General features: G+C 71.3%; 49 protein-coding genes (2 of these 49 cut by a window edge). 26 read left to right on the top strand and 23 right to left on the bottom strand.

The genetic code is table 11. The annotated features are described in order from the left end of the window. On the bottom strand, positions 1–840 hold the start of the coding sequence (locus ACFT32_RS26460) for a beta-N-acetylglucosaminidase domain-containing protein (protein ID WP_382493879.1). It extends 2007 nt beyond the left edge of the window; 840 of the gene's 2847 nt are visible here — the first part of the coding sequence; it begins with the start codon at positions 838–840; the stop codon falls past the left edge of the window. 233 nt (positions 841–1073) lie between these two features. On the opposite strand from ACFT32_RS26460, the gene ACFT32_RS26455 reads away from it, so the two are divergent. The 3 genes from ACFT32_RS26455 (at position 1074) to ACFT32_RS26445 (ending at position 3797) form a co-directional block, all read left to right on the top strand. Next, positions 1074–1343 (top strand): hypothetical protein, encoded by a 270-nt coding sequence (locus ACFT32_RS26455; RefSeq protein ID WP_382493876.1) that lies wholly within the window; start codon positions 1074–1076, stop codon positions 1341–1343. 8 nt (positions 1344–1351) lie between these two features. After that, on the top strand, positions 1352–3448 hold the full coding sequence (malQ, locus tag ACFT32_RS26450) for a 4-alpha-glucanotransferase (protein WP_382493873.1): 2097 nt from the start codon (positions 1352–1354) through the stop codon (positions 3446–3448). A gap of 61 nt (positions 3449–3509) precedes the next feature. Beyond that, the gene (locus tag ACFT32_RS26445; RefSeq protein WP_382493870.1) at positions 3510–3797 is read left to right on the top strand and encodes a hypothetical protein; all 288 of its coding nucleotides are present in this window, start codon (positions 3510–3512) and stop codon (positions 3795–3797) included. Positions 3798–3820: 23 nt separating this feature from the next. Here ACFT32_RS26445 and ACFT32_RS26440 read toward each other — a convergent pair whose 3' ends face one another. Beyond that, positions 3821–4342, bottom strand: coding sequence for a MarR family winged helix-turn-helix transcriptional regulator (locus ACFT32_RS26440; RefSeq protein WP_382493867.1), 522 nt, complete (start codon positions 4340–4342; stop codon positions 3821–3823). A 106-nt stretch (positions 4343–4448) separates the two neighbouring features. On the opposite strand from ACFT32_RS26440, the gene ACFT32_RS26435 reads away from it, so the two are divergent. Then, positions 4449–5393 carry an EamA family transporter gene (locus ACFT32_RS26435; protein ID WP_382493864.1) on the top strand — a complete coding sequence of 315 codons (945 nt, stop codon included), beginning with the start codon at positions 4449–4451 and terminating at the stop codon, positions 5391–5393. Positions 5394–5481: 88 nt separating this feature from the next. On the opposite strand, the gene pepN (ACFT32_RS26430) is transcribed toward ACFT32_RS26435, so the two are convergent. Further along, positions 5482–8058: an aminopeptidase N gene (pepN, locus tag ACFT32_RS26430; RefSeq protein ID WP_382493861.1), complete on the bottom strand. Its 2577-nt coding sequence runs from the start codon at positions 8056–8058 to the stop codon at positions 5482–5484. 251 nt (positions 8059–8309) lie between these two features. Between pepN (ACFT32_RS26430) and ACFT32_RS26425 the strand changes: the two genes are divergently transcribed. Beyond that, positions 8310–8792: a DUF1203 domain-containing protein gene (locus ACFT32_RS26425; protein WP_382493859.1), complete on the top strand. Its 483-nt coding sequence runs from the start codon at positions 8310–8312 to the stop codon at positions 8790–8792. Here the strand turns inward: ACFT32_RS26425 and ACFT32_RS26420 are convergent. Continuing rightward, positions 8789–9805, bottom strand: coding sequence for an aspartate-semialdehyde dehydrogenase (locus ACFT32_RS26420; protein WP_382493856.1), 1017 nt, complete (start codon positions 9803–9805; stop codon positions 8789–8791). The genes ACFT32_RS26425 and ACFT32_RS26420 overlap by 4 nt on opposite strands. A 347-nt stretch (positions 9806–10152) precedes the next feature. Here ACFT32_RS26420 and ACFT32_RS26415 point away from each other — a divergent pair, with 347 nt between their 5' ends. Continuing rightward, positions 10153–10701, top strand: a complete 549-nt coding sequence (locus tag ACFT32_RS26415; protein ID WP_382494652.1) for a sigma-70 family RNA polymerase sigma factor — start codon at positions 10153–10155, stop codon at positions 10699–10701. Position 10702: 1 nt separating this feature from the next. Then, positions 10703–11554 carry a hypothetical protein gene (locus ACFT32_RS26410; protein ID WP_382493854.1) on the top strand — a complete coding sequence of 284 codons (852 nt, stop codon included), beginning with the start codon at positions 10703–10705 and terminating at the stop codon, positions 11552–11554. 63 nt (positions 11555–11617) lie between these two features. On the opposite strand, the gene ACFT32_RS26405 is transcribed toward ACFT32_RS26410, so the two are convergent. Then, on the bottom strand, positions 11618–14911 hold the full coding sequence (locus ACFT32_RS26405; protein ID WP_382493852.1) for a S8 family serine peptidase: 3294 nt from the start codon (positions 14909–14911) through the stop codon (positions 11618–11620). A gap of 218 nt (positions 14912–15129) precedes the next feature. On the opposite strand from ACFT32_RS26405, the gene ACFT32_RS26400 reads away from it, so the two are divergent. The 10 genes from ACFT32_RS26400 to ACFT32_RS26355 all read left to right on the top strand — a co-directional run bounded on the left by ACFT32_RS26400 (position 15130) and on the right by ACFT32_RS26355 (position 29040). Beyond that, positions 15130–15588 carry an NUDIX hydrolase gene (locus tag ACFT32_RS26400; RefSeq protein WP_382493849.1) on the top strand — a complete coding sequence of 153 codons (459 nt, stop codon included), beginning with the start codon at positions 15130–15132 and terminating at the stop codon, positions 15586–15588. Between the two features lie 231 nt (positions 15589–15819). Then, complete coding sequence (locus ACFT32_RS26395; RefSeq protein ID WP_382493846.1) at positions 15820–17577, top strand: TIGR03767 family metallophosphoesterase; 1758 nt, start codon at positions 15820–15822, stop codon at positions 17575–17577. A gap of 94 nt (positions 17578–17671) precedes the next feature. Then, on the top strand, positions 17672–18838 hold the full coding sequence (locus tag ACFT32_RS26390; protein WP_382493843.1) for a serine hydrolase domain-containing protein: 1167 nt from the start codon (positions 17672–17674) through the stop codon (positions 18836–18838). Between the two features lie 63 nt (positions 18839–18901). Further along, on the top strand, positions 18902–20050 hold the full coding sequence (locus ACFT32_RS26385; protein ID WP_382493840.1) for a serine hydrolase domain-containing protein: 1149 nt from the start codon (positions 18902–18904) through the stop codon (positions 20048–20050). Between the two features lie 137 nt (positions 20051–20187). After that, positions 20188–22734 (top strand): Pls/PosA family non-ribosomal peptide synthetase, encoded by a 2547-nt coding sequence (locus tag ACFT32_RS26380; protein WP_382493837.1) that lies wholly within the window; start codon positions 20188–20190, stop codon positions 22732–22734. Continuing rightward, complete coding sequence (locus ACFT32_RS26375; RefSeq protein WP_382493834.1) at positions 22734–25196, top strand: amino acid adenylation domain-containing protein; 2463 nt, start codon at positions 22734–22736, stop codon at positions 25194–25196. Before ACFT32_RS26380 ends, ACFT32_RS26375 begins: the two co-directional genes overlap by 1 nt. 7 nt (positions 25197–25203) lie before the next feature. After that, entirely contained in the window at positions 25204–26190 is a 987-nt protein-coding gene (locus tag ACFT32_RS26370) for a TauD/TfdA family dioxygenase (protein WP_382493831.1), read from the top strand. Further along, positions 26187–27260 (top strand): 2,3-diaminopropionate biosynthesis protein SbnB, encoded by a 1074-nt coding sequence (sbnB, locus tag ACFT32_RS26365; protein ID WP_382493828.1) that lies wholly within the window; start codon positions 26187–26189, stop codon positions 27258–27260. The genes ACFT32_RS26370 and sbnB overlap by 4 nt, the downstream gene beginning before the upstream one ends. Before the next feature lie 44 nt (positions 27261–27304). After that, positions 27305–28288 carry a 2,3-diaminopropionate biosynthesis protein SbnA gene (gene sbnA / locus ACFT32_RS26360; RefSeq protein WP_382493825.1) on the top strand — a complete coding sequence of 328 codons (984 nt, stop codon included), beginning with the start codon at positions 27305–27307 and terminating at the stop codon, positions 28286–28288. A gap of 20 nt (positions 28289–28308) precedes the next feature. After that, entirely contained in the window at positions 28309–29040 is a 732-nt protein-coding gene (locus tag ACFT32_RS26355; RefSeq protein ID WP_382493822.1) for a 4'-phosphopantetheinyl transferase family protein, read from the top strand. A gap of 3 nt (positions 29041–29043) precedes the next feature. On the opposite strand, the gene ACFT32_RS26350 is transcribed toward ACFT32_RS26355, so the two are convergent. The 4 genes from ACFT32_RS26350 to pepN (ACFT32_RS26335) all read right to left on the bottom strand — a co-directional run bounded on the left by ACFT32_RS26350 (position 29044) and on the right by pepN (ACFT32_RS26335) (position 34433). Beyond that, a complete protein-coding gene (locus ACFT32_RS26350; RefSeq protein WP_382493819.1) occupies positions 29044–29787 on the bottom strand; it encodes an anti-sigma factor domain-containing protein in 744 nt (247 codons plus the stop codon). Next, positions 29784–30395 carry an ECF RNA polymerase sigma factor SigK gene (gene sigK, locus ACFT32_RS26345; RefSeq protein ID WP_382493816.1) on the bottom strand — a complete coding sequence of 204 codons (612 nt, stop codon included), beginning with the start codon at positions 30393–30395 and terminating at the stop codon, positions 29784–29786. The genes ACFT32_RS26350 and sigK overlap by 4 nt, the downstream gene beginning before the upstream one ends. Positions 30396–30617: 222 nt before the next feature. Then, positions 30618–31658 carry a hypothetical protein gene (locus tag ACFT32_RS26340; protein ID WP_382493814.1) on the bottom strand — a complete coding sequence of 347 codons (1041 nt, stop codon included), beginning with the start codon at positions 31656–31658 and terminating at the stop codon, positions 30618–30620. Positions 31659–31856: 198 nt separating this feature from the next. After that, on the bottom strand, positions 31857–34433 hold the full coding sequence (gene pepN / locus ACFT32_RS26335; protein WP_382493811.1) for an aminopeptidase N: 2577 nt from the start codon (positions 34431–34433) through the stop codon (positions 31857–31859). A gap of 137 nt (positions 34434–34570) precedes the next feature. Between pepN (ACFT32_RS26335) and ACFT32_RS26330 the strand changes: the two genes are divergently transcribed. Continuing rightward, a complete protein-coding gene (locus ACFT32_RS26330) occupies positions 34571–35209 on the top strand; it encodes a DsbA family protein (protein WP_382493809.1) in 639 nt (212 codons plus the stop codon). Positions 35210–35212: 3 nt separating this feature from the next. Here the strand turns inward: ACFT32_RS26330 and ACFT32_RS26325 are convergent, their stop codons facing one another. Genes ACFT32_RS26325 through ACFT32_RS26280 form a run of 10 tightly spaced genes read right to left on the bottom strand, consistent with a single transcriptional unit; the run spans position 35213 to position 45063 of the window. Beyond that, positions 35213–35434: a hypothetical protein gene (locus ACFT32_RS26325; protein ID WP_382493806.1), complete on the bottom strand. Its 222-nt coding sequence runs from the start codon at positions 35432–35434 to the stop codon at positions 35213–35215. Further along, positions 35434–36462 carry a glycerophosphodiester phosphodiesterase family protein gene (locus tag ACFT32_RS26320; RefSeq protein WP_382493804.1) on the bottom strand — a complete coding sequence of 343 codons (1029 nt, stop codon included), beginning with the start codon at positions 36460–36462 and terminating at the stop codon, positions 35434–35436. The genes ACFT32_RS26325 and ACFT32_RS26320 overlap by 1 nt, the downstream gene beginning before the upstream one ends. Positions 36463–36488: 26 nt before the next feature. Next, positions 36489–37913: an FGGY family carbohydrate kinase gene (locus ACFT32_RS26315; RefSeq protein ID WP_382493801.1), complete on the bottom strand. Its 1425-nt coding sequence runs from the start codon at positions 37911–37913 to the stop codon at positions 36489–36491. Between the two features lie 19 nt (positions 37914–37932). Then, positions 37933–38964: a 2-hydroxyacid dehydrogenase gene (locus tag ACFT32_RS26310; RefSeq protein ID WP_382493798.1), complete on the bottom strand. Its 1032-nt coding sequence runs from the start codon at positions 38962–38964 to the stop codon at positions 37933–37935. Further along, entirely contained in the window at positions 38961–39989 is a 1029-nt protein-coding gene (locus ACFT32_RS26305; protein ID WP_382493795.1) for an ABC transporter ATP-binding protein, read from the bottom strand. Before ACFT32_RS26305 ends, ACFT32_RS26310 begins: the two co-directional genes overlap by 4 nt. 37 nt (positions 39990–40026) lie before the next feature. Next, positions 40027–40857 (bottom strand): DeoR/GlpR family DNA-binding transcription regulator, encoded by an 831-nt coding sequence (locus ACFT32_RS26300; RefSeq protein WP_382493792.1) that lies wholly within the window; start codon positions 40855–40857, stop codon positions 40027–40029. Continuing rightward, positions 40854–41942 carry an ABC transporter ATP-binding protein gene (locus ACFT32_RS26295; protein WP_382493789.1) on the bottom strand — a complete coding sequence of 363 codons (1089 nt, stop codon included), beginning with the start codon at positions 41940–41942 and terminating at the stop codon, positions 40854–40856. The genes ACFT32_RS26300 and ACFT32_RS26295 overlap by 4 nt, the downstream gene beginning before the upstream one ends. After that, entirely contained in the window at positions 41939–42763 is an 825-nt protein-coding gene (locus ACFT32_RS26290) for a carbohydrate ABC transporter permease (protein ID WP_382493786.1), read from the bottom strand. Before ACFT32_RS26290 ends, ACFT32_RS26295 begins: the two co-directional genes overlap by 4 nt. Beyond that, positions 42760–43638: a carbohydrate ABC transporter permease gene (locus ACFT32_RS26285; RefSeq protein ID WP_382493783.1), complete on the bottom strand. Its 879-nt coding sequence runs from the start codon at positions 43636–43638 to the stop codon at positions 42760–42762. Before ACFT32_RS26285 ends, ACFT32_RS26290 begins: the two co-directional genes overlap by 4 nt. 3 nt (positions 43639–43641) lie before the next feature. Continuing rightward, positions 43642–45063 carry an ABC transporter substrate-binding protein gene (locus tag ACFT32_RS26280; protein ID WP_382493780.1) on the bottom strand — a complete coding sequence of 474 codons (1422 nt, stop codon included), beginning with the start codon at positions 45061–45063 and terminating at the stop codon, positions 43642–43644. A 156-nt stretch (positions 45064–45219) separates the two neighbouring features. Between ACFT32_RS26280 and ACFT32_RS26275 the strand changes: the two genes are divergently transcribed. The 3 genes from ACFT32_RS26275 (at position 45220) to ACFT32_RS26265 (ending at position 48628) form a co-directional block, all read left to right on the top strand. Beyond that, positions 45220–46707, top strand: coding sequence for an FGGY-family carbohydrate kinase (locus ACFT32_RS26275; RefSeq protein WP_382493777.1), 1488 nt, complete (start codon positions 45220–45222; stop codon positions 46705–46707). A 505-nt stretch (positions 46708–47212) separates the two neighbouring features. Further along, positions 47213–47839, top strand: coding sequence for a histidine phosphatase family protein (locus tag ACFT32_RS26270; protein WP_382493774.1), 627 nt, complete (start codon positions 47213–47215; stop codon positions 47837–47839). Positions 47840–47851: 12 nt separating this feature from the next. Then, positions 47852–48628, top strand: coding sequence for an SAM-dependent methyltransferase (locus tag ACFT32_RS26265; protein WP_382493771.1), 777 nt, complete (start codon positions 47852–47854; stop codon positions 48626–48628). Positions 48629–48756: 128 nt separating this feature from the next. Here the strand turns inward: ACFT32_RS26265 and ACFT32_RS26260 are convergent, their stop codons facing one another. Continuing rightward, a complete protein-coding gene (locus ACFT32_RS26260) occupies positions 48757–49404 on the bottom strand; it encodes a superoxide dismutase (RefSeq protein ID WP_328338728.1) in 648 nt (215 codons plus the stop codon). A gap of 118 nt (positions 49405–49522) precedes the next feature. Continuing rightward, positions 49523–49954, bottom strand: a complete 432-nt coding sequence (gene tnpA / locus ACFT32_RS26255; protein ID WP_382493767.1) for an IS200/IS605 family transposase — start codon at positions 49952–49954, stop codon at positions 49523–49525. A gap of 104 nt (positions 49955–50058) precedes the next feature. Between tnpA and ACFT32_RS26250 the strand changes: the two genes are divergently transcribed. The 3 genes from ACFT32_RS26250 (at position 50059) to ACFT32_RS26240 (ending at position 53977) form a co-directional block, all read left to right on the top strand. Beyond that, positions 50059–51300: an RNA-guided endonuclease InsQ/TnpB family protein gene (locus ACFT32_RS26250; protein WP_382494650.1), complete on the top strand. Its 1242-nt coding sequence runs from the start codon at positions 50059–50061 to the stop codon at positions 51298–51300. Positions 51301–51377: 77 nt separating this feature from the next. After that, positions 51378–51797 carry a hypothetical protein gene (locus ACFT32_RS26245; protein ID WP_382493765.1) on the top strand — a complete coding sequence of 140 codons (420 nt, stop codon included), beginning with the start codon at positions 51378–51380 and terminating at the stop codon, positions 51795–51797. Next, the gene (locus ACFT32_RS26240; protein WP_382493763.1) at positions 51794–53977 is read left to right on the top strand and encodes a tetratricopeptide repeat protein; all 2184 of its coding nucleotides are present in this window, start codon (positions 51794–51796) and stop codon (positions 53975–53977) included. Before ACFT32_RS26245 ends, ACFT32_RS26240 begins: the two co-directional genes overlap by 4 nt. Here ACFT32_RS26240 and ACFT32_RS26235 read toward each other — a convergent pair whose 3' ends face one another. Continuing rightward, complete coding sequence (locus ACFT32_RS26235) at positions 53978–55360, bottom strand: amino acid permease (protein WP_382493760.1); 1383 nt, start codon at positions 55358–55360, stop codon at positions 53978–53980. A 402-nt stretch (positions 55361–55762) separates the two neighbouring features. Here ACFT32_RS26235 and ACFT32_RS26230 point away from each other — a divergent pair, with 402 nt between their 5' ends. Continuing rightward, complete coding sequence (locus ACFT32_RS26230) at positions 55763–56341, top strand: biotin transporter BioY (protein WP_382493759.1); 579 nt, start codon at positions 55763–55765, stop codon at positions 56339–56341. 108 nt (positions 56342–56449) lie between these two features. On the opposite strand, the gene ACFT32_RS26225 is transcribed toward ACFT32_RS26230, so the two are convergent. Next, positions 56450–57193 carry a hypothetical protein gene (locus ACFT32_RS26225; RefSeq protein ID WP_382493756.1) on the bottom strand — a complete coding sequence of 248 codons (744 nt, stop codon included), beginning with the start codon at positions 57191–57193 and terminating at the stop codon, positions 56450–56452. A gap of 195 nt (positions 57194–57388) precedes the next feature. Here ACFT32_RS26225 and ACFT32_RS26220 point away from each other — a divergent pair, with 195 nt between their 5' ends. Further along, on the top strand, positions 57389–57671 hold the 5' portion of the coding sequence (locus tag ACFT32_RS26220) for a protein kinase (RefSeq protein ID WP_382493753.1). It continues 2012 nt past the right edge of the window; 283 of the gene's 2295 nt are visible here — the first part of the coding sequence; the start codon lies at positions 57389–57391; the stop codon falls past the right edge of the window.

The following is a 57671-nucleotide window of genomic DNA, read 5'->3' as shown; positions in this document are numbered from 1 at the left end:
CCACATCGCGTCGAGCTTGCGCGTCAGCGCCCGCACATCGGCGTCCGACGCGAAGCACATCGCCTGACCCGGGGCCACCGCCCAGCCGAGCTTCACGTGGTTGCCGCGGGCCCGCTCGGCCAGCTCCCGGAACTCGGCCCGCTGCTTCGCCGGGTACGGCTCACGCCAGCGCGCCTGCCGGTAGAGGTCGTCGCCCGGGGCGTACAGGTAACGGTTCTGCTTGGTGCGCCCCATAAAGCCGAGCTGCGCCATCCGCTGCCGGTGCGTCCACGCGGTGCCGTAGAAGCCCTCGGTGATGCCGCGTACGGCGGTGCCGGGCCAGTCGCGTACGACGGCCGCCGCGATCGTGCCGTCGGGACGCAGCAGTTGCCGCAGCGTCTGCACGGCGTGGAACAGCCCGTCCTCGCCGGTTCCGGTGAGGGAGACGCCGCCCCGGCCGACGGCCAGCTCGTACCCCCCGGAGGGGAGGGCGCGGCGGTCGCCGCGGCGGGCCGGCTCGCTCCCCGCCCGCACGACCAGGGCACCGGGCCGGGCGGAGTCTGTGACGCGGCGGGCACCGGCCTGCCGCAGCAGCGCGCGCAGGGCGTCGACGGCGTGGGGATCCGCCGAGGGGTCCGTGAGCAGCGCGACCTCGCCGGTGACCGGGACCGGGGCGCCGTTCGCGCGCAGCGACTGGGGGCGCGGCCAGACGGAGAGGCCGGGTCCGGCCGTGTCGGGGGCCGGTGTCGCGCTCGGGCGGGGGGCGGGCGGATCCGCCACCGCGACGGGCGGGGCGCCGAGGCTTCCGGCGACGACGGCGACCGCGAGGGCCACTGCCCGCTTTCCACGCCGCAGTCCCACAGGCCCCCTCCAGGTGCGTCCGACCGGGACCACGAGCCCACCACCCGCCCGGTGAAGGTGTCAACGAGAGTGGCCGTTGTGGCCGATTTGCCGGACTCTGGAGAGAGTGGAGGGGAGTGGAATGTGAGCAGGATAACGATGTTCGGTCTGGGACGTCTGCCATCGCGTCGACTGGGTAGGGCTGCGGTAACCCTTCGAAAGTTGAACGCGACAAGCTCTACAAGGAGGCCCCCGTGGCTGCGATGACTTTCCTTCCGCTCCCGGCCCCGTCCAAACCCGTGGCGGACACGTCCGCCGAACTCGACCCCCACTACGACGATCCGCGCTACGAAGACCCGCACTACTGCGTCTTCAGCTCCGAGAACACCTGCGCCGAGCCCCCGCTCACCAGTGAGCCCCCGCTCCCCGACGCCGAGCCCCTCACCAGCGAGCCCCCGCTCGCCGAATCCGCCCCGCTGACCAGCGAGCCCTCCGCCTTCCTCACGGACTTCTCAGGAATCTAGAGGCCCAGATGACGGCACCGCGGCCGGCCGAACCGCCTTCCGAGGACCTGTCCCGCCTCGCCGATCTGCATGGCGTCGCCACCTCTTACAGCCCGTCCCCGGACCGTACGCTGGCGGCCTCGGCCACCGCGGTCACTCTGACCCTGGCCGCTCTCGGTGTGGACGCGAGCACGCCCGGCGCCGTCCGCGCCGCGCTCGCCGCCCGGGAGCGGGAACAGGGCGCACGACTGCTGCCGCCCACGGTGGTCGGCTGGGGCGCGGACCCCCCGGCCGCCCTGGCCGCCCTCCCCGAGGGCACCCGGCTGCGCATCGAGACAGAGCAGGGTGAGACCCGCGCCTCGGCCGGGCAACTCCCGCCCGGCGTCCACCGGCTGACCGCCACGGCACCCGACGGCCGCGCCGCGGACGCCCACCTGATCATCGCCCCGGCCCGCCTGCCCACGCCGCCCGGACGCTCGTACGGACTGCTCGTCCAGCTCTACTCCCTCCTCTCCCGCCGCTCCTGGGGCATGGGCGACCTCGGTGACCTCGCCGAACTGGCCGGCTGGGCCGGGCGGTCGCTCGGCGCCGGGTTCGTCCAGGTCAACCCGCTGCACGCGGCCGTGCCCGGCGCCCCCACCGACCCCTCCCCGTACCGCCCCTCCTCGCGCCGCTTCCCCGACCCCGTGCACCTGCGGATCGAGGACGTCCCCGAGGCCGCCCACGTCGAGGACCCGCAACGGCTGCGCGCACTGCTGGAGAGATCCGGCCGACTGCGCGAAGCGGTGCTGGAGAAGGGCGCGCTGATCGACCGGGACGCCGTGTGGGAGCTCAAGCGGGAGGCACTCGGGCTGCTGTGCGAGGTGCCGCTGGGCCCCGGCAGACGCGCCGCCTACTGTGACTTCCTCGCCGAGCAGGGCCAGGCCCTGGAGGACCACGCCACCTGGTGCGCGCTCGCCGAGGTACACGGCCCGGACTGGCACCGCTGGCCGACCGGTCTGCGCGACCCCCGCTCGGCCGACACCGTCCGCGCCCGCAACGGCCTCCTGGACCGGGTGGACTTCTGGTCCCGGCTCGCCTGGCTCACCGACGCCCAGCTGACCGCGGCGCAGCGCGCCGGCCGGGAGGCCGGGATGCCGGTCGGGATCGTGCACGACCTCGCCGTCGGCGTCCACCCCGGCGGGGCCGACGCCTGGGCACAGCAGGACTATTTCGCCGCCGGCATGTCGGTGGGCGCGCCCCCGGACGCCTTCAACGCGCGCGGCCAGGACTGGGGTCTGCCGCCCTGGCGCCCCGACCGCCTCGCCGAGTCCGGCTATGCCCCCTTCCGCGAGCTGCTGCGCGCCCTGTTCCGCTACGCCGGAGCGCTGCGCATCGACCACGTCATGGGCCTGTTCCGCCTGTGGTGGGTCCCCCAGGGCCACCCGCCCACCGAGGGCACCTACGTCCGCTACGACGCCGAGGCCATGCTCGCCGTGCTCGTGCTGGAGGCCTCCCGGGCCGGGGCGCCGGTGATCGGCGAGGACCTCGGCACCGTGGAACCCGGCGTCCGCGAGGCGCTGCGCGAGCGCGGGGTGCTCGGCACGTCCGTGCTGTGGTTCGAACGCGACTGGGACGGCGACGGCCACCCCCTGCCCCCCGACCGCTGGCGCGCCGACTGTCTGGCCACCGCCACCACCCACGATCTGCCCTCCACGGCCGCCCGTCTCACCGGCGAGCACGTCGAACTCCGCGACAGCCTCGGCCTGCTCGCCCGCCCGCTGGAGGAGGAGCGCGCGGAAGCCGCCGCCGACACCGGCGAATGGCTGGCCCTGCTAGCCCGCCTCGGCCTGCTTCAGGGCACCGGCGGTGGCACCGACACCTCGTCGGAGGAGGCCGAGATCCAGGCCGTCCACCGTTTCCTGCTGCGCACCCCGGCCCGCATGGTCGGCGTCTGGCTCCCGGACGGAGTCGGCGACCGCCGCCCGCAGAACCTCCCGGGCACCTGGGACCAGTACCCGAACTGGAGGCTGCCGATCGCGGACGCGGGGGGCCGCCCGGTCACGTTGGAGGAGCTGGCGGCGTCGCCCCGACTGCATGCCCTCATCGAGGTGTTGCGGGAGCCGTCCGGCCCGTCCGGCGGCTGAGGGCGACTCTTACGGCACCCCGGGCGCGCGGCCCCAGGGGGCGTTGGATACTTTTGACACCGTGGACAAGAAGAACGCCCTGCGCGCCGGCGCCCTGGCAGCCGGTACGACGCTCATGATGCTGCTCATGTCGTCCCCCGCCTCCGCGCTCAGCCGCGACGACGGTGACGACCCCGGCCCGGGCCTGAGCGTCATCGAGACGCTGGGCCTCTTCGTCGTGGCCCCCATCGTGCTGTACCTGGTCATTCACGGCCTCGTGGTGATCGGCGACAAGACGCACAAGCAGAAGGACACGACCAGCTCCAACATCGACACCAAGCCGAAGGCCGAGGCCGACGCCAAGGCCTGATCAGGGGCGTTGTGGAGGGGCGGTCACCGCCCGGCTGTCCCCTCCGTCCCCGCCAGCAGTTCCCTCAGCAGGCCGGCCAGTTGGCCGGCCTGTTTCTCGTCGAGGCCGGACAGGGCCTCCGTCTGGACGGTCAGCCCGGCGACGGCCGCCTCGTCGATGAGGCACAGTCCCTCCTCGGTGAGCGTCACCTGAAGGCCCCGCCGGTCGTGCGGATCGGGAGAGCGGCGCAGGAACCCGGCCCGCTCCAGCTTGTCCAGGCGGCCGGTCATCCCGCCCGTGGTCAGCATGAGCGTCTCCGAGAGCCGGCGCGGTGAGAGCGTGTAGGGCTCGCCGGAGCGGCGCAGGGTCGCCAGGACGTCGAACTCGCCGCGTGAGATCCCGAACCGGCCGTAGGTGTCCTCCAGGCGGTCCGCCATCGCGCGGGCGAGCCGGGAGACCCGGCCGAAGACCTCCATCGCCCGGGTGTCGAGCTCGGGCCGGACCGTCCCCCACTGGTCGATGATCGCGTCGACGGGGTCCCTGCGCTGCTCGGGGCGTTCGTTCATGGCACGAGTATCGGCCGCCTCTCGGTCACCCGCAAGAAAGTAGCTTGACGGAAAGTTGCTTAGGGCTAAGCTACTTTCTACCGACCTACTCCGAAGGGTGCCACCCATGGCCTCCTCCCGTCCCGCTCTCATCGCCCTCACCGCGCTCGCCCCCGTCTCCTGGGGCACGACCTACGCGGTCACCACCGAGTTCCTCCCGGCCGACCGCCCCCTGTTCACCGGACTGATGCGCGCCCTGCCCGCCGGTCTGCTGCTGCTCGCCCTCGCCCGGGTGCTGCCGCGCGGTGCCTGGTGGTGGAAGGCGGCGGTGCTCGGCGCGCTGAACATCGGCGCCTTCTTCCCGCTGCTGTTCCTCTCGGCGTACCGGCTGCCCGGGGGCATGGCGGCGGTCGTCGGCTCGGCCGGGCCGCTGTTCGTGGCAGGCCTCGCGGCGCTGCTGCTCGGGCAGCGGCCGACGGTGCGCACGCTGCTGACCGGGGCCGTGGCCGCGTTCGGCGTCAGCCTCGTCGTCCTGCGGGCGGCCGGGGCGCTGGACGCGCTCGGCCTGCTGGCGGCCCTCGCCGCCACCGTCTCCATGTCCGCCGGGACCGTCCTCACCCAGCGGTGGGGGCGCCCCGCCGGTGTCGGCCCGCTCGCCCTCACCGGCTGGCAGCTGACGGCCGGCGGCCTGCTCATCGCGCCGCTCGCCTTCCTGATCGAGGGCGCGCCCCCGGCGCTGGACGGCCGGGCGGCCGGCGGCTACCTCTACCTCGCCGTCGCGAACACGGCGGTCGCGTACTGGCTGTGGTTCCGCGGCATCGGGCGCCTCACCGCCACCCAGGTCACGTTCCTCGGCCCGCTCTCCCCGCTGACCGCGGCCGTCGTCGGCTGGGCGGCGCTCGGGCAGGCGCTGACGCCGGTGCAGCTGGTGGGCATGGCTCTGGCGTTCGGGGCGACGGTCGCGGGGCAGATCGGGGGTCGGGGACAGGCGGCACCGCGAACGTTCAGCTTCCCCGGGAAGAACGGTCGCGAAGAATCGACGGACGTGACGGACGGCGCGCTGCGACGGTAGACCCGCCCCGCTCACCGCCCGGCGAAAGAGAAAAAGCGGAGGGGCGCCCGGCAGACCACCGGGCGCCCCACACGACGGCTGACGACGCCTACTGCGCCGCCGCGTCCGCCTGCTGGGCGCGCAGGGCGCGTTCCACGCCCGCGCGGGACTCCGAGACCAGGCGCCTGAGGGCCGCGTTCGGGGCGGCGGCGGTCAGCCAGGCGTCCGTCTTGTCCAGGGTCTCCTGGGAGACCTGGACCGTCGGGTAGAGGCCGACGGCGATCTGCTGGGCCATCTCGTGGGAGCGGGACTCCCAGATGTCCTTGACCGCCTCGAAGTACCGGTCCGCGTACGGGGCGAGCACCTCACGCTGGTCGGTCTGGACGAAACCGCCGATGACCGCCTCCTGCACGGCGTTCGGCAGCTTGTCGGAGTCGACGACCGACGCCCACGCCTCAGCCTTGGCCTCCTCGGTCGGGCGGGACGCCCGGGCCGTGGCGGCGTGCCGTTCACCGGCGGCCGTGCGGTCACGGTCGTACTCGCTCGCGATCTCCGCCTCGTCGAACCGGCCGACCGCCGCGAGCCGCTGCACGAACGACCACCGCAGCTCCGTGTCGACGACCAGGCCCTCGACGGTCTGCGAGCCGTCCAGCAGCGCGTCCAGCACGTCCAGCTGCTCGGGCGTCCGGGCCGTCGCGGCGAACGCGCGTGCCCACGCCAGCTGGTGGTCGCTGCCCGGCGCCGCCGCCCGCAGATGGGCCAGCGTCGCGTCGGTCCAGCGGGCCAGCAGCGCCTCGCGTCCGGCCGGGTCGGCGTACAGGTCGATGGCCAGCTTCACCTGGCGCTGCAGCGACTGCACGACGCCGATGTCCGACTCCTTGCCGATGCCGGACAGCACCAGGGCCAGGTAGTCACGGGTCGCGAGCTCGGCGTCGCGGGTCATGTCCCAGGCCGACGCCCAGCACAGGGCGCGGGGCAGGGACGACTCGAAGTCGCCGAGGTGTTCCGTGACGACGGCCAGGGACTGCTCGTCCAGGCGGACCTTCGCGTACGACAGGTCGTCGTCGTTGAGCAGGATCACGGCCGGGCGGCGCTTGCCCACCAGCTGCGGCACGGCCGTCAGCTCGCCGTCCACGTCCAGCTCGATGCGCTCCTCGCGGACCAGCTTGCCGCTCGCGTCGTCGAGCTCGTACAGGCCGACGGCGATCCGGTGCGGCCGCAGGGTCGGCTCGCCCTTCGCGCCCGCGGGCAGGGCCGGGGCCTCCTGGCTGATGGCGAAGGACGTGACGACACCCTCCGCGTCCGTCTCGATCCGCGGACGCAGGACGTTGATGCCGGCCGTCTGCAGCCACGCCTTCGACCACGCCTTCAGATCACGCCCCGAGGTCTCCTCCAGGGAGCCCAGCAGATCGGACAGGCGCGTGTTGCCGAACGCGTGCGCCTTGAAGTACGCCTGCACGCCACGGAAGAACTCGTCCTCGCCGACGTACGCGACGAGCTGCTTCAGGACGGAAGCCCCCTTCGCGTAGGTGATGCCGTCGAAGTTGACGAGCACGTCGTCCAGGTCGTTGATCTCGGCCATGATCGGGTGCGTCGACGGCAGCTGGTCCTGGCGGTACGCCCACGTCTTCATGGAGTTGGCGAACGTGGTCCAGGACTGCGGCCAGCGCGACTCGGGGTGGGCGGCCTGGCAGGCGATCGACGTGTACGTGGCGAACGACTCGTTCAGCCACAGGTCGTTCCACCACTCCATCGTCACGAGGTCGCCGAACCACATGTGGGCCAGCTCGTGCAGGATGGTCTCCGCGCGCACCTCGTACGCCGCGTCCGTCACCTTCGACCGGAACACGTACTGGTCGCGGATGGTCACCGCGCCCGCGTTCTCCATCGCGCCCGCGTTGAACTCCGGCACGAACAGCTGGTCGTACTTCTTGAACGGGTACGTGTAGTCGAACTTCTCCTGGAACCACTCGAAGCCCTGCCGGGTCACCTCGAAGATGGCGTCCGAGTCGAGGTACTCGGCGAGCGAGGGACGGCAGTAGATGCCGAGCGGGACGGACTGGCCGTCCTTCTCGTACACGCTGTGCACGGAGTGGTACGGGCCGACGATCAGCGCCGTGATGTACGACGAGATGCGCGGCGTCGGCTCGAACACCCAGACGTTGTCCTGGGGCTCCGGAGTGGGCGAGTTGGAGATGACGGTCCAGCCCTCCGGCGCCCTCACGGTGAACTGGAAGGTCGCCTTGAGGTCCGGCTGCTCGAAGCTCGCGAACACCCGGCGGGCGTCCGGAACCTCGAACTGGGTGTAGAGATAGGCCTGGTCGTCGACCGGGTCGACGAACCGGTGCAGACCCTCACCGGTGTTGGTGTACGCGCAGTCGGCGACCACCCGGAGGATGTTGCGGCCCTGGAGCAGGCCGGACAGGGCGATCCGGGAGTCCGCGAAGACCTCGGCGGGGTCGAGGGAGTCCCCGTTCAGGGTCACCTCATGCACGGCCGGGGCGACGAGGTCGATGAACGACTCGGCACCGTTCTCGGCGGTCACATCGAAACGCACCGTGGTCACGGACCGGTAGGTGCCGCCCTGCTGCGCGCCGGAGAGATCGAGTTCGATCTCGTACGAGTCAACGGCGAGCAGCTGCGCCCGCTGCTGCGCCTCTTCGCGGGTCAGGTTTGTGCCAGGCACGCGGTCATCTCCTCGTTATGGGTGGGTTGCGCCATCTTTCCACGGCAGCTTCGCATCGGGCGACGACCGGGGCGTCTTCGAGGGATACCCCTCTAGTGGCGAGGGTGCGGGCGCGCGAACTGCCGTCCCGCCGCCCTCTCCCCGTCCCGGTGCGGCAGCAAACCGGCGGCGGTACGAGCCGGGCGCCACGGGGGAGGGCGACGTCCGGAATCCGCCGGTGCTCCGGGCCCGCGCGAGCGAGCCTGAGGAGTATGACGACGACCTACAGCGCACTGCCCATCACCCCGCGCGCCCTGAAGGACCTCCGCACAACCGACGACGCGGGCCGCCCCACCGTCCCGTTCACCACCGCGGAGGGCGGCTCACCGCTCCGCTGCTGTCTGCGCCACGCCGGACCGGGCGAACGCATCGCCCTGGTCTCGTACGCCCCGCTGCGCCGCTGGGCGTCGGAGCGGGACGTCGACCCGGGCGCCTACGACGAACAGGGCCCGGTCTTCATCCACGCAGAGGAGTGCTCGGGGCCGGACGCCGGCGCCCTGCCCTTCACCAACAGCCACCGCACGGTGCGCCGCTACTCCGCCGAGGGCCGCATCCTGGGCGGGCGGCTGGTCGTCGGGGACCCTGCCGCCTTCGAGGAGGCCGTCACGGAAGCATTCGACGACCCGGCCGTGGCGCTCGTCCACGTCCGGGCCGTCGAGTACGGCTGCTTCTACTACGAGGTGCGCAGGGACTAGCCCTTCAGCTCCGCCGCCACCAGCTCCGCGATCTGGATCGCGTTCAGGGCCGCGCCCTTGCGGAGGTTGTCGTTGGAGAGGAAGAGGGCCAGGCCGTTGTCCACCGTCTCGTCGCGGCGGATGCGGCCGACGTAGGAGGGGTCCTGGCCGGCGGCCTGGAGGGGGGTGGGGATGTCGGTGACGACGACGCCCGGGGCGTCCGCCAGCAGCTCCGTCGCCCGCTCGGGGGAGATCGGCCGGGCGAAGCGGGCGTTGACCTGGAGGGAGTGGCCGGAGAAGACCGGGACGCGCACGCAGGTGCCGGAGACCTTCAGCTCGGGGATCTCCAGGATCTTGCGGGACTCGTTGCGGAGCTTCTGCTCCTCGTCGGTCTCGTTCAGGCCGTCGTCGACGATGTTGCCCGCGAGCGGCAGCACGTTGAAGGCGATGGGGCGCTTGTAGACGCCCGGCTCGGGGAAGTCGACCGCTTCGCCGTCGTGGGTGAGCTTGTCGGCGTCGGCGACGACCTTCTGCGTCTGGCCGTGCAGCTCGGCCACGCCCGCGAGACCGGAGCCGGAGACCGCCTGGTACGTGGCGACGACCAGGGCTTCCAGGCCCGCCTCGGCGTGCAGCGGACGCAGGACCGGCATCGCGGCCATCGTCGTGCAGTTCGGGTTGGCGATGATGCCCTTGGGGCGGTCCTTGATCGCGTGCGGGTTCACCTCGGAGACGACCAGGGGCACCTCCGGGTGCTTGCGCCACGCGGAGGAGTTGTCGATCACGACGGCGCCCTGGGAGGCGACCTTTTCGGCCAGCGCCTTGGACGTGGCACCGCCCGCGGAGAACAGCACGATGTCCAGGCCGGTGTAGTCGGCGGTCGCCGCGTCCTCCACCGTCACGCCGTCCAGCTCAGAGCCCGCCGAACGGGCCGAGGCGAACAGGCGCAGCTCGGTGACCGGGAAGTTCCGCTCCTTGAGGATCCTGCGCATGACCGTGCCCACCTGTCCGGTGGCTCCGACGATTCCGACCCTCACGGTGACTCCCTCTCGTGCGTCTCTTCACATGCTCGTTGCTTGGCCGAGGCTTTTCCATCATGCGGCCGACCACGGCCCACCTGTCCACTTCTTTCCCCGGGCCGTCCGGTGAGTGGGACGACGTGTCCCACTCTTTGGTTGCGGACCTACGGTGCCAGCCGCTCTGAGCTGGAGAAATTCGCTCGACAGGGGTCGTGCGCCGCAAGCTCACCTGCCCCTCCCTCACTCCGCCACACGGGAGTGTGACGTATACCTCTGTGGTCCTTCCGGAAATCCTTCGGAGGACGACCGAACGTTCCGGGCCGGGCCGGCGTCGTAGGAGAAACACGGCGAGGGGGGTGGATGTGCTGCTGCGCGGAAGGGCCCGGCGCGGCCGGGAGACGCACGCCGGCGGTGATCCGCGGAGCGAGGCCGATCCGCTGGACGCGGCGCAGGAGCGCCGGGTGCGGGCGGTGCTCGCGCTGGGCGGGGTGCCGCAGGCGGACCTGCCGGACGGGGTGCAGCAGGTCCGCCTGCGGTTGCTGGAGCGGGCCGCCAGCGGGCGGGATGCGCCGCGGGACGTCTCGGCGTGGGCGGCGGTCGTCGCCTCCAACCTGGCCATGGACTGGCACCGGGCCAAGCGCCGCCAGGAGCGGCTCGGGGAGCGGCTGGCCGCCCTGCGCCAGCCGGCGCATCCCTCCGGCGAGGACAGCAGCGTGCTGTCGGTCGCCGTCGCGCAGGGCCTGGACGAGCTGCCCGACGCCCAGCGCCAGGTCGTCGTCCTGCGCTTCTACGCCGATCTGCCGGTGCGGTCCATCGCCGAGCAGCTCGGCGTCCCGGAGGGCACGGTCAAGAGCAGGCTGCACACGGCGGTACGGGCCCTGCGCGCCCGCCTGCACGAGGACGAGGTGGTGTGACGTGACCGCCCGGAACGAGAACAACGAGAACGATGCCGCCCGGCGTGACAGCAGTGACAGCAGTGTCGGTTGCGGCGGCGGCGAGTACGACGGCATGGACGCGCTGATGGCGGCGATCGTCGGCGACCCCGTGCCGGAGGGCGCCCGGCAGGACGCCGGTTACCTGGCGGCCCACCGAGCGGCCGTGGCCGATGTCGCCCTGCTGCGGGAGCAGCTCACCCTGATGGGGGACACGCTGGCGCACGGCGACGGCCCGAGGGCCGAGCATGCCGCCGGGCCGGGGACGGCCGCCGATCCGTCCGTGACGGTGCTGCCCGTGAGGTCGCGGGGGGCCGCGCCGCGGCGCAACCGTCCCCGGCCCCTGTCCATGGCCCTGCGCGGGCTCGCCGCCGCCGCGGCGGCCGCCGTCGTCGTGGGCATGGGCTGGCTCGTCGTGCAGGGCGGTGCCGGTGCCGGGGACGACTCGGCGGGAAGCTCGGCCGCCGATTCCGCGGCGAGGCCGCAGGACGGCGGCGGTGACGCCAAGCTCGGCCACGCCGGCTATCTCGCCTGTGCCCGGCTCGTCGTCGAGGGCACCGTCGCCGAGGTCGAACCGGTCCCCGGCACCGGACAGGACCGCGTCACCCTCGACGTGGAGCGCTCCTACAAGCCCGCCGAGAGCGAGGAGCGGGTCGTCTTCCCGATGGCGGAGGACGTCGCCCCCCGGCTGCGGACGGGCGACCACGTCCTCGTCGGGATCACACGCGGGCAGGCCGAGCCGGACCTGTGGAGCGTCGGGGAGAAGGAGATCGCCCGCGAACGGGCCTGGATCACCGCCGCTCTGCCCGAGTCGCGCACGATCCCCTGCCCGTAGCGGCGCATGAAGAAGGGCGGGCGCCCGTACGGACGCCCGCCCCACAGAGACTGTCGGCCGGAGTTACGGCACGACCTTCTCGATCTTCACACTGCCCAGGCCCGCGACCGTGCCGCGCGCGTTGACCAGCTGGACCTGCCCGAAGAACTCACGCCCCTCGGGAGCGGCCGCCGCGGCGGTGACGCTGCCCGAGACCGTGGCCGACGCGCCCGTGCCGAGCTTCACCGGCGCCGAGCCGTCGACGCCGACGCTGCCGAGGGACGGGGAGAAGAACACGTCCTGGTAGTCGTAGGCGGTGGTGCCGGCCGGCACCGAGTAGCCGACGACCTCGACGGTGTACTTCCCGGCGGCCGGCGACGGCACGGAGACCGACTCCTCCGAGTCGCCGTCGGCGGAGCTGCCGACCTGCGTGCCGGCGGCGTTGTAGACCACGAGGTCCAGGTCAGCGGCCGTGTCCGAGACACCGCCGATGGCGACGTCCAGGGACTTCGCGCCCGCGGGCACCTCGACCGTCGTGGTCTGCGTCTCGCCCTGCTTGATCGACGGACGGGTCGTCTTCGCCGAGCCGAGCGGGCCGCCCACCAGCTTGCCCTCGAGCGCGGCGAATCCGTTCGTCACCTTCCAGGAGGCGGCGGCCGGGGTGCCGACCTTCGCCTCGGGCACGGTCACGGTCTCCGGGTCGAAGGCCGCGCCGAGCACGGCGACGTCCAGCTTGTACGGGTTGTCGAGCAGCGGCGACGTACGGCGCGACTCGACCTCGATCTCCCACACGCCCGGCTGCGGGTTCGCGTACGAACGCAGGTCGGGGCGGCAGGTGTTGGCCGGGTTGGCGTAGTTCGGGTAGCAGTTGACCGTCGACGTCGGGTCGGACGGGACGCCGTAGGGGTGGATGGAGATGAACCGGGTCTGGCTCTTGTCCTTCAGCCCGCTCATCGCGACCTCGAGCGTCTTCGCGCCCTCGGGCACGGTGACGTAGTAGTGCCGCGAGCTGTTGCGCTGCACCGAGTCGGAGGCGGAGAAGGTGTACTTCAGCGGGGCCGAGACGACGACCGTGCTCAGGACCTGCCTGTCGATGCCCTCGGTCTTCGGGTCGTCGACCTCGAGGATCGCGCTCTTGATACCGGCGGACTTCGGCGCGGCCTGGACCTTGACGGTCACCGGCTGGTTCAGCGGCAGCTTCACCTCGTCGGAGCCGACGATGCGGAAGGTGCCGCCCGCGTTGTTCTCGAAGTGCAGCTCGTGCCGGATCGCCTTGTCGGCGCCGGACGTACGGGTGACGGTGACCTCGTAGGTCTTCTTCTGACCGGCCTTCAGGCCGCCCTCACGGTCGTAGAGGCCCGTGCCGAAGCCCGGGGTCTTCAGGAACTGGTCGATCGCGGTGTCGACCGGGGCCTTGACCGTGTACGCGTGCGAGGTGGCGTCGTCGCGGATCGAGTCCCAGGCGTCCTCGATGTTCATGAGGCCCGCGCCCTCCTCGTACGCCTGCACACCCTTGATGTGGTCGGCGGTCGAGGTGAGGGCCGTGCGCAGGGTCGCCGGCGTGAGGTCGATCTTCTTCTGCTTCGCGGCCGACAGCAGCAGCGCGGCGGCGCCGGCGGCCTGCGGGGAGGCCATCGAGGTGCCCTGGAGCATGCCGTAGCCGGCCGGCAGGGTGTAGCCCGACTCGGCGACCGGGGCGCCCGGCATCCAGGTCTGGATGGTGTTGATCGCGGCACCCGGGGCGACCAGGGTCGGGGTGAAGCCGCCGTCCTCACGCGGGCCGCGCGAGGAGAACGGCATCAGCGCGTACTTCTTCTCCACGACCGAGCCGTAGTTGGCGGCCCAGGTCTCCTTGGAGACGGACGCGCCGACCGAGATGACCTTCTCGGCCAGGGCCGGGTCGCCGATGGTGTTGGTGCCGGGGCCGGAGTTGCCCGCGGAGATCACCAGCTGGACGCCGTACTCGTCGATCAGGCGCGTGTACAGCTCGGCGCGCGCGTTGTTGCCGTCGTTCAGCGCCGGCAGGCCGCCGATGGACATGTTGACGATGTCGACGCCGCGCTTGGTGACGAGGTCGATCATGCCCTCGGTGAGCGCGACGTTGGTGCAGCCGCCGGACCAGGTGCAGGCGCGCGAGGAGACCAGCTTGGCGCCCGGAGCCGCGCCGTCCATCTTGCCGCCGAACAGGCCGTTCGCGGCGGTGATGCCGGCGACGTGCGTGCCGTGCTCGGACTCGATGACGCCGATGTTGACGAAGTCGGCCTTCGTGCCCGACGCGGTGACGACGTCCTTGCGGATCTCGACGACGAACGGCTGCCGCTCGGCGATGTCGGTGGCCGGGTCGTCGGTGCCGAAGTACCCGGTCTGGAAGCCGTCCTTGTACGGCTTCATCGCGGTGTCGTCACCGAAGTCGTTGTTGTTGTTCAGGTCGACGCGGACCGTGCCGGACGCCGCGTCGTACAGCACGCCCCAGGCGTCGGTGGTGTCGCCGTCCCGGTTGGCGTCGCCCGCCGCGTCGCCGCCGGTGGTGTACGACTCCAGGAAGGTGCTGACCTTGTAGGAGCCCGCCGGGGCGGTCCAGGTCTTGCCGCCGTAGGTGAAGGTGGGCCCGGACACGGAGGTGGTCATCGGGCGCCAGGTGCGGTCGTTGTCGACGACCGGGTCCGTCGCGGTCACCCAGTCGACGATCTTCCGCTCGCCGGTGGTGGTCTTCTGCAGCGCCGGGTGGCCGAGGTCCACGCCGGAGTCCAGGATGCCGATGGTGATGCCGCGGCCGTCCGACTTCGGGTTGTCCTCGACGAAGTCGACCGCGCCCGTCTCGAAGGACGGGTTGTACGGGTTCTCGGCCGGGGTCTTCCTGCCGGGCGCCGGGTAGGTGCCCTTCGCGGCCTCGGCGCCCTTGGCGGCGTCCGCGCTCGGCGTCGGGTCGTCCAGCGGGATCTCCTCGCGCAGGTCGATGCCGTGCACGGAGGAGAGCTTGGCGGCGGCGGCGATGGCCGAGTCCGCCCGGGACGTCGGGAGGGTGGCGCGGACATAGCCCAGCTTGTCGTCGGCCCGGCCCACCGTGCCGCCCTCGACCGCGTCCAGCTGCCCGGCGACCTGCTCGGTCTTCCCGGGCGCGGTGGCGATCATCATCGTGACGGTCTTGTCGCCGTCGGCCTTGGCCTCCGCGAGGAGGTCCGCGTCGTCCGAACCGAGCTTGTCGGGCGCGGACTTGACGTCCGGGTCGGCGGGGGCGGAGGCGCCCGGGCCGTCGGCGGCGAAGGCCAGGGGGATCGGCCCGGCCGCGGAGAGCGCGGCGACGAGACCGGCGGCCACGGCTATCCGCGCCACACGTCTCGGGCCCGATATCGGGTCTCGCTGGGGGGTGAGGGTCATCGGCATCCCTTGTTGGTAAAGGAACGAGCGGGAACGACCAGTACCGATCGGCCCTGGTCGCAACGGTCCGAACGCGAGGCCGGACGATCGCACAGCTTTGCGTAAGGGCACGCTCTTTGGGGACTGTTGACCGAAACGAGATGGATGTATGGGGAAAACCCGCGATGCGTTTTGCGGGCATGAGTCCTGAAGGCGGTGAAATCGGTTAACGTCCCGGAGTGCGAGAGAAGTTGAGGGTGGCGGCCTACGCCGTATGTGTCCGTGACGGACAGATCCTGCTCGCCCGCTCACCCGCCCAGGACGGCACCCCCGAGTGGGTCGTGCCGGGCGGCGGCATGGAGCACGGCGAGGATCCCTACGACACCGTGCGACGGGAGGTGGAGGAGGAGACCGGGTACCGGATAGAAGTGACCGGGCTGCTCGGCGTGGACTCCTCCCACCGCGTCTTCCGCGACGGCTTCGGACGCCCCGTCGACCATCACGGCGTCCGGTTCGTCTACGAGGGCCGCATCACCGGCGGCGAACTGCGCAACGAGGTGGGCGGCTCCACCGACCTCGCCGCCTGGCAGGACCTGGACGCGGTGTCCGGCCTGGTCCGCATCGGGCTGGTCGACACGGCCCTGCGGCTGTGGCGGGAGCGGCCGCCCGGCGGACGGCTCAACGGGGCCCCGGAATAGGTGCAGTACCCCGGAAGATGAACGCCGAGTGACCGACTCCGGGCCGTTCCCGGAGCGGTCGTCGACGCGCAGGGTAGGCCAAGATCCACGTACGGTGATCGGCGCTGCCCGTTGCCGTCGCGTTTACGTACAGGTCATTCCCAGTGCCAACGATCCAGTGTGAGCGGGGTGTTCGAATGACGAACGCCCCGCGACCACTGCCGACGCGTTCGTACTCGGGGAGAGAAGCGCATGTCGCGCACACGCTCAGTCGCAGGATCCGGCCAGGGCATCCACCGTCGTTCCGTCCTCGCCGCCGGCGGCGCGGTCGCCCTCTCCGCTGGTGTCGGCTACGCCCTGCGGCCCAGCGACAGCCAGGCCGCCACGGCCAAGGAGACGACCGAGGCCGTAGCGGCCTCCTCGCGCCAGGCACCGGCCGCGCCGCTGGCCCCCTACACCAAGGGCACCACCCTCGCTTCCGTCGCCACCCCGCGCGGCGGCTCCGGTTACCGGCGCCTGGGCGACGGAGCCGGCTGGCAGCGGGTCGTCCGCTCCGACCTGGCCGCGCCCAAGTCCGGCCGCGCCGGCCGCCGTACCGCGCTCGCGGCGTTCGTGCAGCTCACCGACCTGCACATCATCGACGCCCAGCACCCGCTGCGCCTGGAGTACCTCCGCTCGGCCGACATCCACGCCTGGCGGCCGCACGAGGCGCTGACCGTGCAGGGCGCCATCGCGCTGGTGGAGCGGATCAACGCGCTCCGCGGCGCTCCCGTCACCGGCGCCCCGCTGCACTTCGCCATGACCACCGGCGACAACACGGACAACAACGCCAAGTCCGAGCTGGACTGGTTCCTGAAGATCATGAGCGGTGGGCGCATCACGCCCAACACCGGGGACCCGCGCCAGTACGAGGGCGTCCAGAACAGCGGCCTCAAGCAGTACTGGCAGCCCGACGCCGCGGTCCGCGACAGCGACAAGCAGGTCGGCTTCCCGCAGCTCGACGGCTTCCTGAAGGCCGCCGTCCGGGAGGTCCGCAGCCCCGGCCTCAACCTGCCCTGGTACTCCACGGTCGGCAACCACGACTCCCTGCCGATGGGCTGCTACGCCTCGCACGGCGACCCCTACCTCACCGAACTCGCCGTCGGCGGCAAGAAGCTGATGAACGTGTCCGCGGCCGAGGCACAGCAGTTGCAGGCGCAGATCAAGAAGGCCCGGGACCCCCAGGGCGTCCGCTACCACGACTTCCTCAAGTCCCACGCCCGCTCCATGCGCTCGGTCACCCCGGACGAGAGCCGCGCCCCCTTCACCACCGCCGAGTACCTCCAGGCGCACCTGAACCCGGCCCACCGCGGTGTCGGACCGGCCGGCCACGGCTACTCCTCTTCCAACCTGGACACGGGCACCCAGTACTACGCCTTCCGCGTCTCCGACGACGTCATCGGCATCAGCCTGGACACCACCGACGCGGGCGGCCACTACGAGGGCTCCCTCGGCACGGCCCAGATGAAGTGGCTCGAGAAGACCCTGCGGGAGAACAAGGACTCCCACGCGGTGATCTTCAGCCACCACACCAGCAAGACGATGACGAACCTCCGCAACGACCCGTCCCGGCCGGGCGAGCGCCGGCACAGCGGCCAGGAGGTCCTCGCCCTCCTCGGCGGCCACCGCAACGTGCTGGCCTGGGTGAACGGACACATCCACAAGAACGTCATCACCCCGCACTCGATGTCCGGCGGCGGCACCTTCTGGGAGATCTCCACCGCCTCCCACGTCGACTTCCCCCAGCTGGCCCGGGTCATCGAGCTGACCGACAACAAGGACGGCACGATCTCGCTGTTCACCACGCTGGTGGAGTCCTCGGCCCCGCACCGCACCGACTTCTCCGACCTCTCCCAGACCGGCCTGGCGGCCCTCTACCGCGAGCTGTCCCTCAACGCCCCCGGCGCGAACCCGAATCTCGGCGGCGACCCGGAGGACCGCAACACCGAGCTGGTGCTGAAGAAGGGCTGATTCCCGCTCAACCGTCCGGACCCGCTCAACCCGGGCCGCGGGGCCGCGGTCCCAACCCCTGACACAGCTCGACGTGCCAGGGGGAGACGGGGACATGAGGAGACACTTACGTACGGCCCTGACGGCGGCGACGGCCGTGGCGCTGACGGCGGCCCTGGCCGCCCCGGCGCTCGCGGCCCCGGCGCTCGCGGCCCCTCCGGGCAAGGCGCCCGGCGGCCACGACGCGACCCGGCAGGCGATACGGGCCGCGGTCGCCGAGGGCGTACCCGGGGTGACCGTGACGGTACGGGAGAGGCGGGGCGGCACCTGGGCGACCACCGCCGGTGTGGGCGACCTGAGGACAGGCGAGCCGCGTTCGACCGGGGACCACTACCGCATCGGCAGCGCGAGCAAGACGTTCATCGCCACCGTCCTCCTGCAACTCGAGGCGGAGGGGGAACTCTCGCTCGACGACACGGTGGAGAAGTGGCTGCCGGGTGTGGTGCGCGGAGGCGACCACGACGGCAGGGGCATCACGATCCGTCAGTTGCTGAACCTCACCAGCGGCGTCTACGACCTGCTGGCCGACAAGACATTCCAGCGGACCTACATGCTCAAGGAAGGCTTCTTCCGGCACCGGTTCGACAGGAAGACACCACGGGAACTGGTCGCGATGGCCCTGGCCAACCAGCGGGACTTTAAGCCGGGCACGACGTGGAAGTACTCCAACACCAACTACATCCTGGCCGCGATGGTGATCGAGAAGATCACGGGACACCCGTACGGCGACGCGGTCGAGCAGCGCATCATCGAACCGCTGAACCTGACGGCCACGTCCGTCCCGCGCAACCGGATCACCGTCCCCCGGCCCAGCAGCCGCGCCTACGGCAAGCTGGCGCGCACGACGACCGGCCCGACCTACGACGTCACGGAGTTCCGGCCCTCCTTCGCCTACTCGGGCGAGATCATCTCCGACTCCGCCGACCTGAACACCTTCATCTCGGCGCTCCTGCGCGGCGAAGTGCTCGGGCCGCGGCAGTTGAAGGAGATGAAGACCACGGTCCCCACCACGAAGGAGAAGGAGGGCTACGGCCTCGGCCTGCGCTCGTACGAGCTGACCTGCGGCACGACGGTCTGGGGACACGGCGGCGACATCCACGGCTCCTCCACCATGGCCGTCACCACCGACGACGGCCGCCACTCGCTGGCCGTCAACTTCAACGGGGACTGGGCGGGGGAGACCAAGGCCGTCGTCGAGGCGGAGTACTGCGGCGACCGCTGAGCCGGTCGGGCCTGGCATGACGACGCCACATGACAACGCGACATCACAAGGGGAAACGGGGACATGAACAGACGCATACGTACGACTCTGACGGCGGCGACGGCCGTGGCGCTGACGGCGGCCCTGGCCGCTCCGGCGCTCGCGGCCGCTCCCGGCAAGGCGCCCGACGGGCATGACGTGACCCGGCAGGCCGTGCGGGCCGTGGTCGCCGAGGGCGTCCCGGGCGTGACCGTGACCGTGCGGCAGGGGCACGGCACCTGGGCCGCCACGGCCGGTGTCGGCAACCTCGAGACGGGCAAGCCGCGTTCGACGCGGGACCACTACCGCGTCGCCAGCATCTCGAAGACGTTCGTCGCGACCGTCGTCCTGCAACTGGAGGCGGAGGGCAAGCTCTCGCTCGACGACACGGTGGAGAAGTGGCTGCCGGGCCTGGTCCGGGGCAACGGCCACGACGGCCGGCAGATCACCCTGCGTCAACTGCTGAACCACACCAGCGGCATCTTCGACTACCTGCGCGATCCCGGGTTCCAGGAGACGTACATGACGGCGGACGGATTCCTGAAGCACCGCTTCGACCAGGCGTCCCCCGAGGAACTGCTCGCCATCGCCATGGCGAACAAGCCGTACTTCACGCCGGGCACGTCGTTCACGTACTCCAACACCAACTACATCCTGGCCGCACGGGTGATCGAGAAGGCCACGGGCAGCGACGACTACGGCGACGAGATCGACCGCCGGATCATCGCCCCGCTGAAGCTGGCCTCCACGTCGGTCCCCTCCCGGGTCACCCTGCCCCGGCCCGGCAGCCGCGCCTACTCCAAGCTGGCCAGGACGGCCACGGGCCCGACGTACGACGTCACGGAGCTGAACCCGCGCCTGGCCTACGGCTCAGGCCAGATGGTCTCCAGCTCGGCCGACCTGAACCGTTTCTACTCGGCGCTGCTCCGGGGCAGGCTGCTCCCGCCCGAGCAGCTGAAGAAGATGAAGACCACGGTCCCCTCCAGCCGCGACACCAGCCGCTACGGTCTGGGGCTCGTCGACCGCAAGCTGAGCTGCGGCGTCCATGTCTGGGGCCACGACGGCGGCATCACCGGCTCCAGGTCGGACGTGGTGGCCACCGAGGACGGCCGGCACTCCCTGGCCGTCAACCTCAACGGGGACTGGTCGGGGAGCACCGCCGGGATCATCGAGGCGGAGTTCTGCGGCAAGTAGAGCGGCGCCGCCCTTCCATTTGGTGAGACACCCGCTCACGTTTCGAGAAGTATGCCGGACCTTCCATACCTCGGCTGCCTGGCTACGAACCCCTGGTGAGGCAGAGCACGCGACAGTCGGCAGTCGAGGGGGTCCCCATGACGGGACAGCAGCTCCAGGAGGCGGTCAAGGGCCTCGTGGAGGAAGCCCGGCCCTGCGCGGCGCCGCCGGATCCAGCGACTTCCGCTGCCGCGGAGCGGTTCGCCGCGCTGCTGGCGGAGGTCGCGCACCTGGACGAGGTGCGTGTCGACAGCGACTTCTTCGAGGATCTCGGTGCCGACTCCCTGGTGATGGCGCACTTCTGCGCGCGGGTGAGGAACCGGCCGGACCTGCCGGCGGTGTCGATGCGCGATGTCTACCGGCATCCGACCGTCGGCGGCCTTGCGGCCGCACTGGTCGACAGCACCCCGCCGCCACGACCCGGATCCGAGGCGCCCAGCCCATCGGGACTGCCCAGGGCGCCGGTACCCGTCCCGGCACCGGCGCCGCCCACCGGCCGCCCGCACCGCGTCCTCTGCGGGGCACTCCAGCTCCTGGCCTTCCTCGGCTATGCCTTCCTCCTCGCGGCCGTCACCGCCCGAGGCTATGAATGGATCTCCGCGCAAACGCACCTGCTCGACGCCTATCTGCGCAGCGTCGTCTTCGGCGCAGCGCTGTTCGTGGTGCTGTGCGCCCTGCCCGTGATCGCCAAATGGGTGCTGATCGGCCGGTTCACACCACGGCGGTTCCGCGTCTGGAGCCTCGCCTACTTCCGGTTCTGGCTGGTCAAGACGCTGATCCGGTCGAGCCCGCTGGTCCTGTTCGTGGGATCGCCGCTCTACCCGCTCTTCCTGAGGGCACTGGGCGCGCGGATCGGCAAGGGGGTGACGATCCTGTCGCGCAGCGCCCCCGTCTGCACCGATCTGCTGACCGTCGGTGACGGCGCGCTCGTCCGCAAGGACGCGCTGCTCAGCGGCTACCACGCGGTCGACGGTGTGATCGAGACAGGCCCGGTCACCCTGGGCCGGGGGGCGGTCGTCAGTGAGGTGACGCTGCTGGACATCGGGACCCGGCTGGGCGACGGATCCCGGCTCGGGCACGCGTCCTCCCTGCAGACGGGCCAGACGGTCCCCGACGGCGAGCACTGGCACGGCTCTCCGGCCCAGCCGGCGGACGGAGCCTTCCCGGAGGTGGAACCCGCCCGGTGCGGCACCGTACGGCGAGCCGTGCACGGCTCTCTGATGCTGCTCACGGCGCTGCTGGTGTATCTGCCGCTCGCGGTGGGCTGCCTGGACGTGCTGCTCTCCCGGATGCTGGAGGGATCCGCCGTGCTGAAGGACGGGGCGACGGTGCTCTACGTCGACCTGCTGGTCGTCACGGTCGTCCTCTTCTTCGGCGGGGTGCTCGCCGCTCTGGTGGTCCTGGCCACCGTCCCCCGGCTGCTGGGCAGGTTCGTCCCGCCCGGCCGGACGTACCCGCTCTTCGGCTTCCGCCACACCGTGCACCGGACGATCGTCCTGATGACCAACAGGAAGTCCCTGACCCGTCTGTTCGGCGACAGCAGCTGCATCGTGCACTACCTGCGATGGATCGGCTATCGGCTCTCCCCGGTGGAGCAGACCGGCTCGAACTTCGGAACCGGGGTCAAGCACGAGAGCCCCTTCCTGAGCAGGATCGGCACCGGGACCATGGTCGCGGACGGGCTGTCCCTGATGAACGCCCAGTACTCGAGCACCTCCTTCCGGCTGTCGCAGACCGCGATCGGGGCGCACAACTTCCTCGGGAACCGCATCGCCTACCCGGTCGGCGGCCGGACCGGCGACAACTGCCTGCTCGGTACCAAGGTGGCGGTCCCCGTCAGCGGGCCGCTCCGGCACGATGTGGGACTTCTCGGCTCGCCCTGCTTCGAGATCCCGCGGTCGGTGGCGCGGGACAGCACCTTCGACGAACTCAAGGACGGGAACGGACTCGGCCGCCGCCTCGCGGCCAAGAACCGGCACAACGCCGTCACCATGGCATGGCACCTGCTCACGACATGGCTGTTCTTCTTCTGCGTCGTCCTGCTCTTCGCGCTCGCCGCGAGCCGGTACCCGGTGTGGGGCACGGCGGTCCTGGCACTCGCCAACGCCGTGGTGCTGCCGTTCACCCTGCTGTACTTCGTCCTCCTCGAACGTGCCGTCACGGCCGTGCGCCCGCCGGAGCCGCTGTTCTGCTCGATCTACGACCGCCGCTTCTGGCGTCGTGAGCGGTACTGGAAGGTCCCCTCCGAGACCTATCTGCACATCCTCGACGGCACGCCGTTCAAGAGCGTCGTATGGCGCCTGCTCGGCGTCCGGATCGGGGCGCGGGTCTTCGACGACGGCTGTGCTGTGACGGAGCGCCCCATGGCCGCCATCGGGGACGACTGCACGCTCAACGCGGGCAGTGTCCTGCAGTGCCACTCGCAGGAGGACGGCACGTTCAAGTCGGACCGCAGCGCGCTCGGCGCCGGCTGCACCCTCGGCGTCGGAGCGTTCGTGCACTACGGCGTGACGGTCGGGGACGGCGCCGTGCTGGCGGCGGACTGCTTCCTCATGAAGGGCGAGACGGTTCCCGAACACACCCGCTGGGCGGGAAACCCGGCCCGCCCGGACCTCGGCGAAAGGGACAGGGGAGGTGCGCGGTGATGGCAGCGACAGCGGCCGAGGCCCGCGTCCCCGCAAGCGACAGCGGCGCCGAAAGCGGCTTCACGGCCGTGCCCCGGTGGGCGAAGGATCCGATGCCCGGAATCGGGGAGCACATCAGCCGTGTCCCCGGCGAGGTGACGGCGGCCCTGCGGTCGAGGGCCCGTGAACTCGGCGTGCCGCTCACCGCGATCCTCCTCGCGGCCCACGCGAAGGTGCTCGCCCTGCTCTCCGGCGACCCCGATGTGCGCAGCGGCCTGCTGGCCCCGGGCCGGACCGCGCCCCTGCCCTTCGAGCTGACGGTCGGGCCCGGCACCTGGCGCCGGCTGGTGCTGGACGCCCGGCGGGCCGAGGCGGCGGCGCTGTCGCCCGGGACCGGCTCGCCGTCCCTCTCCGGCGGCCCCGAGGCGGTGTTCGCCGGGCACGAGGCCGACGTCCGACTGGACGGCGGGGTGCTGCTCGGCATCTCGGCGGGTGAGGAGCGCGGCCGGCTCGCGCTGCGTCTGCGGCACCGGACGGACCTGCTGGACGCGGACTGTGCCGCCCGGATCGGGGGGTACCACCGCGCCGCGCTGGAGGCGATCGCCGCCGACCCCGACGCCCGCCACGACCGGGGCAGTCTGCTGTCCGCGGACGAACTCCGGTTCCAGCTCGACGGGCTGGCGGCGGGACCGCGCCGTGCGCTGCCGGACCGCCGGTTCCACGAACTGTTCGAGGAGCGGGTGCGCCGGCATCCGGACGCCGTCGCCGTGGTGCACCAGGGCCGCGGCCGGACGTACGCGGACCTCAACACCCGGGCCAACCGGGTGGCCCGGGCCCTGCTGGCCGAAGGGCTCGGCCCCGAGGACACGGTCGCCGTGGTGACCGAGCGCGACCTGCACTGGGCGGCCGGCGTGCTCGGCGTCCTCAAGGCCGGCGGCGTGTACCTGCCCGTCGACCCGCATCACCCGCCAGGCCGCATCAACGCGATGCTCACCCGCGCCGACTGCGCGTACGTCCTCACCGCACCGGGCAGCACCACCCGGCTGGACCGGGCGCTCGCGACGCTGCCCGGAACCCGGCGGCTGCTCGTCCCGGACCTCACCGAACGGGCCGCCGACGGAACGGACCCCGGCCTGGACATACCGGCGGACCGGCTCGCGTACGTCTTCTTCACCTCCGGCTCCACCGGAGAGCCGAAGGGCGCGCTGTGCGAGCACGCCGGCCTGCTCAACCATCTGTACGCCAAGATCGACGATCTGGGCATCGGCGAGGGCACCGTGGTGGCGCAGACGGCCTCGCAGTGCTTCGACATCTCGCTGTGGCAGTTGCTCGCCGGGCTGCTGACAGGCGGGCGGACCCTGCTGGTCGAGCAGGACGCCGTCCTCGACGCGGACCGGTTCCTGGACCGGATCGCCGAAGGACGCGTCAACGTCCTGCAAGTGGTGCCGTCCTACCTCGACGTCGTCCTGTCCGCGCTGGAACGCGTCCCCCGGGACCTGCCGGACCTGCGCTGCGTGTCCGTCACCGGCGAGGCGCTGCGCGGGGAGCTGGTCCACCGGTGGTTCACCACCGGGCCCGCCGTACGCCTGGTCAACGCCTACGGGCTGACCGAGACGTCCGACGACACCCACCACGAGGTGATGGACCGGGCGCCCGCCGGCGACCGGATCCCGATCGGGCGGCCCATCGCCAACGTGCGTCAGTACGTCGTCGACGAGAACCTGCTTCCGGTGCCGCTCGGCGCGCCCGGCGCCATCGTCTTCTCCGGGGTGTGCGTCGGACGCGGCTACGTCAACGACGCCGAACGCACCCGGCTCGCCTACCGGGCCGACCCCCACCGCCCGGGCGAACGGCTGTACCGGGGAGGCGACTTCGGCCGCTGGCGGCCCGACGGGAAACTGGAGTTCCTCGGCCGCCGGGACGCGCAGGTCAAGATCCGGGGGTTCCGGGTCGAGATCGGCGAGGTCGAGAACACGCTGCTGCGGGTGCCCGGCGTCACGGACTGCGCGGTCGTGGTGACCGGCGCGGAGGGGCACGGCCGCCAACTGGCCGCCTTCTGCGCGGGCGAGGGCGCGGTGACCGCCGAGGACCTGCGCGAGCGGCTCGCGGACCTGCTCCCCGCGTACATGGTCCCGGCGTCCTTCCACCGGCTGGACCGCCTGCCGCTCACCGCCAACGGCAAGACCGACCGCAAGGCGCTCACGGCGCTCGCCGAGGACCTCGGTCCGGCCCGGGACTCCGGCGGCGCCCCGCGGACACCGGCCGAACGGCGGCTCGCGGCGCGATGGGAGGCCGAACTCGGCCTGCCGCCCGGACGGATCCGCCGGGACGACAACTTCTTCGATCTGGGCGGCACGTCCCTGTCGGCGGTACGGCTCGCGGTCTCGCTGGACCGGGTGATCTCCCCGCGCGACCTCGCCGGCCGCCCCGTACTGGCCGACCTGGCCCGGCTGATCGACACCCGTACGAGAGGCGAGAGGTGAGATCGACATGCTGTCGGCACTCTTCCGCAAGAACAGGGCCACCACGACAGAGGCCCCTGGGAGCCTTCCGGTACTCGACGCGGAGGACATTCAGGATGCCCGGGGCACGCTGCGCGAACTCGTCGCCGAGCACGGGGCGGTCACCGTCCGGGGCCTCGGCCTGCGCACCCCGGCCGACGTCGAGTCGGTCCTCCGCCGGGTGGCCGAGCGCCCCGTGGCCGAACGCGAGGCCTTCGCCGCCCGCGAGCGCCACGCGGACGGCGTCTACTCGTCGTCGGCCTGGCCGCCCACCCAGCCCATGTGCATGCACCATGAACTCAGTTACGCCCTGGAGTGTCCCGGCCTGATGCTGTTCGCGTGCCTGGAGCCGCCCGTCGAAGGCGGTGCCACCGCGGTGGCGGACGCGACCGCCGTGCTGCGGGCGCTGCCGGCCGACCTCGTCGAGCGCTTCGACCGGGAGGGCTGGCTGCTCACCCGGGCCTACAACGAGGGGATCGGCGCGACGCTCGGCCAGTCCTTCGGCACCGACGACCGCGGCGAGGTCGAGGCCTACTGCCGTGCCCACGCGATCGACTGGGCCTGGCAGCCGGACGGTTCGCTGCGGACCTGGCAGCACCGGCCCGCCGTCGTACGGCACCCGGTCTCCGGCCGGAGCTGCTGGTTCAACCAGATCGCGTTCCTGAACGAGTGGACGATGGCACCCGAGGTCAGGGAGTTCCTGATCGACGAGTACGGCCCCGACGGCCTGCCCTTCAACACCCGTTACGGCAACGGCGATCCGGTGCCCCCGGACGTCGTCGAGCAGATCAACAAGACCTATGAGGCCCACACCGTGCGCCGTTCCTGGCAGCGCGGGGACCTGATGCTCGTGGACAACATCCGCACCGCGCACAGCCGGGAGGCCTACCGGGGCCCGCGGGACGTCGTGGTGGCGATGGCCGACCCCGTGCGTCCCGGCCTCCCAGGACCGCAGTCGGGGAGGGAAGCGGCATGACCACCCTGCACACCGTCCCGCAGACCGCCATGGCGGACATGGACACCCCGGTCGTGCCGTCCTTCGCCGTCATCCCCGGGAGCCAGGTCAAGGAGGTGCTCCAGGGCCGGGAGAAGACCGTGGTGGAGGTCGTCGAGGCCACGTACCGTCTGCACGGCACCGGCCGTACGGTCAACCCGCCGTCCTCCTTCCTGCGCTTCCCCGACCGGCCGACGGCACGGATCATCGCCCTGCCCGCCTCCCTCGGCGGCGAGGGCCGGGCGGACGGCCTGAAATGGATCTCCAGCTTCCCGGCCAACGTCGCCTCGGGCATCCCCCGGGCGTCCGCCGTCCTCATCCTCAACGACCCCGTCACGGGCTACCCCTTCGCCTGCATGGAGAGCTCGATCATCAGCGCCGCCAGAACCGCCGCGTCCGCCGCCTCGGCCGCCGACCGGCTCAGCAGGGGACGGCGCCGCCCGGCCCGGCTGGGGTTCGTCGGGGCGGGTCTGATCGCCCGTTACATCCACACCTACCTGGAGGGCACCGGCTGGTCCTTCGACGCCATCGGCGTGCACGACCTGTCCGCCGACAGCGCCGCCGGCTTCCGCACCTACCTGGAGCAGTCCGGGGCCGTCGGACGCGTCACCGTGCACGACAGCGCCGAGGAACTGATCCGCCTCAGCGACCTGATCGTCTTCGCCACGGTCGCCGACCGGCCGCACATCACCGAGCCGTCGTGGTTCCGGCACAACCCGGTGGTGCTGCATGTGTCGCTGCGCGACCTCGCACCCGAGGTGCTGCTCGGCGCCGCCAACATCGTCGACGACATCGACCACTGCCTGCGGGCCGCCACCTCACCGCACCTCACCGAACGCCTCACCGGCAACCGCGACTTCCTGCTCGGCACGCTCGACGACGTGATGGCCGGCCGGGTGACGGTCCCGGCCGGCCGGCCGGTGGTCTTCTCACCGTTCGGCCTGGGCGTGCTGGACCTCGCGGTCGGCGGCTACGTCTACGACGAAGTGGCCCGCTCCGGCGAACTGCGGGTCATCGAGAACTTCTTTCACGAACTGAGCCGGTACGGCTGAGGGCGTAACCCGTCCACCGTCCGGTCCTGTACGAGGAGAACATCGTGCCTGTCATATCCGTACCCCACGCCTTCAACGAGGAGGACCTGTACGTCGACCTCGAGCCGATGACGGGACACCGGCTCTTCCTCAAGTGCGAGGGCTTCAACTTCGCCGGTTCCATCAAGATGAAGGCCGCGACCGAGATGGTGGAGTCCGCCGAGCGCGGCGGAACCCTCAGGCCGGACTCGATCCTGGTCGAGTCCTCCTCCGGCAACCTCGGCGTGGCGCTGAGCATGATCGCCGCGAGCAAGGGCTACCGCTTCGTCTGTGTGACGGACTCCCGGTGCAACCTCGCCACCCGGCTGATGATGGAGGCCCTGGGCAGCCAGGTCCACGTCGTCTCCGACGAGCGCGCCACGGGCGGACTGCTGGGCGCGCGGCTGGCGCATGTGCGCGCTCTGTGCGCCGCCGACGACCGCTATGTGTGGCTGAGTCAGTACACCAACCCCGACAACTGGAAGGCGCACTACTTCCGGACGGCCCCGGCCATCGCCCGCTGGTTCCCGCTCCTGGACGTCCTGTTCATCGGCGTCGGCACCACCGGCACCCTGATGGGCTGCGCCCGCTGGTTCCGCTCCTGGCACCGGCCGGTGCGGATCGTCGCGGTGGACAGCGTCGGCTCCGCCATCTTCGGCGACCCGCCCGGACGGCGGATGATCCCCGGCCTCGGCATGAGCGTCCGGCCCCCGCTGCTCGACGAGAGCTACGTCGACGAGGCGGTGCGCGTCGAGGAGGCCGATGCCATCCGCACCTGCCGGAGCATGGCGCGGCAGGGCTTCCTGTTCGGCGGCTCGACCGGCACGGTCGTCAGCGGGGCGACGAACTGGCTCGCCCGGCACGGAACACCGGGCCTCACGCCCGTCGCGATCGCCCCGGACCTCGGTGAGCGCTATCTCGACACGATCTACCAGAGCAACTGGGTGCAGGCCTTGTACGGGAGCGATTCCATCCCGGACCCCCGCGCGGTGCGAGCGCCCTCCGACTGACCCGCCACGGCGGCCGTGCCATGTGCCTCCTCCCCGCGAGACCCGCGAGACCGGCCCTGCGTCCCGAGCGGCTGACGTCCGCCGCCTGGGCCCGGCCTCCGGAGCCGCCCCGCCCCGGCCGGCCCCGGGTGTGGCTGGCCCGGGTGGAGGACCTCCGAGGCGCCGTGGCCCCGCTCGCCGGCACGCTGCTGGACAGCGCGGAACGGGCACGGGCCGCGGCACTGCACCGGGCGGCGGACCGGGACGGCTACCGGGTCGCCCATGTGTGTCTGCGGCTGCTCCTCGGCGCCTACTTGGGGGTCGAGCCGTCGGACGTGACGTTCGTACGGCGACCCTGCCCGGTCTGCCAGGGCCCGCACGGCCGTCCCGACGTGCCCGGAGTGCCCCTGAGCTTCTCCGTCTCCCGCACCGACGGGCTCTGCCTTCTCGCCTTCGCGGACACGGCGGTCGGCGCGGACATCGAGGGGCTGCCCGACCCGGACGTCGTCGCCTCCCTCACGGCGACGCTGCACCCCCGGGAGGCCGCCGAGCTCGCCGCGTGTCCGCCGCCGGGCCGCCCGGCCGCCTTCGCCCGGGTGTGGACACGCAAGGAGGCGTATCTGAAGGGGCTCGGCACCGGACTCGGACGTGACCTCGGCGCCGACCACCTCGGCGCCTCCGCGCGCGGGCCCCGCCGGATGCCGGGCTGGACGGTCGACGACGTGGCGGTGGGCCCGGGCCACGCGGCCGCCGTCGCGGTGGCCGAGCGGTGACCGTCAGGCGGGGACGGAGATGACGCCGACCGGGTCGGTGGTGGGCTGCCGGGAGCCGCCGGCCGGTTCCACCGTGAGACAGACGGCGGTGGCCCCGCCGAGGCGCCCTTCCAGGACCTCCGCGTGACCCCCACTCGCGGTGGACAGCAGCCCGGCGGGCCGGAGCTGCCCCGATTCGGCGTACCAGAGCTGGTAGACCCGGTCGTCGGTGAGCGGCGGCAGCCCCGACGCGAACACCGCGGACCGGTTCTCCGCCCGGGAGGCGACCACGCTCGCGGTCCCGCCGTGCACGAGGTCCTTGGCGCTGATCGTGGCGTCGGGGGCGGTCAGGACGTCGGCGAGTCGCCGGTACTCGGAGCGCTCCTCGGCGGACTCCTCACGCGCGTTGTCGGCCTCGGAACTCTGCCACCAGGCGATGCCGCCGAGAGCCGCGGCCGCGGCCAGGGACGCCGCCAGCGCCAGCCGGAGACCCCGTTGCCGACGGCGCCGGCGCCGGGACTCCGCCGCGACGGACCGGTCCTGAGGTACGGCCGCGATCCGCTCCAGCACCCGGCGGCGCAGATCCGCCGAGGGCGTGTTCGTCTCGGCCGCCCCCATCCCGACGGCTGCCCCGGACAGCTGATCGACCTCCGCGCGGCAGGGGGCGCAACCGGCCAGGTGCTCCTCGAAGGCGGCTTCCTCGTCGGCCGGCAGCGCGTGCAGCACATACGCGCCGACATCGAGGTGGGGGTCGCCGGTGAGGTTCACGAGCCGGCCTCCATGCAGTCGTGCAGGCGCCGCAGCCCCTGACGCATCCGCGACTTGACGGTGCCGGCCGGCATCGAGAGCGCCTCGGCGACCTCCGCGTACGTCAACCCCTCGTAGTAGGCCAGCACCAGGGGCAGCCGCAGCTCGCGGGCCAGCTGGGTCAGGCAGCGGAAGACCACCCGCTGCTCCTCCCGTGTCTCGACCTCCTCGGCGACGGTGTCGAAGGACCGCTCCTGCTCCCGGACCGCGGCGCGCAGTTCGCGGGCGCGGCCCGCGGCGACGGACCGGACCCGGTCCACCGCGCGGCGGTGCGCGAGGGTGAGCACCCAGTTCCGGGCGGCTCCGCGCGCGGGCCGGAACCGGTCGGCGGTCCGCCACACCTCCACCATCACGTCCTGGGTCACCTCCTCCGCCTGGGCCTTGTCCTTGACCACGCGGCAGGTCAGTCCCAGCACCGTGTGCGCCAAGGCGTCGTACAGTGCGGCGAAGGCCTCTTCGTCACCGTCGGCGGCGCGGATGAGCAGCCGGTTCAGCGCGGGGTCGTCTGCGGCCCCTGCTCGCCCCCCGTTCGTGTCACCTTCCCTCTGAGCTCCGGCTCCTCGGTCCATCGCGCCTCCTCGGCTCAGCTCGACACTGGCCCTGTTCTCCGCGGAGCGCATCCGGTCCAAAGCCGTCCGTCTGACAGATTCACCTGTCTGCCGCAGCAGACGGCCGGCCGGACTCACGCGCGGCGAGGCGGTGCGTCTCCCCCCACTGGTGGTTCGTAGCCGCCGGCCCGGGAGATCAAGATCAGGTGCCGCCGGAGCACGAGGAGGGGCCGCCGGCGAGCCCTACCGGGGCAGCGCCACGACATACGCGGCCGGTTCGCGGTCGGCCGCCGCCATCAGGGCCGTGCGGACCACCGTCGCCTGCTGCTCCACCGAGTCGCGGAGCTTCCTGGGCGTGATGTGAACGACCGTGATGCCGAGCCGCTCCAGGTGCTCGCGCTTGCGGGCGTACTCCGACCACTGCGCCTCGTCGTTGTGCCGGGGCGCCCGGGTGTCCAGCTCCAGGGCCACCGCCTGGTCCGGCCAGTACGCGTCCAGACCGCCGAGGTAGGGGCCGCCGGGCAGGCGCAGGTCCACGTTCCACACCGGGTCGGGCAGGCCGTACTCGCGCACCATCCGGTACAGACGGTCCTCCGCGATCGCCCGGCCCTCGGCCAGCAGGGAATCCACCGCGTCCACCACGTGCGGGCGGCTCAGCAGCCGGGCCTGGTTCAGCTCCCGCACCACCGCGGCCGGCTCGCAGTACCCGCCGCGCACCGCCTCCGTCATCAGCCGGCGCACCACGACGGCGTCCGCGAGGCCCGCCACCGCGTCGGCCAGCGCACGGGCGACCGGCGCGACGGGCAGGCCGGTGACCTGCTCGGGGACCGGCGGCGCGACACCCCGGACGATGCGTGCACAGCCCGTCGAGCGCAGCCGGCGCATCCGCGGGACCAGGACGTCGATCGCGTCCAGGGACGGCAGCGGGGGAGTGGAGGAGAAGCCGTGCAGCGTCAGCGCGGCCAGGCCCGTGATCATCGCCTCGGGGTGGGCGGGGGCGCCGGAGCCGTCCGCGCCCGGCTGGGCGGGAACACCGGTGCCGCGCTCCCGCGCCGCGTACATCAGCACCGCGTGCAGCCGCTCCTCGCTGGTCGGCGGGCCCTGGTGGAGCAGGACGACACCGGGGAGGAGCTGCTGCCAGGGGCCGCCGGGGGCGCACTGCTCGTTCACCTGGGCCGTCGAGACACCGTGGGCGCGGAGCCGCGCGACGGTCATCACCCGGAGCCGGCCGCGGCCGGACAGGTCGTGCAGGGGGCGGGGGGAGAGCGGGGTGTTGTGCGTCATGACCGGCAATTTCCCGTGTCGGACCCGCCTTTTAACCCCTGTTACAGCTCCGTCGACACATACGGACAATCCGGCACTAAAGGACGGATGTTCGGATGCCGAAACCCCCTGGTCCGTTCGGGTGCGGACCAGGGGTTACGGCTGTGATTGCCTGTATTCCGTAACGGTGACGGAACCCCAAATCTCAGGCCAAAGGTGCTAGCTCGCCGCCGCGTCGCACGCCTGCCCCCGCAGAGCCCGCGCCAGATCGTCCCGGGCCTCGAGGACCAGCCGGCGCAGGGCCGGGGCCGCCTCCCGGTGGGACTCCAGCCAGGCGTCCGTGGCGTCGAGGGTCTCCTGGGACTGCTGGAGCGACGGGAACAGGCCCTGCACCACGTGCATGCCGATCTGGATCGACCGCTCGGCCCACACCCGCTCGATCGCCGTGAAGTACTTCGCCGAGTACGGCGCGAGCAGATCCCGCTGCGAGCCCTGGGTGAAGCCCGAGATGGTCGCCTCGACCATGGCGTTGGACAGCGCGTCCGACTCCACGACCTGCGCCCACGCCTGCGCCTTGACCGCCTCCGACGGGCGGGCGGCCAGACAGCGCACCTGGTGGCGCTTGCCGGAGGCGGTGTCGTCCCGGGCCAGCTCCTCGGCCAGCACCTTCTCGTCCACCACCCCGTGCGCGGCCAGCGGCTCCAGGAACACCCACCGCAGCTCCTGGTCCAGGTCGAGGCCCTCGACCGCCACCGCCCCCGTCAGCAGGTCCCGCAGCAGCTCGAAGTCGGCGTCCGCGGCGGCCACCCGGGCGAAGAACCGCGCCCACGCGAGCTGGTGCTCGCTGCCAGGACCGGCCGCGTACAGCTCGCGCCGCGCGCCCTCGGCGAGCAGCCTCCCGGCCTCCTCCCGCCGGCCGGGCGCCGCGTAGTGCGTGACCGCCGACTCGGCCCAGGCGTGCAGCATCTGGAGCACGCCGATCTCGGACTCGCGTCCCGCGAACCGCAGCACCAGGTCCACGAAGTCCCGCGCCGGGAGCAGCGCGTCCCGCGTCATGTTCCACAGCGCCGACCAGCACAGGGCGCGCGCCAGCGGATCGGTCACCGAACCCAGGTGCTCGCGCAGCGTCGCCAGCGAGGTCGCGTCGAAGCGGATCTTGCAGTACGTGAGGTCGTCGTCGTTGACCAGCACCAGATCGGGGGCGTCGGCGCCCGCCAGGTCCGCCACCACCGTCCGCGCGCCGTCGACGTCGGTCTCGGCGCGCGCGTACCGCTCCAGCGTGCCGCCGTCCGTCACCCGGTACAGGCCCACCGCCACCCGGTGCGGCCGCAGTTCCGGATGTGACTCGGCGGCCTCCTGCACCACCGCCAGCTCCTCGACGCGGCCCTCCGCGTCCAACAGCACCTGCGGGGTCAGCGAGTTCACCCCGGCCGTCTGGAGCCAGGACCGTGCCCACGCGCTCATGTCCCGGCCGCTGGTCTCCTCCAGCACCGACAGCAGGTCACCCAGGCGCGTGTTGCCGTACGCGTTCCGCTTGAAGTAGCGCCGGGCGCCCTCGAGGAACGCGTCCTGCCCGACGTACGCCACGAGCTGCTTCAGCACCGACGCGCCCTTGGCGTACGTGATGCCGTCGAAGTTCAGCTTGGCGTCCTGCAGATCGCGGATGTCCGCCGTGACCGGGTGCGTGGAGGGCAGCTGGTCGGCGCGGTAGGCCCACGCCTTGCGGCGGTTGGCGAAGGTGACCCAGCCGTTGACGAAGCGGGTCGCGCCGACCAGCGAGAACGCGCCCATGAAGTCCGCGAAGGACTCCTTCAGCCACAGGTCGTCCCACCACTCCATGGTGACCAGGTCGCCGAACCACATGTGCGCCATCTCGTGCAGGACGACATTGGCCCGGCCCTCGTACGACGCCTGTGTCACCTTCCCGCGGAAGATGAACTCCTCCCGGAACGTCACCAGGCCCGGGTTCTCCATCGCGCCCAGGTTGTACTCGGGCACGAAAGCCTGGTCGTACTTCCCGAACGGGTACGGGTAGTCGAAGTGGTCGTGGAAGAAGTCCAGGCCCTGCTTGGTGACCAGGAAGACGTCGTCCGAGTCGAAGTGGGGCGCGAGACCCTTGCGGCACAGCGCGCCGAGGGGGATCTCCAGCGTCGTGCCGTCCGCGAACGTACGGGAGTAGCTGTCCGTCACATAGTGGTAGGGGCCCGCCACCACGCAGGTGATGTACGTCGAGATCGGCTTGGTCTCGGCGAACCGCCAGACCCCGTCGCCGAGTTCACCGACGCCGTTGCTCCACACCGTCCAGCCCTCCGGCGCCCGTACCTCGAAGCGGAACGGGGCCTTCAGGTCGGGCTGCTCGAAGTTCGCGAAGACCCGGCGGGAGTCGGCCGGCTCGTACTGCGTGTACAGGTACACCTCGCCGTCCTCGGGGTCGACGAAGCGGTGCAGGCCCTCGCCGGTGCGGGAGTAGGCGCACTGGGCGTCGACGACCAGCTCGTTGTCGGCGGCCAGGTCCTCCAGGGTGATCCGGGAGCCGTCGAAGACCTCACCGGGGTCCAGATCACGGCCGTTGAGTGAGACGGCCGTCACATTCGGCGCGATCAGGTCGGCGAAGCTGCTCGCCCCGGGCTCGTTGCAGCGGAAGCGGAGGGTGGTCACCGAGCGGAAGGTGCGGGGCCCGGCGCCGTCGTCCTCGCCGACCGCGGACCGCAGGTCGAGGGACACCTCGTACCCGTCGACGCTCAGCAGGGCGGCCCGCTCCCGGGCCTCGTCGCGGGACAGATTCTCACCGGGCACGGGCGGCACTCCTCATACGTCGTGGGGTACGGCTGATCAGCACCGATCCTGCCACGTGCCCCTGACACCAGGGGCCGGGAATGACCGGAGCGAGCACCGGCGTTCCCGGAGGAAACAGTTTCCTCATGAGGAGAGACATGTCGGACAAGACCCCCGTCGACTTCTGGTTCGACCCGCTGTGCCCCTGGGCATGGATGACCTCCCGTTGGGTGCTGGAGGTGGAGAAGGTCAGGGACATCGAGGTGCGCTGGCACGTAATGAGCCTCGCCGTCCTCAACGAGGACAAGCTCGACGACCTGCCCCAGGAGTACCGCGAGCTGCTGGAGACCAAGGCGTGGGGCCCCGTCCGGGTCGTCATAGCCGCCCAGCAGGAGCACGGCGCCGAGGTCCTCGGCGACTTCTACACCGCCCTCGGCACCCGCATCCACAACCAGGGCGGGGGCCCCGGCAAGGAGATCGTCGCCGCCGCCCTGGAGGACGCGGGCCTGCCCGCCTCCCTCATCGAGCACTGGGACTCCACCCCGTACGAGGCCGAGCTGCGCGCCTCCCACAAGGAGGGCATCGAGAAGGTCGGCCAGGAGGTCGGCACCCCGGTCATCGCCGTGCCCGGCTCCGACGGGGAGCAGATCGCCTTCTTCGGCCCGGTCGTCACCCCCACCCCGCTGGGCGACGAGGCCGGCCGCCTCTGGGACGGCACCCTCGCGGTGGCCTCGGTCCCCGGCTTCTACGAGATCAAGCGCACGCGCACCAAGGGTCCGGACTTCTCCAACCTCTAGGACTCACACCGAGGCGTCGGCTCCCGGGTTCTGCATGTCCTCCGGGAGCCGGCCCCCGCCGGCCTGATGGCCCCAGGGCTGGTACCACCGGCAGCCCGGAGCAGTGCAGCGCCACAGGTCCGTGCGGCCCGTCCCGAGTGCTTTCCTCTCCTCGGGCTTGAGCGGCGTGAACACCTGAGTGCCGCTGCCGCCACAGGTCGGGCAGTGCTTGTCCTTGAAGAACATCAGCCCCTCCTAGCCATCACCGCCAGGTCAGGGAAGTCGGTCACCACCGCATCGACTCCCATGCGGTAGTACAGCGCGTACTCGGCGAACGCGTCCCCGAAATCGTTCGGTCCGGTTCCCCGCCGGAAGTCCGCCTGGAGAAACTGGTTCTCCGCGCGGAACGTGTACGGCCCCACCCGCAGCCCCGCCGCATGGGCGTCCGCCAGGAGAGACGTGCCGACGAGCGACGACTTGTCCGGCCCGATCCAGTCCGCGTACTCCGCGATCTCCGCCAGGCCCGCCGGCGTCATCAACTCCTTGTATGTCCTCCCGGGCAGGTCGTACGGCCCGCCCGTCGTCCCCAGCGCCTGCCACAGCGGCACACCCAGCCCCGTCATGCGCTTGAGGCTCGTCGGCTCGAAGGACTGCACGACACACTCGCGCGGGCCGAGCCGGTTGAGGCGGATCGCGGCCGCCAGCTTCGGCTCCAGCGGCAGCCCGGCGGACCGGAAGTACGTCGGGTGCTTGGTCTCCGGGAAGACCGCGATGGTCCGGCCGTGGGTCCGCGACAGCCGCCGCGCCAGCTCCACGACCTCCTGGAACGTCATCACCTCCTCACGGCCGTCGAAGACCGTGTTGCGGTTGCGGACCTGCGGCAGCCGCTCCACCGCCCGCAGCGTCTTCAGCTCGGCGAGGGTGAAGTCCTCCGTGAACCATCCCGTCACGGCACGGCCGTCGACCGTCTTCGTCGTACGGCGGTGCGCGAACCCGGGGTGGCTGGCCACGTCGGTCGTCTGGGAGATCTCGTTCTCGTGCCGGACGACGAGCACATGGTCCTTCGTCGGCACCAGGTCCGGTTCGATCCAGTCCGCGCCCGTCTGCACGGCGTACGTGTACGAGGCGGCCGTGTGCTCGGGGCGCCAGCCGGCCGCGCCGCGGTGGCCGATGACCACGGGGCGCCTCCCGTCGGGGGCCGCGTGTGCGGGTACGGCAGCCACGGCCGGTGTGGCGGCGGCCGCGAGCAGGAGAGATCGGCGTCTCAGGTGCATCCAAGTCCCTCTCGTCGTAATGGTGTTCAGATCCTCGCGCGGGTCCGTGCCTCGGCGAGCCGGGACAGGTGCTCCTCATAGCCCTTCGTGTAGTACGCGGCCCGCCCCGGATCCGGCTCGACGACCTCCGTCGGCCGCGTCCACACCTCCGCCTCCAGCGGCACCCCGTACCGCTCGGCCGCCGCCAGGACCGCGCCCCGCGCCCCCACCTCGCCCTCGACGACCCGCAACGGCCGCCCGAGCACATCGGCGAGCAGCCGCATCCACGCGGGGCTGCGGGTGCCGCCGCCGCAGACGGCCAGGCTCCCGTCGAGGCCCGCCGCCTCCAGGCAGTGCCGGGCCGCGTACCCGATGCCCTCGCAGGTCGCCCGGACCAGATCGCCCCGGGTCGACTCCAGGGAGACACCGAGGAGTTCGGCCCGCAGCCGTGGCTCCACGAAGGGGGCGCGTTCACCGGAGGGCGCGAAGTACGGCAGCACACGGACGCCGTTCGCGCCCGGCGGGGTCTCGGCCAGCAGGCCGTCCACCTCGTCGTGTCCCACCCCGGTCGTCGACAGCACCCAGTCCAGCGCCGCCGTGCCCACCATCGCGGGCATGGCGCGCAGCCAGTGACCGGGCCGGTCCGTGGAGATGTACAGACCCGCCGGCTCGCCGGTCAGGTCCAGCTCGGTCGTGGCGACCAGGCTGGCCAGACAGGTGCCGACGATCAGCAGGCCGTCGCCCGGGGACGTCACCCCGGCGCCCAGCGCGCAGGCCGGCAGATCGTAGGGGCCGTTCGCGACCCGGGTGCCGGACGGCAGGCCCTCGCCGAGCGCGTCGGCCGTCGCGACCGGGTCGCTCACCGGGGCGAGCAGACCCCGCCGGTGGGTCAGCCCCAGCAGCTCGACGACCCGGTTGTCGTAGGTCCGGGTCCGCGGGTCGAGGAACGGCATCGAGGCGTCCGAGACATCCGTCGTCGGACCGGCCCCCGTCAGCCGCTGGAACACCATGTCCTTGCAGTACAGGGCGGCCTTCGCGGCATCCAGCGCCTTCGGTTCGCTGCTGTCCAGCCAGGCCAGCAGCGGCCCCGGACACCCGGGGAACATCGCGCTGCCCGTCCGCCGGAACACCGTCTCGAACGTACCGTCCGCCAGCCACCGGTCGACCAGTTCGTGCGCCCGCCCGTCCATCCAGGAGGCCGCCGGCCGCACGGGCCGCCCCTCGCCGTCGACCAGCCACACCCCGTCGCCCTGCCCGGTGAGCCCGGCCAGCTCGACCGGCTCCGTGACCCGCTCGGTGACCTCGCCGAGGACGGCCACGACCGCCCCGTACACCTCCTCCATGTCCTGCTCGACGACCCCGCCCCGCAGCGACAGGGCCACCGACCGGGACGCCACGGCCAGCTGGCGGCCCGCGGAGTCGAAGGCCGCCGCCTTGACCATGGACGTGCCCACATCGATACCGACGTACATGCGGCTCTCCTCCCGGTCCTCAGGTCAGGCAGTGCGCGAGCGGCTCGCCGCGCACCCAGCGGCCCACCTCTTCGGCGGCGATCCGCGCGGCCTTCTCCGCCACCGCGCGCGACGCCCCGCCCAGATGCGGGGTCAGCACCACACGGTCACCCAGCCCCAGCAGCCGGGACTCCGCAGGCAACGGCTCCCGCTCGTAGGTGTCGAGCGCCGCCGCCGACAGCCGCCCGCTCTCCAGCGCGTCGCACAGCGCGCCCTCGTCCAGCAGCGGGCCCCGGGCCACGTTCACCACCACCGCGCCGGGCGGCAGCAGCCCCAGCTCCCGGGCGCCGATCAGCCCCCGGGTCTCGGGGGTGAGCCGGGCGTGCAGGGTGATCACCCGGGAGTCGCGCAGGAGTGCGTCGAGCGAGGCCACGCGCAGGCCGTGGATCTCCCCGTGCACATACGGGTCGTAGACCATCACCCGGGCCCCGAACGCGCACAGCACCCGGGCGACCCGGCTGCCGACGGCCCCGTAGCCGACCAGACCGACGGGCAGGTCCTCCAGCTCCAGACCGCTCTGCTCGTACGTGTAGTACGTCGCGCCCTCCCAGCTGCCCTGCCGGGCCAGCGGCTCATGGGCCTGCGGGATGCGGCGCAGGGCGGACAGCATCAGGCCGACGGTGAACTCGGCGGTGGCGGCGGCGTTGCGGCCCGGCGCGAAGCACACCCGCACATCACGGTTCTTGGCCGCGTGCAGGTTGACGTTGACCGGCCCGCCCCGGCACACCACGACCAGCCTCAGCTCCGGGCAGGCGGCGAGCACCCGCTCGGTGACCGGCCCCATCTGCGTGACCAGGACCTCCGCCCCGGCCAGCGCCTCGATCATCGCGTCCTCGGCGTCACTGGCCTCCTGCACCTCGGCGACCGGCCCGAACGGCTCCAGCGGCCACCCGAGTTCCAGCTCCTTGATCTGCGCCCGCTCCACCTCGTGCTCCACCGCCCGTGTGATCAGGGACGGCAGGACGAAGTGGTCACCGGCGGCCACGACACGCACGTTCTCTTCGGAGGTCATCGCAGTGAGGCTCCTGTCTCGGCGTCGAAGACATGGGTGTGCTGGGGGTCGGCGGCGACCCGGACCCGCTCGTCGTGGGCGAGCCGTACCTCGGGGTCGGTGAGGACGACCAGCTGCCGTTCGACACCCTCGAGGGCGAGGGTCGCAAGGCCCGACTCCAGAAGCGGTTCGTGGGCGACGACCCGGGCGGGCAGGCCGCCTTCGGCGGTGAGCGAGACGTCCTCGGGGCGGATCCCGACCACCACCTCCCGCCCCTGCTCCACCGGCACGGGCAGCGCGATCCGCACCGAGCCGGAGAGACGGGCCTCGCCGTCGCCGGTGGCGATGCCGGGCAGCAGGGTGATCGCGGGCTCGCCGACGAAGTCCGCGACGAACACATTGGCCGGGCTGTCGTAGATCTCGTACGGCGTGCCGAGCTGCTGGATCACGCCGTCCTTCATGACGGCGATCCGGTCGGCGAGCGAGAGGGCCTCCTCCTGGTCGTGGGTGACCAGGATCGTGGTGTGGCCCAGGTCCTGCTGGATGCGCTTGAGTTCACGGCGGGTGGTGTCGCGCTGGGCCGCGTCCAGATGGGACAGGGGCTCGTCGAGGAGCAGCACGTCCGGTTCGCGGATCAGGGCCCGGGCCAGGGAGACGCGCTGCTTCTGGCCGCTGGAGAGCCCGGCCGGGCGGGCACCGAGGAGGTCGGTCAGGCCCACCCGCTCGGCGATCTCCTTCACCTTGCGGTCGACGTCCCCCCTGGAACCGCGGGCGGCCTTCTTGCGCGCCTTGAGCCCGAACGCCAGGTTCTCCGCGACCGACAGCGGCGGATACAGCGCGTAGTTCTCGAAGGCGACCCCGATGTTCCGCCGCTGAGCGGGCCGTTCCACGACCGAGTCGCCGCCGACCAGGATGTCCCCGCCGGTGACCGACTCGAGACCGGCGATCATCCGCAGCGTGGTCGACTTGCCGCAGCCCGAAGGCCCGAGCAGCCCGAGCAGTTCCCCGGATCGCAGGCTCAGATCGATCCCGCGAACGGCATCCACCGAAGGCCGCCCCCGCGACCGGTACGTCTTACGGAGTTCACGTAGCTCCAGCCCGGTTCCCGTCATGGCCGCCCTTCGTCGCGCAAACCTCGTAACGGACCTTGTGCTCGTCCAGATCCCGCAGTGCCTCCGGCGACGCCCCGTCGTCCACCAGGAGCGTGTCGAAGCGGGACAGCGGGACGACCCGGTGCAGGGCGACCCGGCCGAGCTTGGTGTGGTCGATCAGCAGGACGTTCCGTGCCGCCGCGTCGAGCATCGCCCGCTTCACGGACACGATGTGCTGCTCCTGGTGGTAGGCGTAACCCCCGTGCACGGCCGACGTCGACGCGAAGCACACGTCCACGCGCAGCTGCTCGACCGCCTCCACGCAGGACACCCCCAGGAAGGAGGAGTGCAGCGGGTCGTAGTCGCCGCCGAGCGCCATCAGGTGGATGCCCCGCTGGTCGGACAGCAGGTTGATCGCCTCCAGGAAGTTGGTGACGACCGTCAGCGGCGTGACCTCGCCCGTGCGCAGCCGCCTGGCTATCTCCAGGGTGGACGTGGAGTCGTCCAGCAGGATCGCCATGCCGGGCTCCACCATCCGCAGCGCGCGCTCGGCGACGGCGGCCTTCTCGGCGCGCATCGTCTTCAGCCGGTACTGCACGTTCGACTCGAAGACCCCCGACGGCTGCGCGGTCACACCGCCCCGGGACTTCCGTACGATGCCCTGCCGTTCGAGCTCGTCGAGGTCGCGGTGGATGGTCATCAGGCTCACCTTGAACCGCTCGGCCAGCTCCGCCGCCGTCGCCGAGCCGTCGGCCAGCACCCGCTCGGCCATGGCGGCCTGCCGTGCCGCGGGCCCCTGCTGTCCACCACTGCTGCTGCTCATGACTGTGTCTCTATCCGTCGTCCCGGGCGCTCCGGCCGGTCGGCCTCGAACAGCAGCAGGTTCGCAGGCCGGACCGCGAGCCGTACGGGATCGTCCGCACGAAGGCGTGCCGCGTCCGCCCGGGGAGCCACCAGCGACACCCGCTGTTCCCCGGTCCCGAGCCGGACGGTGACCTCGACGGACCGCCCGAGCACCTCGGTGACGTACACGGTCCCGGTGAGTTCGTGACCCTCGCCGTGCAGGGCGATGTCCCGGGGCCGCAGACCGACCAGGACGTCCGTGCCGGGCGCGGCCTGTGCCCGGACCGGCAGCTCCACCCCGCCGTCCGCCCGCACCCCGCTCTCCGTCACCACCCCGGGCAGCAGATTGATCCGGGGCCGCCCGAAGGCCCGCGCGACCTCCGTGTCGTACGGCTGGTACCAGATCTCCTCCCGGGTGCCCGTCTGCACGATCCGCCCGTCCCGGATGACCCCGATCCGGTCGCCGAGCGCCAGCGCCTCGACGGAGTCGTGCGTGACGTACAGCGTGGTGGTGTGCTGCACGGCCCCGATCGCCTTCAGCTCGGCCCGCATCTGCTGGCGGAGTTTCGCGTCCAGGTGGGACAGCGGCTCGTCGAGCAGGAAGGCCCGGGCCGGCCGCACCAGCACCCGCCCGAGGGCGACCCGCTGCCGCTGGCCGTTGGACAACTGGCCCACGGGCCGGTCCAGCAGGGCGGAGATGCCGAGCAGTTCGGCGACCGCGCCGATCCGCTGCCGGGCCTCGTCGGCGGGCAGCCGGTGCCGGGGGGAGCGCAGCGGCGAGGCCAGGTTGTCGTAGGCCGAGCGGTGCGGGTAGAGCGCGTAGCTCTCGAAGCACATGGCCACGCCCCGGTCGTAGGGCTCCACGCCCCGCATGTCCTTGCCGTCGAGCACGACCGTGCCGGAGTCGGGCTGTTCGAGCCCGGCGATGGTCTTGAGCGTCGTCGTCTTGCCGGCCCCGGACGGGCCCAGCAGACAGAAGAACTCGCCTTCCCCGACCTCCAGTTCGAGCTCGTCGAGCGCGACGGTCTTTCCGTACGCCTTCCGTATCCCGCTCAGCGTGATCACGATTTCACCGCCCCGAACGACAGGCCCCGCACCAGATACCGCTGGATCGTCAGCGCCAGCAGCAGCGGCGGTACGACCGAGACCAGCGCGGCGGCGGCCGTCAGGTTGTACTTGGGCCGGTCACCGCCGAGGAAGGACAGCGCGCCGACGGTCACCGTCTGGGCCTCGTTGGAGGTGAGGATCAGCGGGAAGACGAAGTTGTTCCAGGCGAAGATGAAGGCCAGCAGCGACACGGCCGCGATGCCCGGCTTGACCAGCGGCAGGGCGACGCGGAAGAACGCCTGCTTGCGCGTGTAGCCGTCCAGCAGGGCCGCCTGCTCCAGCTCCGGTGTCAGATCGGCGAAGTAGGACCGCATGATCCACACGATCAGCGGCAGCGTGACCAGTTGCAGCACCCACACCATGCCGACGTACGTGTCGAAGAGACCGAGCTTCTGGTAGAGCACGAACAGCGGGATGATCACGGTGAGTTCGGGCGCGAAGCGGAACGACAGCAGCGTGAACATCAGGTTCTCGGAGCCCTTGAACCGCCACCGCGCCGAGGCGTACGCCGCCGGCAGTCCCACCACCAGCGACAGCGCGACCGCCCCCACCGACACCACCAGGCTGTTGACGAAGAACCGCACGAACGGGATGCCCTCGCTGTCGCCGAGGACCGTCCGGTAGCCGTCGAGGGTGGGGGAGAAGGAGAAGTAGGTGGAGAAGAGCTGGTCGGTCGGCTTCAGCGACAGGATCACCATCCAGGCGATGGGGAACAGCGCGAAGACGAAGTAGAGGACGAGGGCGGTGTCGCACAACCACCCCACCAGGCGTTTCCTCATGTGGACACCTCCGCGGCCTTCCGCTGGATCTTCCCGAGATGCTTCACCAGCACCATCGCGGCCAGATACACCACGGCCCACAGCACGATCGTGTAGCTGATCCCGAAGGAGTACCGCTGGAAGCGGATGGCTTCGAGGTACGCCCGGATCTGGAGCACCACCGTCGAGTCACCCGGCCCGCCCTCCGTCAGGGCGTAGATGATGTCGAACACCTTCAGCGAGTCCATGAACCGGAAGATCACCGCGACCAGCACATACGGCCACAGCATCGGCAGCGTCAGCCGGCGGAAGGTGTACCACCACCCCGCGCCGTCCACGGCCGCCGCCTCGAACGGGGAGGCGGGCAGCGACCGCAGACCGGCGAGGGCGAGGATCGCCACGAACGGGGTGTACACCCACACGTCCACGGCGATCGACGACAGCAGCGCGCCCGTCGGGGTGTCGGTCCACTGCACCCCGCCGAGGCCGAAGGGCCTCAGCAGGTAGTTGACCACCCCGACCGACGGCTGGAGCATCAGCTTCCAGATGATCGCCGCGATCACCGGGGCGATCATCAGCGGCAGGATCAGGATCTTCTCCAGGATCCGGCCCAGCAGGGTCGAGCGGTGCAGCAGCAGGGCGACGGCCACCCCGAGCACGGTCTCGACGAGGGCCGCCCCGACCGCGTACAGCACCGTCACCCACGCCGAGTTCCAGAACGCCTCCTGCGTGAAGACGGTCGAGTAGTTCTCGAACCGCACCATGTCCGGCTGCGGTTTGCTCGCCGAGAAGTCGAACAGCGTGTAGTACAGCCCGAGCCCGAACGGGTAGAGGATCCCGCAGGTCAGCAGCAGGGCCGGGACGATCAGGAAGTACGGGCGCAGGGCCAGGCGCATGCGCTACCCCACCTTGTCGGCGAGGTCGTCCGCCAGCCCGTCCAGGACGGACTTCGCGCCCTGGCCGCCGTAGATCTCCTGGAGGGCCGCCGCCCAGCTGGTCGTCGCGTCGAAGAACTGCGCCTGCGGGGTGAACTGGATCTTCGTCTGGTCGACGACCGTCTCGAAGGTCTCCAGGAAGCCCGGCAGATGCCGCATCTTGTCCTTGTACGCGGCGTCGTCGGCAACCGACTTGCGCACCGGGTCGATGTGGTTGTGGGTGATCGCGCTCTTGCGCAGATGCTCCTTGCCGGTCGCCCACTGCAGGAACAGCCAACTGGCGCTCTTCTTCTTGCTCTTGGCGTTCATGCCGAGCGACCAGATCCACATGTTGGTGGCCAGCGACCCGTCCGGCCCCTTCGGCCCCGGGTGGAAGGCGATCTTCCCGGAGGCCGGGCTGGCGCCCTTCACGGCCTGGAAGTAGGCGGCCGTGTCGGCGTCGAACAGCATCCCGGCCTTCTTCGCGCCCAGGTCACTGGAGCACTGGTACCAGGTGTACGACGTCCAGGACGGCGGCCCGCCCCGTTTGACCATCCGCGCCCAGTCCTCGGTGAAGGCGACGGCCTCGGGGCTGTTCATGGCGGGTGTGAGCTTCCCGCCGTCGACCGTGAAGTCCTTCAGCCCGTTGCGGGCGTACATCGTCATGAAGCCGGGGTGGATGGTGGCCCAGCTCCTGGACCCGCGTACGGCGATCCCGTACATCCCGTCGAAGCCGGCGCCCGGCGCCTTCTGCTTGATGGTCCCGGCGAGTTCGGTCAGTTCGTCGAAGGACTCGGCGGGTTTCACGCCCAGCTTCTTGAACAGCTCGGTGTTGTAGGCGACGACGTTCGTCTCCCAGCCCCACGGCAGCGCGTACTGCCCGCCCTGGCCGAGCGGCGCGCCCGCCTTCAGCGACCACTGGTCGGCCTGGAGCAGGTTGGGGAAGAAGTCCGCCTGGTCCCACTCGGCGCCCGTCGCCGAGGAGTTGCGCATCCAGGGGCCGAGGTCCTCCAGCCAGTTCGGCGGCCCGTACTGCCACACCATGTACGCGCCGAGCATGAACACGTCGTAGGAGGCACGCCCGCTGGACAGGTCCACGGTGAGCTTGTCGAAGTAGTTGTCCTCGGGGAAGACGTCGTACTCGACCTTGATGCCGGTCTTCTCGGTGAAGGACTTCAGGTCGGCTATCAGGGCGTCCGTGTACGGGTGCTTGTTGAGCAGTGCCTTGACGGTGGTGCCCTTCTCCCGCTTCCAGTCGAAGGAACCGGTGATGTCGTCCGCGGCTGACCCGTCGCTCTTGCTGTCGTTCCCGCCGAAACCGGAGCCGCAGGCCGTGAGCAGCGGGGCCGCGGCAGCCCCGGCGGCGAGGGCGAGGAAGCGCCGGCGGTCGTGCGCGTGCGTGTCCATCCGTACCTCCACGTGGAGCCTGGTTAACACGTCGAGTCGACTCGTTAACAGAGGGTGGAACGGCTGAAGTTGGGCGTCAATCCCTCGCGCACGGGAAAATATCGGGGCACAGTGAGAAGTTCACAGATCCGGCTGCGACGGCGTGGGAGGTTCCGGATGGTGGACGAGGGTGCGGGCGAAGGCGCGGGCGAGGGCTGGCTGGGCGTCGACCTCGGCACGCAGAGCGTCCGCGTGCTGCTCGTCACCGCGGACGGCACGGTCCTCGGCAGCGGCTCGGCCCCCCTGGCCGGGCGGCGCGAGGGGGTGCGGCACGAGCAGGACCCCGAGCGCTGGTGGGAGGCGCTGTGCACCGCGTCGCGGACGGCACTCGGCTCCGCCCCGCGGGGCCTGCCGATCGGCGGACTCGCGGTGTGCGGCACGTCCGGCACGGTGCTGCTCACGGACGGTTCGGGCCGCCCGGTGAGCCCCGCGCTGATGTACGACGACGGGCGCGCGGCGGCGGAGGCGGCGCGGGCCCGGGACGCGGGGCTCGCGGTGCAGGACACCTGGGCGCTGCCGAAGGCGCTGTGGCTGGTGGGGGAGTACGGCCCCGGCCTCCGCCTCGTCCACCAGCCGGACCTGATCGTCACCCGCCTCACCGGCGAACCGCCACCCGCCGACTCCAGCCACGCCCTCAAGACGGGCTACGACCTCCACCGGGAGGCCTGGCCGGAGGCCGCCCTGGCCCAACTGGGCGTCCCGGAGCGCCTGTTGCCCGACGTCGTGCGCCCGGGCACCCGCCTCGGCGAGATCTGCGCGGGGGCCGCCGAGGCCACCGGCATCCCCGCCGGTACGCCGGTGCTCGCCGGCATGACCGACGGCTGCGCGGCCCAGATCGCCTCGGGCGCGCTGCGGCCCGGCTCCTGGAACTCGGTGCTGGGCACCACGCTCGTGCTGAAGGGAGCCTCCCGGGATCCGGTCCGGGACCCCACCGGCGTGGTCTACAACCACCGCGCCCCCGACGGCACTTGGCTGCCCGGCGGGGCGTCGAGCGTGGGCGCCGGGGCCCTGGCGGCGCACTTCCCGGAGGCCGATCCGGCGGCCATGGACGAGCGGGCCGCGGCTTTCGAGCCGTCCCGTGCGATCGCCTACCCGCTGGTGTCGCCGGGGGAGCGGTTCCCGTTCCGGGCGCCGGAGGCCACCGGGTTCGTCCTCGGCGACCCCGCGGACGACGCGGAGCTGTGGGCCGCGCTGCTCCAGGGCGTGGGCTTCGCGGAACGCCTGTGCCTGGACTATCTGCACCACCTGGGCGCCCCCCTCGACGGCCCGCTCACCTTCACGGGCGGCGGCGCCCGCAGCCCGTACTGGAACCAGCTGCGCACCGACATCCTCGGCCGCCCGGCCCGTATCCCGGAGCAGACCGAACCGGCCCTGGGAATGGCGGCGTTGGCCGCGTACGGGGTGTCGGAGGCGGGAGCGCTCGCCGATGTCGCCGAGCGCATGGTCCGCGTCCGTACGGTGCTCGAACCCCGCGCCGAGCACACGGCCCGCTTCGCCGACCCGTACGCTCGGCTCGTGAACGCCCTGAAGGCACGCGGCTGGCTGCCCACACCCGTCGCGGAACACGCCCGCATGCGTCTGCACCCGGACACGGCGGAGTCATGACGGCGACCCCGACACCGTCTCGCGTGGGCGGTCCGCTGACCATGGTGTCGCTCCGTGCGGGCGCCCCGACGCCCCTGCCATGGCCCCGTGCGGCCGCCCCAACCACCCCGACACCACCTCGCCCGGGCGCCCGGACCGCCGCTCCGGCGTCGCGTCGTTCGGGCGGCCGGGCTGCTTCGGCGCCGCGTCGTCCGGGCGGCTGGAGTGGTTCGGCGTCGCGCCCCCTGGGTGGTCCGACCGCCTTGGCGTCGCTCCCCCTGGGTGGTCGTGGTCCGACCGCCTTGGCGTCGCTCCCCCTGGGTGGTCGTGGTCCGACCGCCTTGGCGTCGCCCTGCCTCGCTGGCCCGATCGCTTTGGCGCCGCGTCGTCCGGGCGCCCCGACCGCCTCGTCCTCACCCCGCCCGGGCACCGGCCCGAGCACCCCGGCGCCGCCCCGCATCGGTGGCCTGACCGGATGGCCGCCGCCCCGCATCGGCGGACCGACCACGTACGAACGGACCGGACCATGACCACCACGACTCTCCTGCTGGCCCGGCACGGGCAGACCGTCTGGCACGCCGAGAACCGGTACGCCGGTGTCAGCGACATCGAGCTGACCGACACCGGCCGCGCCCAGGCCGAGGCCCTCGGCCGGTGGGCCGCCGCCCACCCCGTCGACGCGATCTGGACGTCCCCGCTGTCCCGGGCCGGCGCCACCGCCGAGCCCGCCTGCCGTGCCCTGGGCCTCACCCCGCAGCGCGAACCCGGCCTCATCGAATGCGACTTCGGAGTAGTGGAGGGCCGCACACTCGCCGAGTTCGAGGCGGAGGACCCGGAATGGGCCGCGGCCTACCGTGCCGACCCGGTGGCGCATTCCTTCCCCGGCGCCGAGGATCCGCTGGCGGCAGCGGCCCGGGGCACCCGTGCCCTGCGGGACATCGCCGCCGCCCACCCCGGCGGACGCGTCCTGGTCGTCGCCCACAACACCCTGCTGCGGCTGGTGCTGTGCACCCTGCTGTCCATCCCGCCCCGGGAGTACCGCAGAGTGCTCCCGCGGTTGCGGAACGGGGCGATCAGCGAACTGCGGATGAACTCCGACGGTTCCGCCGCACTCCTCTCACTCAATGTGCCCTGCGAGGCTGATGTGCCGTAGCACTATGGGCGCATGACGCAGATCGACACCTCGGTGCCGCACTCGGCCCGGATCTGGAACTACTGGCTGGGCGGCAAGGACAACTACCCGGTGGACGAGGCGGCCGGTGACGCCTACACCGCCGTGTTCCCCGGCATCGTCACCATCGCCCGCGGCAGCCGCGCCTTCCTCGGCCGCACCATCCGCCACCTCGTCCAGGAGGCGGGCGTGCGGCAGTTCCTCGACGTGGGCACCGGCCTGCCCACCGTCGACAACACCCACGAGGTGGCCCAGCGCCTGGCCCCCGAGTCGCGCGTCGTCTACGTCGACAACGACCCCCTGGTCCTCGCACACGCCCGCGCCCTGCTCACCTCCACGCCCGAGGGCGCGACGGCCTATGAGCCCATCAGCCTCTACGAGCCGGAGGCCATCGTCGAGGCCGCCGGCAAGACGCTGGACCTCACCCGCCCCACCGCGCTCATCCTCAGCGGCATCCTGGGCCACGTGGCCGACTACGACCAGGCCCGCGACCTCGTCCGCCGCCTCCTGGCGGGACTGCCCGCCGGCAGCTACCTCTCCCTCAACGAGGGCTCCCGCGGCACCGACCCGGCCTACGAACAGGCCCAGGACGCCTACAACGAGACCGGCGCGGTCCCCTACTTCCTGCGGCCGGTCGAGCGGATCGAGGCCTTCTTCGAGGGCCTGGAGCTGGTGGAACCGGGCGTGGTCTCGGTACCGCTGTGGCACCCCGAGCCGGGCGCTCCCACGGAACCGATCGGCCAGCACGGCGGCCTGGGCCGCAAGCCCTAGGTCGTGTCCGCACACGGGAAAGCCCCCGCGAGTCACGTCCTCGCGGGGGCTTCCTTCTTTCCGCCTGCCGCCGTGAAGGGTGAGAAGACGATCACGAGGCAGGACGCTTCATGCTGCGGGCGGCGGCCTCAGGGGGCCAGCAGCAGCACGTCCGCACGGGACTTGGCGGCCTCGTAACGCCGGGCCACGTCCTGCCAGTTGACGACCTGCCACATCGCCTCGATGAAGTCGACCTTCTGGTTGCGGTACTGCAGGTAGAAGGCGTGCTCCCAGGCGTCGAACACGAGGATCGGGGTGGCGCCCTGGCCGACGTTGCCCTGGTGGTCGTAGACCTGCTCCACGATCAGCCGCCCGCTCAGCGGCTCGTAGGCGAGCACGCCCCAGCCCGACCCCTGCGTGGTCGCGGAGGCCTTGGTCAGCTGCGCCTTGAAGTTCGCGTAGGAGCCGAAGGACTCGGTGATCGCGTCCGCGAGCTCACCCACGCCGTCGGCGGCCAGCGGCTCCCCGCCACCGTCCTTCGGGCCGGTCATGTTCTGCCAGTAGATGCTGTGCAGGATGTGCCCGGAAAGGTGGAAGGCCAGGTTCTTCTCCAGCCCGTTGATCGACCCCCAGGTCTCCTTGTCCCGCGCCTCCGCGAGCTGCTCCAGCGTGTCGTTGGCGCCCTTCACATACGCCGCGTGGTGCTTGTCGTGATGCAGCTCGATGATCTCGGGGCTGATCACGGGGGCGAGCGCGGAGTAGTCGTACGGGAGCTCGGGCAACGTGTAGACCGGCAAGGCAGGACCCCTTCGAACCTCTTATTGCAATTAGCTTGCAAGTGCAGGCTAGCAGCATCAAGACGGCGGGGGTGGGAGGGTCGCAAGCGTTGCGTGAATGCGTTCGGCAGTGTTGTCCTCAGCTCGCGGGGCGTTTCTGGTTCTCGATGTACTGGCGGACGACGGTCAGGGGTGCGCCGCCGCAGGAGCCGGCGAAGTAGGACCCGGACCAGAAGTGACCGCCCCACAGATGCCGGCGGACGTGGGAGTCGTACTCCTTGCGAAGCAGCCGGGCGGACACACCCTTGAGGGAGTTGACCAGCTTGGAGAGCTGGACTTTCGGCGGGTAGTGCACCAGCAGGTGCACGTGGTCGTCCTCGCCGTTGAACTGCTTCAGCTCCGCCTCGAAGTCCTCGCACACCTCCCGCATGATCTCCTCGCACCTGGTGAGCATGGCGTCGGTCATGGCACTCCGCCGGTACTTCGTGACAAAAACCAAGTGGACATGCAGGTTGGAAGCTACGTGACGTCCGGTGCGGACATCGGGGTTCGGAATCCAGCGAGGCGACATAAACCAAATGATAGAGTAAGCGTGTGAGCACTCAGCGTGTGCAGGAGAAGTGGCAGTTCGGGCACCGTGCCCGCCTGTACGCGACGTCTGCACAGGACGCGCTCATGGACGCGCAGGCCCACGCGGCCCGTACGATGTGGAACCAGCTCCACGATCTGTGGACGATGACGCCCCGATGCCAACGCTCCCTTGCCCGTATGGACGCCACGCTCCGGCAGGCCCGCAAGGAGATCGACTGGTACGCGGTCCTTCCCGCGCAGGCCGCTCAGGCCGTCCTCAAGACTTACGTCCAGGCGTGGAAGAACTGCTGGGACGGCCGCGTCGGCGAACCGAACTTCAAATCCCGTATGCGCACGGCCATGTCCGTGGACATCCCGCAGGGCCGGGACTTGCAGATCAAGCGGGTCCACCGGCGCTGGGGCATGGTCAACATTCCCAAGATCGGCCGAGTCCGTTTCCGCTGGACCAAAGATCTCCCGGTCGGCAAGCGCGCCAACAAGGACAACCGGATCACAGGCGCCCGGCTGATCAAGGACGACCTCGGCTGGCACATCGCCTTCCGCATCCAGACCCTTCAGCCCCAGCCGAAACCGCATCAAGGGCCGGACCTCGGTATCGACGCCGGAGTGAACCTGCCCCTGGCCCTGTCCGACGGTAACCATCAAGACCACGGCCGACCCGCCCGCCTCCTCGACGGGACAGCCGACCGGGACAAGTGGCTGAACCCCAGCGAGAAGGCCAAGCTGATCCGGCTGGAGCGCCGGGCCGCGCACCGCAACGGCTTCCGCAAGCCGAAAGAGCGCCACTCCAACCGGCTCAAGCACACCTACGACCAGATCAAACAGCTCCGCGCAAGAGCCACGCGCCGAGCCACCGACTGGCAGCATCAGACGACCACCCGTATCGCCCGCACCTACGGCACCGTCGTGGTCGAACAGCTCACCATCACGAACATGGTCAAGTCCGCTCGGGGCACCATCATGGAACCGGGAAAGAACGTCGCGCAGAAGGCCGGACTCAACCGCTCCATCGCCCAGGAGGCATGGGGCCGCACGGTCATGATGCTGACGTACAAGACCGCCCGATACGGCGGCACCCTGCACAAGGTCCCCGCCCCGAACACCTCCCTGCGCTGCTCCGCCTGCGGCTTCATCACGCCCGGCAGCCGGGAAGACCAGGCCACGTTCGTGTGCAAGAACCCGGACTGCGGCTTCGAGGCGAACGCCGACTGGAACGCGGCCCGGAACATCTTGCACCTGTACCGGATGGGCCACGCGCTCGTCCCGGCTGCCGGGAGGGCAGTCGTCAGGCGCACTCGTGGCGTCAAGCCCGCCACCGCAAGGTAGGTGGGAATCTCCTTCCTGAGCTTGCGAAGGCGAGGAGAGCACTTCAACATCGGTGTGTACGCGACAGGGGGGATGCCGTGGGACCCGAGATGGCCGAGCTCGCCAGGACGGCGGGCACGACGATGGTGACGCTGATGGCGACCCAGGCCTGGGAGTCCACGCGCGAGGGAGTTCTCGCCCTGTGGCAGCGCTTCCAGCCCGACCGCGCCGACACCGTGGGTGGTGAACTCGAGGCCACCCGCGAGGACCTGCTCCTCGCCCGCGAGTCGGGAGACACCGACACCGAGGCCGAGCTCACCGCCGAATGGCAGGCGAGGCTGCGCCGCCTCCTGGTCGCGAGGCCCGAGGTGGCCGACGAACTCCGCCGGATCCTCGCCGAGTTGAACCCCGAGCCCCCTCAGACCCACACGACGGTGGACGTCCGGCTGCGCGCCGAGGCCTCCGGCAGCGGCCGGGTCTACCAGGCTGGACGCGACCAGCACATCACCGAACGATGAGCGAACTCGGCGCCCGGGCCTCGGGGCAGGGGCGGGTCTTCCAGACCTCAGGCGATCAGTACATAGAGGAACACCACCATCACTACGACACCGGCGCCGGCGGACCGCTCTTCGGACGCCAGGTCGTGCCCCCGGCGGGGGCCGCCGGGCCGGACTCCGTGCGGATGCCGTTGGTCGGCCGCGCGCCGGGCATTCTGCGCAACCGCGAGGAACTGCGCGCACTGCTCGGCGCGGCCCTCGCCGGTCCTGGTGGCGAGGTGCATGTCGTGCACGGCATGGGCGGATGCGGGAAGACCGCGCTGGCGTACTGGCTGTTCACGGAGGCTGTGCGCGCAGGGGGCCGTATCGGCTTCTGGGTGAACGCGTCCGAGAGGATGTCCCTGCGCGCCGGGATGCTGGCGGTCGCGGGCGACCGGGGTGCGGCGACCGGCGAGCTGGCAGCCGCGGCGGCGGGCCAGCGGGCGGCGGCAGACCTGGTCTGGCACTACCTCGACCACTCCAGCGAGCCTTGGCTACTCGTCCTCGACAACGCCGACGACCCGACGGTCCTGGAGGACGGGGCGTGGCTGCGGGCGAGTGGGTGCGGGACGGTGCTGGTCACGACTCGCCACGCCACGTCGCCGTTGTGGCGCGGCCCAGGGGTGAACCGTCATGCGCTGGGCCTCCTGCCGCTGGAGGACGCGGCCCAGGTCCTGTGCGACCTGGCACCGGACGCGGGGGACATGGAGTCGGCACGGAAGGTGGCCGAGAGCTTGGGGCGTCTGCCCCTCGCGCTCACGCTGGCCGGGTCCCATCTTGCCCATCAACTTCTGGAGTCGTGGTCCATGGACGAGTACGACCGCAAGCTCGGAGAGGAGTCGACGGCGATCGTGGACGGGGGCGCGGCCGGATACAGCGGCGGGCAGGCACGCCATCTGGTGGGCCGAACATGGCAGTTGTCCCTGGACGCGCTGAGGATACAGGGGTTGCCGGAGGCGACGACGTTGTTGCGGCTGCTGTCCTTCCTGGCGGCGGATCCGGTGCCCTTGAGTGTCCTCGTGCCGGTAGCTCGGGGTGAGGTCGTGGTCGAAGGGCTGGAACCCGCTCTGACAGCAGTGAAGTTGGAGCCCGCCCTGCGTTCTTTGCTCGATCACTCGCTGGCCGAACTCGTCGAGGCGGACGGGGAGAGGTGCGTGCGGGCGCATGGAGTGTTGTTGGACAGCGTGGCGGCAGGGGTGCCGGAGGGGCAGCGCTTCGTCCTGACGGATACGGCAGCCGAGTTGTTGAAAGTTGCTCTGCCCAAGAGGGGCGCTGAGGCCGGGACCATGAACCGACTTGCTGTGCTCACGCCGCATGTCATGAAGCTGTTGGAGAGGGCGCCGAGCGAGCAGACTGTCGCGTTGGCGGTGCGAACGGTATGGCAGGTGTTCGACTCAGGGGACTTTTCAGCTGCCTTGGAGCTCGCTCCCGGGGTTGCGCAGCGTAGCGAGACAGCCATGGGTTCGCAGCACCCGATCGCCCTGGATGCTCGTCACGTGGAGGCCATGGCTCTCAACCGGATGGGGCACTACACCGAGTCGGAGGCGTTGCACCGCTCGGTCATCGGTAGTCGCGAACTCGTCCTGGGGCCGGACCATCCTGACACGTTGCGCACTTGCTACGGCCTGACATGGCCGCTATTCCTGACGGGGCGGGGCGCGGAAGCCGAGCTCTGGGCTCGACGGGCCTTGGAGGGGCAGCGACGTGTGCTGGGGGAGGAGGCTCCGGAGACGCTGTACACCTGGGCAAATATGATCGAACTGCTCCCACATGTAGGAAAGGAGCAGGAGTTCGTTCACGAGGCCGGTGAGCTCCTTGATGCCTGCGAGCGGGTCCTGCCTTCGGACCACTTGACGACCCTGATCGTCCGGCACAACTACGCAGAAGGCCTTCGGGTCCTAGAGCGTTACGAGGACGCCGAGCCGCTGGCTCGTCGAGTGCTGGACGACCGCATACGCCTCCAAGGGGCTGATCACCCCGTGAGTCTCGCCGCGCTGTCTCTTATCGCTCGAATTGCCCACGGGCTGCACCGCTTTGACGAGGCTGTCGCGACGCTCCAAGAGGTGATCGAGCGCCGCGAACGGGTGCTCGGATCCGAGCACCCGTTCATCGTGGACAACCGTGAGTGGCTCATCGAATGGCAGGCCGACGCCCGCCGCTGATCAATTTCCGTCAGTCCTGGCCCGCTGCCACGCGTATCCGACGGCCGCCAGCGCCAGCGTCATCGCGCCCGTCGAATACAACTGCACCCGCGTGTCCGGCTCCCGGGCCATCAGGACGAAGACCGCGGCCATACCGGCCAGGGCGACCCATGTCAGCCACGGGAACGCCCACATCCGTACGACCAGCTTCTCCGGCGTCTCGCGCTCCAGGCGGCGGCGCAGCCGCAGCTGTGAGACGGCGATGAAGATCCAGACGACCAGGATCACCGCGCCGATCATGTTCAGCAGCCAGGCGAAGACGTCGTTCGGCCGCCAGTAGCTCAGCAGCACGCACAGGAACCCGAAGACGGAGGACGCCAGTACGGCGATCCGCGGCACCCCGCCCGAGACCCGGCCCAGCACCTTCGGGCCCTGGCCGCGCTGCACGAGCGAGTAGCCGATGCGCGAGGCGCCGTAGACATTGGCGTTCATGGCGGACAGCAGGGCCACCAGCACGACCACGTTCATCAGCTGCCCGGCGCCGGGGATGCCCAGCTCGTCCAGGGCCGCGACGTACGGGCCCTTCTCGACGACCTCCTTGGAGTCCCACGGCACCAGGGTGACGATGACGGCCATCGAGCCGACGTAGAACAGCGCGATGCGCCACATCGCCGTACGGACCGCGCTCGCCACGCCCTTGACGGGGTTCTCCGACTCGGCCGCCGCGATGGTGACCGTCTCCAGGCCGCCGTATGCGAAGACCGAGGCGAGCAGGCCTATGACGAGGCCCTCGCCGCCGTTCGGCATGAAGTCGGTCAGGTGGCTGGCGCCCGGCGAGTCCGTGCCGGGCAGGACGCCGGCGATCGCCAGGACGCCGAGCGCCAGGAACAGGGTGATCGCGCCGACCTTCAGGGCCGCGAACCAGAACTCGAACTCGCCGAAGTTCTTCACGGCCGCGAGGTTCGTGCCGCAGAAGACGACCATGAACAGCGCCACCCACGCCCACTCCGGGGTGCCCGGCAGCCAGCCGCTGACGATCTTCGCGGCCCCGATGCCCTCCAGGCCGACGGCCGTACAGAGGAGCACCCAGAACGCCCACCCGGCGGTGAACCCGGCCCAGGGGCCGATCGCCCGCTCGGCGTGCGCCGAGAACGAACCCGATGAGGGATACGCGGCCGACATCTCGCCGAGCATCCTCATCACCAGCATCACGAGGAGACCGGAGAGGGCGTAGGCGACCACGATCGACGGGCCGGCGGCGGCGATGCCCGCACCGGAGCCGACGAACAGACCGGCGCCGATCACCCCGCCTAGGGCGATCATCGACAGGTGGCGCTGTTTCAGGCCATGGGCGAGGGAGGCGTCGTCCGTGCTGGGCGGCGTCCCGGTGGTGGTGCTGGGCATGGGCGCGGCTCGTCCAATGCGTGAGAGGCGAGAGAGGGCAAAAACGCCGCCAGTCTGGGCGGTCCCCTCGCCCGGGAGGAGGGATGTCCAGCATGCGGACAACTGGAACGCACGCCGTGAGGTCCCGGGGACGGAGGGTGGACTCCCTTCGCGGAAGCCATCGGCACCCGTCCTGGCGGGCATTTGGCGAAACCCTACAGTCCGCTTCACCGCCGAGTCCGTGACCGAACCCTCGCTGCCACCGTGACCGGCATCACGTCATGCCCGGTGTAGCGCACACCTTTTGTCAGGAGCCAACCAACCGGGCGCTCGTGCCTTTGTCGAGCGCTGACGGTGATCAGTGCGAGCGCGCTGGGATAGCGTCGCCGTGTCCCGACCGACCCTCACTCTCGCGGAGTCCCCATGAGCACCGCCGCCGTCCCCGCCCGCACCGGACAGGTCCTCGCCGACCTGCTCCCCTCCTCTCGTGTCCGGGACGCGGCTCTCGTGCTCGGCGGCGCCGCGCTCACCGGCCTCGCCGCCCAGCTCTCGGTGCCCGTGCCGGGCTCCCCGGTGCCGGTGACCGGCCAGACCTTCGCCGCGCTGCTCGTCGGCACGTCCCTCGGCGCCGGTCGCGGCCTCCTCGCGCTCGCGCTGTACGCCGTGGCGGGCGTCGCGGGCGTGCCGTGGTTCGCGCAGGGCACCTCGGGTGTCGCGCCCTCCTTCGGCTACATCCTCGGCATGATCCTCGCCGCCACCGTCGTGGGCGCCCTGGCCCGCCGTGGTGCCGACCGCTCGATGCTGCGCATGGCGGGCACGATGCTGGTGGGCGAGGCGATCATCTACGCCATCGGCGTCCCCTACCTGGCCCTCTCCACCGGCATGTCCGCCACCGCCGCGATCGCGGCCGGCCTCACGCCGTTCCTGATCGGCGACGCGCTGAAGGCGGCGCTGGCGATGGGGGCGCTGCCGACGGCCTGGAAGTTCGCCGACAAGCGCTGACGCGACGGTCGCGCACGAGAGGCCCGCCGGGAGGGGCTGTTTCCCTCGGTCCGGCGGGCCTCTCGCGCGTCACGGCGCCGTTCCGTTCCTGGTGCCGTCGCGGCCGGTTCAGCTTTCCTGACGCCCCGGCACCCGCCGGCTGGACCACCACATTCCGGCCGCGCCCGCCGCGAGGAGCGCCGCACCGGCGGCGCCCAACGGCAGCAGATCGCGTACCGGACCGGTCTCCGCCAGCTCCTTGCCGCCCGGGGACTCCTTGCCGCCCGGGGACACCGGCTTGTTGTCGGTACCGAGCAGCAGGGGCGTGGCCGGGGCGTCCGGGGACGGGTTGTTCGTGCCGAACGGCACCGGGCCCTGCTGCCAGAACGTCTTCTTCCCGTCGCCGGTCTGGACGGGCAGACAGATCTTCCCGGCCTTGCTCAGGTCGTAGGTCGCGTCGACGGCGTACGACTTCGACTTACCGGCCGCGAGATTGTCGACGGCGCAGGCGAAACCGCTGTTCGATCCCTCGGGAAGGCCGTTCTCGGGTATCGCGGAACAGCCCTCGACGTTCTTGACCACAAGCCCGTCGAATCCGACGACCAACAGCCTGATCTTCCCGCTGTCCTTGCTTCCCGTGTTCTTCACGGTGGCGGTAATCGCGGTCTTTTTCGAACCGTTGTCGATGGAGATCTTCTCGGGCAGCAGCGTGGTGAGCTTCACCCCCGCCGGCGCTTCGTCAACCACCTTTCCACCCTCGCTGCTTGCGGGTCCTCCGTCCTCCGCCCCGGCGGTGCCGGAAAGGATCAGCACCGCCGAGAATGATGCCGCGACCAGCGGCCCCACGGCCACGGCCGTACGACGAGAACTCATGTTCGCCCCCCTTGTGTCCCCCTGGCTGCGCCTGAATTCGCAGCACTGAAAGAGGTACCACAAGATTTCGCCGCACTATCCTGGTGCGGCGCGAAGTGTGACCGTTGTGTTTCACTGGATGCGGTCGCGGCGTCGTGGAGGGGGTGCAGCGAATTGCCGGGGAATGCGAAAAGCGGCGGTGTTCCAGGGATATTGGTGACGGGGCGCTATCGGTTGGTCGAAAGTATCGGCCAGGGGGGAATGGGGCGGGTGTGGCGAGCGGCCGACGAAATGCTCGACCGGCCGGTCGCCGTCAAGGAAATGCGGATCGACGGTGTCGACGCGGAGGACAACAGGACGCGCCGCGAGCGCACCCTGCGCGAGGCCAGGGCCACGGCCCGGATCGACCACCCCAACGTCGTACGGATCTACGACGTGGTCGACGAGGGCGAACGCCTGTGGATCGTCATGGAGTTGGTGGCCGGCCGCTCCCTCGAAC

Origin of the sequence: Streptomyces sp. NPDC057002 (genome assembly GCF_042673825.1) — a bacterium.
Classification (GTDB): domain Bacteria; phylum Actinomycetota; class Actinomycetes; order Streptomycetales; family Streptomycetaceae; genus Streptomyces.
This window is presented reverse-complemented; position numbering and strand designations above follow the sequence as displayed.

Excerpts from the sequence above, each read along its gene's own strand:
- malQ (WP_382493873.1), top strand. The coding sequence starts at position 1,352 with ATGACGGCACCGCGGCCGGCCGAACCGCCTTCCGAGGACCTGTCCCGC.
- ACFT32_RS26440 (WP_382493867.1), bottom strand. The coding sequence starts at position 4,342 with ATGAACGAACGCCCCGAGCAGCGCAGGGACCCCGTCGACGCGATCATC.
- ACFT32_RS26435 (WP_382493864.1), top strand. The coding sequence starts at position 4,449 with ATGGCCTCCTCCCGTCCCGCTCTCATCGCCCTCACCGCGCTCGCCCCC.
- ACFT32_RS26425 (WP_382493859.1), top strand. The coding sequence starts at position 8,310 with ATGACGACGACCTACAGCGCACTGCCCATCACCCCGCGCGCCCTGAAG.
- ACFT32_RS26405 (WP_382493852.1), bottom strand. The coding sequence starts at position 14,911 with ATGACCCTCACCCCCCAGCGAGACCCGATATCGGGCCCGAGACGTGTG.
- ACFT32_RS26395 (WP_382493846.1), top strand. The coding sequence starts at position 15,820 with ATGTCGCGCACACGCTCAGTCGCAGGATCCGGCCAGGGCATCCACCGT.
- ACFT32_RS26390 (WP_382493843.1), top strand. The coding sequence starts at position 17,672 with ATGAGGAGACACTTACGTACGGCCCTGACGGCGGCGACGGCCGTGGCG.
- ACFT32_RS26385 (WP_382493840.1), top strand. The coding sequence starts at position 18,902 with ATGAACAGACGCATACGTACGACTCTGACGGCGGCGACGGCCGTGGCG.
- ACFT32_RS26380 (WP_382493837.1), top strand. The coding sequence starts at position 20,188 with ATGACGGGACAGCAGCTCCAGGAGGCGGTCAAGGGCCTCGTGGAGGAA.
- ACFT32_RS26375 (WP_382493834.1), top strand. The coding sequence starts at position 22,734 with ATGGCAGCGACAGCGGCCGAGGCCCGCGTCCCCGCAAGCGACAGCGGC.
- ACFT32_RS26370 (WP_382493831.1), top strand. The coding sequence starts at position 25,204 with ATGCTGTCGGCACTCTTCCGCAAGAACAGGGCCACCACGACAGAGGCC.
- sbnB (WP_382493828.1), top strand. The coding sequence starts at position 26,187 with ATGACCACCCTGCACACCGTCCCGCAGACCGCCATGGCGGACATGGAC.
- ACFT32_RS26355 (WP_382493822.1), top strand. The coding sequence starts at position 28,309 with ATGTGCCTCCTCCCCGCGAGACCCGCGAGACCGGCCCTGCGTCCCGAG.
- sigK (WP_382493816.1), bottom strand. The coding sequence starts at position 30,395 with ATGGACCGAGGAGCCGGAGCTCAGAGGGAAGGTGACACGAACGGGGGG.
- ACFT32_RS26340 (WP_382493814.1), bottom strand. The coding sequence starts at position 31,658 with ATGACGCACAACACCCCGCTCTCCCCCCGCCCCCTGCACGACCTGTCC.
- ACFT32_RS26330 (WP_382493809.1), top strand. The coding sequence starts at position 34,571 with ATGTCGGACAAGACCCCCGTCGACTTCTGGTTCGACCCGCTGTGCCCC.
- ACFT32_RS26325 (WP_382493806.1), bottom strand. The coding sequence starts at position 35,434 with ATGTTCTTCAAGGACAAGCACTGCCCGACCTGTGGCGGCAGCGGCACT.
- ACFT32_RS26320 (WP_382493804.1), bottom strand. The coding sequence starts at position 36,462 with ATGCACCTGAGACGCCGATCTCTCCTGCTCGCGGCCGCCGCCACACCG.
- ACFT32_RS26315 (WP_382493801.1), bottom strand. The coding sequence starts at position 37,913 with ATGTACGTCGGTATCGATGTGGGCACGTCCATGGTCAAGGCGGCGGCC.
- ACFT32_RS26310 (WP_382493798.1), bottom strand. The coding sequence starts at position 38,964 with ATGACCTCCGAAGAGAACGTGCGTGTCGTGGCCGCCGGTGACCACTTC.
- ACFT32_RS26300 (WP_382493792.1), bottom strand. The coding sequence starts at position 40,857 with ATGAGCAGCAGCAGTGGTGGACAGCAGGGGCCCGCGGCACGGCAGGCC.
- ACFT32_RS26290 (WP_382493786.1), bottom strand. The coding sequence starts at position 42,763 with ATGAGGAAACGCCTGGTGGGGTGGTTGTGCGACACCGCCCTCGTCCTC.
- ACFT32_RS26285 (WP_382493783.1), bottom strand. The coding sequence starts at position 43,638 with ATGCGCCTGGCCCTGCGCCCGTACTTCCTGATCGTCCCGGCCCTGCTG.
- ACFT32_RS26280 (WP_382493780.1), bottom strand. The coding sequence starts at position 45,063 with ATGGACACGCACGCGCACGACCGCCGGCGCTTCCTCGCCCTCGCCGCC.
- ACFT32_RS26275 (WP_382493777.1), top strand. The coding sequence starts at position 45,220 with ATGGTGGACGAGGGTGCGGGCGAAGGCGCGGGCGAGGGCTGGCTGGGC.
- ACFT32_RS26270 (WP_382493774.1), top strand. The coding sequence starts at position 47,213 with ATGACCACCACGACTCTCCTGCTGGCCCGGCACGGGCAGACCGTCTGG.
- ACFT32_RS26265 (WP_382493771.1), top strand. The coding sequence starts at position 47,852 with ATGACGCAGATCGACACCTCGGTGCCGCACTCGGCCCGGATCTGGAAC.
- tnpA (WP_382493767.1), bottom strand. The coding sequence starts at position 49,954 with ATGTCGCCTCGCTGGATTCCGAACCCCGATGTCCGCACCGGACGTCAC.
- ACFT32_RS26250 (WP_382494650.1), top strand. The coding sequence starts at position 50,059 with ATGGACGCGCAGGCCCACGCGGCCCGTACGATGTGGAACCAGCTCCAC.
- ACFT32_RS26240 (WP_382493763.1), top strand. The coding sequence starts at position 51,794 with ATGAGCGAACTCGGCGCCCGGGCCTCGGGGCAGGGGCGGGTCTTCCAG.
- ACFT32_RS26235 (WP_382493760.1), bottom strand. The coding sequence starts at position 55,360 with ATGCCCAGCACCACCACCGGGACGCCGCCCAGCACGGACGACGCCTCC.
- ACFT32_RS26230 (WP_382493759.1), top strand. The coding sequence starts at position 55,763 with ATGAGCACCGCCGCCGTCCCCGCCCGCACCGGACAGGTCCTCGCCGAC.
- ACFT32_RS26225 (WP_382493756.1), bottom strand. The coding sequence starts at position 57,193 with ATGAGTTCTCGTCGTACGGCCGTGGCCGTGGGGCCGCTGGTCGCGGCA.